The sequence below is a fragment of the Brucella sp. NBRC 12950 genome (genome assembly GCF_030268145.1).
In the GTDB taxonomy this organism is placed as follows: Bacteria; Pseudomonadota; Alphaproteobacteria; order Rhizobiales; family Rhizobiaceae; genus Brucella.
Map to the genome: position 1 here is coordinate 286,304 of NZ_BSQC01000003.1, position 57,671 is coordinate 343,974.

A 57,671-nucleotide genomic window follows, 5' to 3' on the forward strand; every position below is an offset into this window, starting at 1 on the left:
AGTAGATTGCGCCGATCTTTCTCCGAAACGTTTTGATCCTGTGAGGTGACAGCCGACATGCTTAGTTCACCCCTGCGGTGAGGATGCGGCAATCGTCATGATTCCAGCTTAGACCAACTGCTGTACCTTCGGCCGGTGGCGGGTTGCCGAGATTAGGCAGGGCAACCGAAAGCTGACCTGCTGGAGTTGTAACACCGAGCAGCCATTGCGCACCCATGAAATAGCGCGTTGAGACTTCACCTGCGATGTGGCCTTCTTCCGCTGCAACAAGCTGCACCTTTTCAGGGCGGATGAAGACAGAAAGCTCTCCGGATACCTTCTTTCCGCCTTCCTGCACTGGAGCGGGAAACCGGATAGCCGTATCGGCCAGCGAAATGACGTCGCCCTCAGCGCGCGCTTTCAGGAAGTTCGACTTGCCGACGAAATTGGAAATGAAGTGGTTATGTGGGTGCTCATAAAGCTTATAGGGCGCATCGACCTGGGTGATGATGCCCTTTTCCATGACCACAATGCGATCGCTGATCGAAAGTGCTTCTGCCTGATCATGGGTCACCATGATGGTGGTGATACCGACAGTGCGCTGGATGCGACGCAGTTCGAACTGCATTTCTTCACGCAACTGCGCATCAAGATTGGAGAGCGGCTCATCGAGCAGCAGAACCGGCGGATTGATGACCAGCGCACGCGCAATGGCCACACGCTGGCGCTGACCGCCTGACATTTCACGCGGATAACGCTCCGCCAGCGCGCTCAGGCGAACCAGTTCAAGTACGTCGCGGACACGTTTTTCCCGCTCTGCTTTTGGAACCTTGCGCATTTCAAGGCCAAAACTCACATTTTGCGCGACTGTCATATGGGGAAACAGGGCATAGCTCTGGAAAACGACACCGAGTTCTCGCTTAGCTGGGGCAAGACGGGTGATCTCGCGACCATCAAGAGTAATTGCACCCGATGATGGCGGTACCAGACCGGCAATCATCTGCAGGGTGGTGGTCTTGCCACAACCAGAAGGGCCGAGAAGCGAAATGAACTCCCCCTTATCAATCTCCAGATTGAAGTCATTCACGGCTGCAAACTTGCCGTAATAACGGGAAATATTGGAAAGGGTCAAAAAGCTCATTGGGTCTCCCTCTCGGCAAGACCTCCGCCAATCAAATGGGGGAACGGAAGCGCCGTGATGTTGTCTCACGTCGCCTGTTAAACAGGGCTGGCTGGCGGGAGCGGCCTGATCGCGCAATTTGAGCGCTGATCACACTTGGATTTTTTGAACGCATGACCGTCCGGCCACTTATGCGACCGCAGCGTTCCCCATACTTCAAGTTAAAACCGCCGATCCGCTTGCAGCATTGATTGCAATGCCTTGCCGGACCTTCCCATTGGCGACAGTTTTAGATGGCAGAAAAATTCGAACGATTACAAATTATAATTTTCATATTCGGAAGAAATTATATATTTCTTTCAAAATGCAGAATTTGGAAGCAATAATATGGATGATATATCAGAGAATATGAAATCTGGTGCCGCGCTTAACTCAAGTCTGGTCAAGGCAATTCATATTTTGAAAGGTCTCGCTGCCAGCACGGACGACGGCGTGCGGCTGATTGATCTGGCGCGCGCACTTGAGCTCAGCCAGCCATCGGCTCATCGTCTGCTCAAAACACTGATCGCAGAAAACCTTGTTGAACAGCTGCCTGACAAAAAAGCCTATCGCCTGTCGCTGGAGTTTTTTGCCATGGCCGCCCAGGCGCGCCAGCGCGATGGGATACTGAGTTTTGCTCGCCCATCACTTTTAAGGCTCTCAACCACCTTCAACGATACGGTCTTCCTTTTAGTGCGCAGCAATTTCGACGCCGTCTGCCTTGATCGTGTAGAGGGGCCATTCCCGATCCGCTCTTATACCGGCGATATCGGCGGTAAGGTTCCGCTTGGTATTGGCCAGGGAAGTCTTGCCATTCTCGCTTTTCTACCCGAAGAGGAGCGCGAGGCGATCATTCGCTTCAACATGCCACGCATTCTGGACAAAGCGACCATTGATGAGGTTGACCTTCGTATCATGATTGCCGAAGTACGCGAGACAGGCGCTTCCACCTTCAACTTTAACATGATTGACGGCATGGCGGGTCTTGGTGTGCCTATTCTCAATCGAGAGGGTGAAGCTGTGGCAGCACTGAGTATTGGTACACTTGCCTCGCGCCTCACCGAAAAACGTCAGCAAACCGTGACGGAGTTGTTACGCAAGGAAGCGGCGACCATTGCGCAAAAGCTCAATCCGTTTGACCCAACATTGCGACATCCGAACCAGGCCTTGGTGAAATAATCGGATAGTTTTGAAGCTCTCCGCGCAACAGGCTTACCTGTCCACAGCGATAGCTTAGAGCGCCTTTCGATCCGAATATTGAAGATCGACGCTCTAAGTCTATGTTTTTACTTATTTACTTCCAAAAAACTCATTCTTTTCATCTCGGTTTAGATCCAAAATTGCAGATTGACTTGCATCATGCGCCGTCGTTTGATCGGGCAAGTGTGGGGGATCTGTCGAAAGAGGCGAAAAGCCCGGAGCAGAAAATCCATCTCTTTATTGATGTAAAAATGGAGTTCTGTTGTGTTCAAGTTCACCAGACGGGGAATGTTTCATCTTGCTCTCGCTCTCGCCGGATCCACGGCGATGGGCACGATTGCCACCACAGCGGCCCAGGCGCAAGACAAGATCCTGTTGATCATAAATGGCGCGCTCGGTGATAAGTCCTTCTTCGATTCCGCGGCCAACGGAATGAAGATGATCAAGGAAAAATATGGCGATGACGTTGAAACCAAGATTCTGGAAATTGGTGACGATCCGACGAAGTGGGAACCGGTTTTCCTGGATGCATCGGAACAGGATTGGGATCTGATCATCGGCGGCACTTACCAGATGTCAGAAACCGTAGGCTCTGTCGCCCAGCAATATCCAGACAAAAAATATATCCTTTACGATGCAAGCGTTCCTTATGAAGAAGGCGGATACGACAACGTTTATTCCATTCAATATAAGCAGAACGAAGGTTCGTATCTTGGCGGCATGCTAGCAGCTTCGCTGCTCAAAGAAGGAAAGCTCGGCGACACTGGCAAGAACCTCGGTTTCCTTGGCGGCATGGACATCCCGGTGATCAACGACTTCCTCGTAGGCTATGTTGCTGGTGCACAAGCTATTGAGCCGGATACAAAAATTTCGATTTCCTACGCAGGTTCCTTCATGGATGCGGCAAAGGGCAAAGAGCTTGGTCTCGCACAGTATCGTTCGGGTGTTTCGCTCGGCTTTGTCGTAGCTTCGCAAACCGGCCTAGGTCAGCTTTCGGCGGCCAAGGAAACGGGCAAATATGTTCTGGGCGTGGATTCCGATCAGGAAGCAATCTTCAAAGACAGTGACCCAGCGATGGCCAAACAGGTCGTAAGTTCTGTCCTTAAGAATGTCGACGTCAGCCTTCTGCAATCCTATGACCGTTTCAAGGAAGGCAGTCTGCCATTTGGCAAAGCTGAAGCGCTCGGCCTGAAAGAGGGGGCTGTCGGCATCGTGCAGGATGGCAATATGGCCTCAATGGCCACACAAGAAATGAAGGATGCCATCAAGAAGGCTTCTGATGAGATTTCCGAAGGCAAGATCACGGTTCCAACGGCATTTGGCATGAGCACAGAGGATCTCAACGCGATCCGCAACAAGGTTCGTCCATAATCGTGGAAAAACAAGTCGAAAGCACAGAAGGCGACGATGCAATCGTCGCCTTTCGCGATGTGAGCAAGATCTATCCGAACGGCACTGTCGCCTTGCGCGATGTGTCGTTTTCAATCCGTACCGGTTCGATCCATGCAATTTGTGGCGAAAACGGTGCCGGCAAATCCACGCTCATGAAAATTCTGTTTGGCATCGAAAATGCCACTGCGGGCGAGATCGTGATCGACGAGGAGACGATTTCTTCCTGGTCGCCAGAAGACGCCAGCGCGAAGGGTATTGGCATGGTGCATCAGCATTTCTCGCTGGTGCCGACACTAAGCGTTACTGAAAATATCATTCTCGGTCATGAGCCTATGAAACACGGCTTTATCGATCGTGCAGCCGCCCGCAAAACCGTCGAAGAGCTGATGCGGCATTATGATTTGCATGCCGATCCCGATGCGATCACCGGCACACTCTCGGTCGCAGCGCAGCAGAAGATCGAGATCCTAAAAGCGCTCGCGCGTCGCACACGCCTTCTGATCCTCGATGAGCCCACCGCCGTTCTTTCTCCGCCCGAAATCGAGGAGCTGATGCGTCGGCTGAAGGCACTGCGCGATGAAGGCATTACCATTCTCTTTATTTCTCACAAGCTCAATGAAGTGCGCGAACTGGCAGAAAGTGTAACGGTTTTGCGCGCTGGCGCTGTTGCAGGCACTGAGAAACTTGCCGATGTTCCAGACGACGCCATCATGCAAATGGTGATGGGCCACGCGGTCGAAATTCCCCAACGCGCGCACAAGCGAAATGCGCCGCACAAAGTTCTTGAATTGACCTCGGTTACTATTGAAGCCCTCGACCCTGCTGACCGTATCCGCGATGTGAGCCTCACCATTGGGGCCGGCGAAATTGTCGGTGTTGCCGGTGTTGATGGCAGTGGCCAACGCGGGCTTGTGTCCGCCCTCTCTGGCCTCATGCGCGCAACCCACGGTGCGATTGCCCTCAATGGCGTTGATATGCTTGCAGCCGATACGGCCAGCTGGCGCAAACAAGGCCTTGCATATCTGCCTGCCGACCGTTTTTCGCAAGGTGGCGCGCCGGGTCTGTCGCTGGCTGAGAATACCATTGCCGGCACAGATGGAAGCCATGAAACAGATTTAGGACCCTTCCTGCGCTTCAACGCGATCAAAGCCCGCGTTAGCGGAATGATAAAACAATACTCGGTCCGCGCCGGGGCAATCACAGAGCGGCTCGACTCGCTTTCGGGCGGCAATGCACAAAAACTTATTGCCGCGCGCGAACTTGCGACCAATCCGAAATTTCTGATCGCCGATCAGCCGACTCGCGGCATTGACGTTTCAGCAGCAGCCTTTTTGCACCGCCGCATAGATGAAGTAGCGCAACGGGGCTGCGCCGTTCTTCTCGTAAGCGCTGATCTCGATGAACTGTTGCGGCTCAGTGATCGGATTGTCGTTTTCTTCAATGGTCGAATTGTTGCCGTTCTGACGAACGGGCCCGACATCACTCCGGCGGTTCTCGGCCCGTATATGCTTGGCACGAGGACTGTTGCGTGATGCGTAGACTTATTTCCCACCTCATCCCGTTTTTCCTGACAGTGCTTGTCATCGGTATTATCATGGCACTGCTGATTGTCCCTTTGGCCTTGATGCAGGATAATCCGTTGGGTGTGCTCAAGACCTTCTTCCTCGGCCCGTTTGGCAGCATCCGTCATATGGGCAATGTGGTGGAAGCTGCAACGCCGATCATGCTGACGGGGCTTGCCATCACAATTCTTTTCCGGTCGGGGCTGTTTAATTTAGGCGCGGAAAGCGGCTTCTACCTCGGCGGTCTCGGTGCTGTTGCGGGTGCCGTTCTGCTGCCATCACTGGGATGGTTCTCCCTGCCTGTTGCGATTTTGTGTGGGGCAGTTGCGGGCAGTTTTGCCTGTACGATACCTGCAGCTTTGCGTCTTCGTTTTGGCGCATCCGAGATGGTAACATCTCTGGTTCTAAACTACGCCTTCCTGTTTTTGGGGCTATTCGTACTCAATTATGTCATCCGCGACCCGGCCGCCGGCGGCATGATGTCGATGCGGATCCCCCCCGAAGCCAAGCTTGATCGCCTTTTGGCGGGAACGCGCCTTAACAGCGGGTCGATCATTGCCATTCTCGCCTGTATCCTGGGCGGTGTCTGGCTCTATTGGACACGTTCGGGGCTCAATATTCGGATTGCGGGTTCAAGCCCGGGATTTGCAAACCATCTCGGGCTTCCGCTCACAGGAATAATCATGCGCGCGCAGATCGTTGGTGGTCTGGTTGCAGGCATGGCAGGTGCGCTGGAGGTACTTGGTTTGCATAACCGCTTTGCATGGCTAGACTTGCCGGGCTATGGATGGACGGGTCTGGTTGTCGCCATTCTGGGCCGTGAGAATCCATTCCTGCTCATTCCGGCCGCTTTGTTCTTAGGCTTCGTTCAAGTTGGCGGCGACCTTCTCGCCCGCAACATGAATATCCCCACCGAAGTGGTGGGACTAGTGACAGCGGCAATCATGGTTGGTGCAACCGCAAGCGTAATCCACAAACATCCGACTGTGCTGCGGCTCATTCGAAACCTGCGCAATCGGGAAGGAGAACAAGCATGAGCACTGTTCTCACACAAATCTTCGATCCGGCATTTATTGCAACCATTCTGCGCGTTGCCACGCCTTTGTTGCTTGCAGCGCTCGGCGTCATGATCTCTGATCGGGCAGGTGTGTTGAATATCGGCATGGAAGGCATGATGCTGATTGCAGCATTGATCGCGGTATTGGCAAGTGCTGCAACTGGAAGTCCGGCGATTGGCTTGCTTGCAGCTCTTATAGTCGGCGCCTTTCTCGGTTGGCTCATGTCTCTGTCGGTCAACAAGCTCGGCACCGACCTCATCATGACGGGCATTGCCCTCAACATTGCAGCAGCAGCCGGTACAACGCTCGGACTCTTTCTTGCAACCGGTGACAAGGGCATGTCGGGAGCGCTTAAAAGCGGGGCGTTACCGAGCCTCAGCGTTCCCTACATTGGCAATATCCACATCCTAAGCTTTGCCGCTTTGCTCGCGGTTCCTGCCGTCAGCGTTCTGATGATGCGGACGCGTTTCGGCCTTCACGTGCGCGCAACAGGGGTTGATCCGAAGTCTGCGCGTGCGGCTGGCATTCACACCGGACGCGTTCAGATGCAGGCGCTGGTCCTTTCAGGCATCTTTGGTGGTGCGGCTGGTGCTTATCTTTCGCTCGGTTATGTCACCTGGTTTGGCCAGAACATGACCGCTGGTCGTGGCTTCATTGCCATTGCAGCCGAAGTGATGGGACAGGGAACCGCATGGGGAACCCTGGCTGCAAGTCTGGTCCTGGCCGCAGCAGAATCGCTCGCGATCACCCTGCAAAGCCTTGGACTGCCATTCGAGCTGATGCAGATGATCCCTTATCTCGTGCCCGTTGTGGTGCTGACGGTACACGCCGCAAGAAGACAGCGGCGTGCAAGACAGTTGAAGAAATCCTGAAATGCATGAAAACGAGAAAAACATGAAAGCTTGGGAGCTGACACGCGATCTTCTGCGCAACACGAAGCCTGTGGTACGCACGGCAGAAGAGCAGACATGGGATGCAAGCGCTGTCATGAAGGCGCAGGACGATCTCATGGCGATGTTCTGGAAAAGCAATGTACCGGGTTCAGCAGCACCCGAATGCCTGATGGCCGGCGCACTGCAATCACTCGAAAACAAGGGCTATAGACTGGCGCCCTATACAGAGCTTCTCAAGGATGGACTAGCAGCGCTTGAACGCTCTGATTTTGAAACGCTTTACCGCATCGATATGCGGTTGCGCATATTGATGCGGGCGGCAAAGCCCGATCCCGAGCATCCCTCGCAAAAAACCACACGCTTTGCCTCTTGGGATGCATTTGATGCGTCAGTGAACTGGCCGGACGATGTGCCTTATCCTATCCAGTCTGATGATTTTCGCGAGCGCACAGCGGGCGCTTGGATGGCGCAGCTTGTGGGAGCTGCGGCTGGCACAGCACTTGAAGGCTATACGGCCGAGAACATCATGGAGGTTTTCGGTCCGATCCGCGATTATGTGCGTGAGCCCAATACCTATAATGACGACATCACCTTTGAAATCGCCTTTCTGGAAGCCTTTGGCGACAAGGGTTTTGCTTTAACCAGCGCGGATATTGCCGAGCGCTGGACGTCGCTGATACCGCTTGGTTGGTCAGCTGAGGCAATCGCGCTTTCCAATATGCGTCGTGGTCTTACCGCACCTGAAACCGGTACGTCCGACAATCCCTTCGATGAATGGATTGGTGCCCAGATGCGCGGCACAATCTGCGGCATGGTCGTGCCGGGGCGTGCGCGTGAAGCTGCGCGTCTTGCCTTCATGGATGCGGAGATTTCGCATGCAGGAAACGGAATCCTGGGCGAAGTGTTCAATGCTGTCATGGCGGCCCGCGCCTTTGCAATCAAAGACACCCGCGAATTGCTGGTTTCAACGGCAGAGCTTTTCTCGACTGAAACGGAATATGGGGCGGTTATCGCTTTCGCCCTTGATGCTTGCCGTGCGGCTGGTCGCTGGCAGGATGCATGGGCAAAATGCGATGCGGAATATGCCGAGTATAACTGGATTCACGTCACGCCAAATGCCGCCGCGCAAGTTGTGGCACTATGGTTTGGTGAAGGCGATTTCGATCAGACGCTGGAAATCGTCTGCGGTATCGGCCACGATGTCGACTGCAATGCCGCGCAGATTCTGAGCATACTTGCCATCCAGCACGGCCCCGGCATTATCGCAGACCGTTGGTCAAAGCCGCTCCTTGCCGACGACATTGTCACCTATATGCGCCGTCCGGCGAAAATCTCGTTCGACACACTTGTCGACCAGACGGTCAACGCGGCGCGCAACGCACTTTAAAGTTTTTCACGCTTTTCCGAACGCCAAACCACTTCACAGTTTCGCTGGACAAGCTTTAACGCAGGAAACCTATCATGGTCCGTAAAATCATCATCGATACCGATCCCGGTCAGGACGATGCAGTCGCCATTCTTCTGGCGCTCGCAAGCCCTGAACTTGACATTTTAGGCATCACCGCCGTGGCTGGAAACGGCCCGCTGGCCCGCACTGAAATCAATGCACGCACCATCTGTGAAGTTGCAAAAAAGCCGGACACAAAAGTATTTGCGGGCTCTATCCGTCCATTGGTACGCCCGCTCGTGACGGCGGAAAACGTCCATGGCAAGACGGGCCTTGATGGTTATGATTTGCCACAGCCGACAATGCCGCTTCAGGCGCAACACGGCGTTGATTTCATTATCGAAACGCTGATGAACGAGGAAGCTGGCACCGTCACCCTTTGCCCGCTTGGCCCTTTGACGAACATCGCCTCCGCACTCATCCGCGAGCCGAAAATCGCTGAACGCGTCAAGGAAATCGTCTTGATGGGCGGTGGCTATTTTGAAGGCGGCAATATTACGCCGTCGGCTGAATTCAACATCTATGTCGATCCACATGCGGCCGCAGTTGTGTTTAAATCAGGCATCAAGATCACCATGATGCCGCTTGATGTCACCCACAAGGTGCTGACCACCGAGAAGCGCATTGCAGCCATTCGCGGGATCGGCACGCAGTTAGGCGAAGTAGTGGCTGCATGGCTTGAATTCTTCGAGCGTTATGATGAAGCAAAATACGGCACCGATGGCGGCCCACTGCATGACCCGAACGTCATCGCCTATCTGCTGAAGCCTGAACTTTACTCAGGCCGACATTGTAACGTGGAAATCGAAATCAATTCGGAACTGACAATCGGCGAAACAGTCGTCGACTGGTGGGAAGTAACCGATCGTCCAAAGAACGCCCTCTTCATCAAGGATGTCGATGCAGATGGTTTCTTCACGCTACTGACTGAGCGCCTCGCAACGCTCTAATTCTGACCGCACGATCTTTTCGCAAACAGTTTCACACCTTGCGAAATGTGCTCATTCATACGGACTCTATGAAAAAAGCCGCAGGATTCACGATCCTGCGGCTTTTGCAGTTTTACTGATTATTCTGCAAAAGTTGCACGACTTCCTGGGCCGTTGGCGCAGCAGATCCGGCGCCGGCGCGCGTTACAGCAATTGCACCGGAAGCCGAGGCAAAGCGCACGCAATCATGCAGCGACTGACCTTGCGAATAGGCCACGGCAAAACCACCATTGAAACTGTCACCAGCGGCAACCGTATCGACCACTTTCACCTTGAACGGCTCAAAGTGCTTGACCTCGTCAGCGGTCACAAGCAATGAACCGCGACCACCAAGCTTTACGATAACGATCTTCGGACCGCGCTCAAGAAGTTTGCGTGCAGCAGCTTCCGCCGATGCAATATCGGTTGGTTCAATACCGGTGATTTCAGCGGCTTCGGTTTCGTTTGGTGAAATGATCTCGCTCAATGAAATCAGATCGGCCATGCGGCTTGCGTCTCCCACAGGTGCAGGATCGAGCAGTACCGTGCCACCGGCAGCTTTCACAGCCTTTGCGACAGCAAGATTGGCTTCATGCGGGACTTCACGCTGCAGCAGCGTGATTTTGGCTTTCGCTATATCGGACGCATAGGCATCAATATCAGATGCCGCCCAATTCGCATTGGCACCGGCGCAAACAACAATCGTGTTCTGCCCGGCTTCTTCGACCTGAATGATCGCAATGCCGGTATCGACACCATCAATCACTTTAACACCGCCGGTGTTAAGACCAAACTGCTGCATTTCCTTGACAGCCAGTTGGCCAAAGGCATCGTTGCCGACCGCACCCACGAAACGAATATCGCCACCAAGCTTTGCCACCGCCACTGCCTGATTGGCACCTTTGCCACCAAGACCAATGCCATAGCCGGACGCATTGAGCGTCTGCCCGGGACGAGGCAGTGCTGCCATGCGGGCGCTGACATCCACGTTCACGCTGCCAAAAATGAAAATTTTCAATGGAGTTCTCCACGATTGCAATTGCCGCCGAACATAGCGTCGGTTGGGCTAAACTTCCATGCCACCGCGCACACCATACACAAATACGAAAAATCAGGCTGAAAAGCCCACCTATCAAGCTTGACCATCAATACTTTGCCCTAACATAAATAGGAACTGACAGTGATTGAAATAAATTGGGAGGTTTCGGCATGGTATCAGACAAGCTGCAGAACATGATTTCGCGTGTTCATCAGTTCCTTGAACGAGATATCAAGCCGCTGAGCGGAAAGACCCCCCCCTTTATTCTTTTCTTTTCTTTCACAGATGGGCAATCGCGCGCGCAAACACTCAGCGTCACCGCGGGAAGCTTTAAAGACTGCTGGAATGCAGGGCTCGAGAAACTTCGGCAATCCATCACCAAATCAGGAATTCAGCCCAAATGGTTGCGCGTCGATTGGGTGGAAAGCACCGAAGAAATCGAAAAATCAGAGCTCATCAAAAAACTTCAGCAGGTTAAGCGGAACTATTTCCGGTACGGCATCTCCCTTGACGCGCGGTTTCAAGCGGCTTTCCTTGAAACAGAACTCAATGGCAATGCCATGCTCTACGGTGGCCCGTCGATTGCCGCTGCGAGCCTTAACGAAGCCAACTTCAACCGCTATGCAAAACGCGCGCGTGGGTTAGAAAAAGTCTCAGTGTCTGAGGTTGAGCAGTTTCATGTTTTCTCGACACAGGCACTTTTCACCACCGACAGCGACGATGCGGTCCATTCGATCCCCGGAGCCGGTCCCAACACGGGCCGCAGAACGATCGAGATGTTGAATATCGCCGATATTGACGGGCTAATCGAGCGCGGCAGCCGTTTTCTGGAAACTCAGGTAGGCGAAGATGGACGCTTTATATATGGCTGGCATCCGTGCTTCGATAATCAGATCAAAACCTACAACACGCTCCGCCACACAAGCACGCTTTATGCGATGCTCGAAGCCTTTGAAATCACCAAAGATCAAGCGTTGAAAGATGCTATTGAGCGGGGGCTTCAACACCTCACCAGTAAGCTCATCAAGACCGTCGAACAGGAAGGCCGAGAGTTGGCTTTTCTTACCGAAGACAATGGTGAGATCAAGCTGGGTGGCAATGCCGTCTGCCTGCTGGCACTGGTCAAATATAGCGAACTGACCGGCACCGAGCGCTATCTCTCATTGCTGCAAAAACTCGCACTTGGAATTGTGTATATGCAGGATCAGGAGAGTGGCAAATTCAGCCATGTGCTCAACTATCCCTCGCTGAGCATCAAGGAGCCGTTCCGCATCATCTATTACGATGGAGAAGCAGCGTTCGGGCTGATGCGGCTATATTCATTGACCGGCGACGCCCGTTGGCTTGAGGCGGTGGAAAAGGCCTTTGACTATTTCATCGAAGCTGATCACTGGCAGGCCCACGATCATTGGCTTTCCTATGCAGTCAATGAATTGACCCGTTATCGTCCGGAACAGAAATATTACGCGTTTGGCATTCAGAACTTTGCCGATTATCTGGATTTCGTCAGCAACCGCATCACGACATTCCCCACGCTTCTCGAACTGATGATGGCCGCACAGCAGATGATCAGCCGGATCAAGGCTGATCCGGCGCTCGCACCGCTGCTGGAGAGGGTGGATCTTAAAAAGTTCTATTTTGCGTTGGAAAGGCGCGCTCATCATCTGCTCAATGGCCATTTCTGGCCGGAACTTGCGATGTTCTATGCCAATCCCGCGCGGATCAATGGCAGCTTCTTCATTCGTCACCACGCGTTTCGCGTGCGGATTGATGATGTGGAACACTATCTTTCGGGCTTTGTCGCCTATCGCAAATACCGTCTTAAACAAGGCTTAGCGGAAAGCCAGACTGCTTCCCGCGAGACAAAACTGCAGGCCGAACTCTCCTAAGGCCTATTCGCTCACACCTGGGCTGCTCGGATCTGCAAGCGGGAAGCTCTTGTCCGTCAAGCACGTCTTAAGCCAGTCATAGTCGTCGCTATCGATGACTTCACCGTCCAGTTTGAGCACTGGTTTCGAACTATAAATTGTTGGCTGGGCTTTAGGCTTCACATTCCAGCTACGCCCTTCTCCGCTCGTGCTCGGACACGTGTTGTCGTCGCCATTAAATGAGCAACTGGCGATCAGCTTTGGCTGACCGTCGACGATATCGGCAATGTAGCGTTTGAGATAACCGGTATTGGTCGCCCAATATTCCTCGACGCTGCATACGCGATTGCCATTCTGATAATGCCGCGTGGGAAAGCAATTATAGGTCTGGTCTGGCGGCAACATATCGCAGGATGTTTCATATCCCGCATAGTCACCACCGCTGAACTGCTTGAGAAAGGCCCGCTGGGTTGTGGCGACTGCAATAAGGCTTAATTTGCCCTTTTCCTGAAGCTTCGCTGTGCGTTCGGCAATCATGCTATTGGCAATCTGCTGCACGGTTATATCATCCGGCACGCTATCGGGTTCGCCAATGAGGCCATCTATCGCCCTGTCACGTGCGGCGATCCAGCGCTTCTGGCTTACCACCAGCATCGAGCGGATTTCCTCGTCGGGCGCAGTTTTGAGCGTTGCCGAATAGGTCTTGTTCAACTTGCTATCAGCATTCTGGAGCGACTTGCTCGAGCAGATCAGCTTTTCGCTTGGCGTTTGTGCCTTGCTGCAATCAATGGCCAATGCGGGTGCGGACAAAGCGCACAGCGCAGCCAATAGTGAAAGACGCAGAGCGGAGTGTTTCAAATTCATATCAAATACCCGAAATTAATGATCGACCGATTTCATATCGCAAGTGGTTTCAGCATTGGAGCACAGTCCTCTGAACCAGGCGCGTCCGGTGCGTTGATCCTTGCTGGCAAGCTCTACAAGCTCTTCGCCTGCCATACGCTTGCGCAGCACCGTGTAATCCAGCAAAATCCAATCCTCATTGCAGGCGAGGATATTGTTGATCTGGCCCATTTCGGTTAACCAGTCACTGCCAATATCAAGGAGGCGCTCACTTTGCGGATCCGGCTTTAGAAAACCTTGTCCGGATTGAACGCCAACTTTCGCTTCGTCCGATTTGATCCAGCCTTCGCCATTATAGACCGCGCGCGGGACGTAATCGTCGCTCTCTTCATTATAGGCATCGCTCGCATTGGCGATCTTCAGCCAGCCATCGCGCGCTGCAAGCACATCAAAGCCGATGCTGTAAGCATATTCGGCTTCTCCGGAACTTGAACCGGTTGGTATATGGCCCAGAAGCTTGGCATCAGCAGATGGCGCTTCGCGCACCTCTATCGAGGGCTTTTCACCATTCGTCCATGCACCAAATGCGCATGATGTGGTGCCTGCAGGAACTTGCGGCTCACTATCGGCAGCTAAGCAAGCGGGAGTTAACGTCAGAACAAGTGCAAACGTGACGATGAATGGTTTCTTCATGAGATGGCTCCCCTCAATACCGTTCAGGCCGTTCAGGAAAACGGGTCTGAATATTCGAGCACTTCCTGGCCCATCAAAACGCAATCTCCTGCGATTTTCGCATAATAAAGGCGCAGTCGATATTCTCCCTTATAGACATAGCCCAAGCCTTCGATAACATCGAATTTTCCCTTGCCGCGCAGAGCTTTGATCGTACCGCTTTTCTTGAAAGTTGGTTCATCGATTTCTGCACGATCGTCATTGTTGCTGTGCAGAAGCAGGAGCTGCTTTGCCTTTATGACCGCATCGGCAATGCACTTGTCGGCAGCTTGTGCAGGAGCGATTTGAGACAGAACTGGCAAGGAAAGAGCAAGAGCCAGAAGAAACGGACGAAAATGCATTAAAATCTTCCCTCATCATTTATTCTTCTTCGAGCAGACTGGTGATCAGCCTCACTCAATGAAGACCTTTACGCTGGCAGCGCGTCCGCCAGCATCAACAACGGTCAGTGTGGAGTAGCCGGTGCCATCCGGCAGCCATGTGGCCGTGCGGCGGCGATTGGGTTCAGAAATCGGTTTGCCGTTGGCAAGCCAGCGAAACGGTGCCCGCCCCCCCTGTAATTTCAGCACCAGTGGCGATGCATTGTCGCTGAGCGCTTTCAATTCGACATGCGCGCCATCAGGTGGAAATACGATGCGAGGTGCTGGCTCTATCGTGGCTTTGAGAACCGGCAGAGGATCGCTTGCAGACGAAAAGCGTATTTGGGTGACCGGAAGATCGGCGCGCGCCGTACGAAACGCGCCAGCGGGCGCGCGCGGTAACGGCACGGAAGCAATGCCGGAACGCACAAATGCTTCAAACAGAATGGGGGCCGCCGAAACATAACCCGCAAGGCCCGGCACCGAGCCGCCATCGGCACGCCCGACCCAGACACCCAGCACATAACGCCCGTCATAGCCGACCGACCATGCATCGCGGTAGCCATAGGACGTGCCGGTCTTGTATGCGAGACCGAGGCGTTTCGCGCCTTGCGGTGGCACGACACCGGCCAGAATATCGCCGATCTGCCATGATGCCTGCTCGCTCAGGACAGGGGCCGATGGTTGCACCGGTTCGGAGCCTTCAGTGCCGTCACGAAGGGCTGCCCCTCGCCCGCCATTGGCAAGCCCAGTATAAAGCTGCACCAGATCGCGCAGGCTGATGCCCGCGCCGCCCAGGCCGATAGCCAGCCCCGGCGCTTCACCTTTCGGCAATTGCAGATTGACTGCCGATTGACGAATGCGTGTGGTTAGTCGTGCAGGACCGACGGCATCGAGAAGGCTGATAGTCGGAACATTCAACGACATTTGCAACGCCTGACGGATGCTGACATCGCCCTGATAGCTCATATCGAAATTGCGCGGACGATAGCCGGCAAAATCCTGCGGGCGGTCCTCGATGATGGTTTCCTGTGCGATTAGCCCCTGCTCGAAGGCCAGCCCATAGATGAACGGTTTGAGTGTCGAACCTGGCGAGCGCACCGCACGGGTCATATCGATCCAGCCCTGCCGCTTGCCATCGAAATAATCAGCCGAACCAACCTCGCCTAAGATATTGCCGTTTCGGCTATCGGCCAGCACCATGGCGACCGATACTTTTGGCCCGAGTTTGCCAGCCGCTTCCCGTGCGACTGCTTCAAGTCCTGCCTGCACCGACTTTTTAAGTGTGAGGTGATGCCGGGGCTTAGTCGGTGCCTGCTTCAATGCGAGATCGGCAAAGTGGGCAGCCAATGAAGGCAAGGGATGACGATTAGCAGATATGCGTTCACGCGATGCACGCTCGGCTTCTTCGCTTGTGAAAACATCAGAGGAGACCATGCGTTTTAAAACACGATCCCGCGCCGCAACCGCGTTCTCCATCTGGCGATCCGGACGGCGGCGCTCTGGCAATTGCGGCAGAGCCACAAGCAATGCGGCTTCCGATATAGTCAGACGCAACGGCTCCTTGCCAAAATAGGCAAGTGATGCGGATCGCACGCCTTCCAGATTGCCGCCATAAGGAGCAAGTGTGAGATAACGTTCAAGAATTTCAGACTTGCTCAGCCGTCGCTCGATCTGAAGCGCGCGTGCGAGCTGCCGGAACTTTGAACCGAAACTGCGGCTTTCCCGCGGCTCGATCAACCGGGCAAGCTGCATGGACAGCGTCGAGCCACCAGATACAATGCGTCCACTGCCTGCAAGCTGGTAAGCGGCGCGCAAAAGTGCTGTAAAATCGATGCCGCCATGATCGTAAAAACGCTTGTCCTCGTAAGCGATCAGCATTTTCACGAATTTCGGATCGACATCCTCGATACGTGTATTCAGGCGCCAATAGCCGTCCGGCGTTGCATAGGCGCGCAGCAGAGCGCCGTCGCGATCCATGACTTCTGTGGAGATGGTCAACCGTTCCGGCAAAGGCGGCGGAAAAGCGCTGTCGAGCCAGTCAAGCCCGACCACGGTTCCGATAGCAGCGATTCCACAGAATGCGGCACCGCCAATGGCTATTTTCCAACGCCTTTTCATTTGTATAACCATGATCTTGGCCGAAAACCGGTTCCCATTTTTCGGGCTCATGGCTTACGGTGCTGCCACCTCCATCATGCTTGTCGCCGTGCGCGCTGCAAATTGCGGACGATACATATCTTCAACCGTTGCTGCCGGATGGGTATAAAGACCCGGCGTCACAGCTCGAACCACATAAGCAAGCGTGATCGGTTTCTTTTCGCCGGCCGAGCGGTCGAACGCGGCGACAAATCGATCATTGCGGAATTCGAGATGCGCTGCCTGTGTACTTTCCAACCACGGGAAATTGCCAAGATCGGCACTGGAAACAAGGCCCGGATTATCGATCTCAAAACCAGCTGGCAGCAGATCTGTCACAAGGAGACGCGACTGCCATTCCTGCAGATCGTCGATTTTCAGAACAACAACATAGCGCTCATTCTGATTGACCCCGGTAACATTGGCCGGTTCGCCATCAAGCGTATAATATGTCCTCTCGATATTGAAACCTTCTCCACCCGCAGGCAGTGACTGAGCGGGCGCTGCAACAGCCGTTACGACCGCATCAACTGAACCCTGACCCTTATTGGTGACGACCAGCGGCTGCGCTTCAAGGGCTGCACCATTGAGACGCTCGGAGAACGCGCCTTGATGCGCAGTTCCATTGATGTCGAGGTTGATGGCGCCATTGTCATCCTGCAAACCGCGTGCTGCAAGCAGCATCCATGCCTGATCCTGTGTGCTGAGATAACGAGCCTTTTCACGCTGGAACTCGACCAGCGTAATCAGCGACGGCAGCACTTTCGGCGCAGGCTTGGTTTCCGAAGCAAGAGCCAGCATTGCCGCACCATCACGCAGTGGCGAACCATAATCGGAGCGATTATAGTCATAGCTGGACTGGCTGGTTGCGAGCTGGAGCGACGAATTAAACACGCGTTCCGAACGCGGCTGATCACCATAAAGCGCTAATGCAGCACCGAGCTGGGCAACGGCCATCGGGCTTGCAAAGTTTTCGAGCTGGGTATCGGCAAAGTAACGCAGATCGCCAACAGAAGCCTTCTTGTTGCGTGCCAGAACATAGAGCGCATAGGCAATGTCGTTGCCGCGTTCCTTAACATCGGTGGTATAGCCGAGCGCATTCTGCAGATTGCCAAGGGCGGACAGCATAGCCTGCTGTGGCACGTCGTAGCCCTTTTCGCGGGCACGCGTGAGGAAGTCAGTCACATAGGCGTCCATCCAGAGATCACCAGACCCCGGAGACCACAGGCCGAACGAACCGCTCGAAGACTGGTTGTTTAAAACGCGGAAGATGGAATCCTGTACGCGCTTTTTAAGTTCTTCCTGGCTTTCCAGACCAGCAGCCGCTTCCGTACCTGCCGCCATTTCGCTCAGATAAAGCAGCGGCAGTGCACGGCTGGTAGTCTGCTCTGTGCAACCATAAGGATAACGGTCGAGCGCCATCAACAAAGCTGGCACATCAAATGCTGCACTGCGCGTCACACCAACACTGACAAATGCGCCATCAAGCAGGCTCTCAGACAGAAGGCCGCCGTCGACTTTCAGGCTTCCGCCATTGGCGCTAAGATTGACGACATGACGGCTCGTGACCGGCAGATCGACTGGACGCACCGGTAATGCCAAAGCCTGTTCAACATTGAGACCCGCATCGTTGGAAAGTCGGATCGTCACACCACCGGCACCCGTGGCTATAGCATTCAGCGGAACGGTGATCGACTGCCGTTTGCCACCTGTAAGAACGATGCTTTCAGGGTAAGAGCCAACCTCGACACCGAGATTATCGGTGGTCTCAAGGCTTACCCGATAAGTGCCATCCGGTGCGTCCGTATTGGCAATATCGAAGCGGATATTGGCCTGATCGCCGGGGGCCATAAAGCGTGGCAGACCAGCGGTGATGACCACAGGATCACGGATGATGACATCTGTGACCGCGTGACCAACGGCCTTCTTGGTCCATGCAACAGCCATGACACGCGCGGTGCCGTTGAACTGCGGTATGTCGAAATCGATGCTCGCTCTGCCGTCGCTATCGAGTTCAACAGGACCGGAGAACAGGGCAACCAGCTTTTCGGTGGGCGGGCTACCTTCGGCTGCCATATTGCCACCATCGCCACCCGTGCGCAGCTTGCCGGTGACACCAAGCGAGCCGTCGATCAGGCGACCATACATATCGCGCATTTCAAGACCGAGCTGACGCTGGCCGAAGAACCAGTTTTCAGGGTTCGGCGGCTGATAACGTGTCAGATTAAGAATGCCGACATCGACTGCCGCAACCATGACATAGGCCTGTTCGCCACCCGCATTCTCGACCGAAACGGGAATAGTAAGTGTGGAACGCGGCGCAATCTTTTCAGGCGGGGTGAGCTTGACTGCAAGCTGCTTGTCGGCAGGATCGACCTTCAGCCATTTAAGACCAATAGCACGCGCAGGCATGCGGCTTTCGATGGCCTCACCTGGACGGAACAGAGTTGCCGTAACATAGGCGCCTGCACCCCAATCCTCACCCACCGGAATATCGATGGTCGTGCCATCTTCCGGCACGCTTGCGGTAATTGTCTTGAGCAGCTTTTCCGCACCAATGGTGATGAGCAGCTCACCGGCAAACCGAGGGCTGACCTTCAGTTCTGCCGTGTCACCCGCCGCATAATGTTCCTTGTCGAGCGCGATTTCGAGCCCATCGGGTGTTTCGGTCGAGGTTGAGCTGACAAACCAGCCTGCATCAAATTCGTAGCTTGTGGCCGGACCCGAAGCATCGGCTGTTTCGATTTCCAGACGGTAACGACCCCAATCGACAGGCAGACTGATTTCAGCCTCGCTGTCGGTTTTCAGATCGATCTTGCCGTTGGCAATCGCCTTGGTGAACGTGACCGGTTCGTAATTCCAGCTGTTGCCACTGCGATACCACTGATAATTACGCTCGATCTTGACCAGCGACCATTGTGCGCCGTCAAGTGTCTTGCGATCACCCTTGCTGTCAGAAGCGATCAGGCTGAACTTTGCGGTACCGCCCTGCGGAACCTCATCGCCAGAGAAATCTGGGCGGATGCCTATAAGATCGGTTTCCGGCTGAACGGCAACATCGATCTTGCGCTCGACGGCACGGCCGCCGGTTTCCCGCATACGAACGGTAACAGCTGCATTCACCAGACGCGATGTTGACGGCATTTCATCGACAGCGACCGGGAAGCTTGCCTTGCCGTTCTCATCCACTTTCGACAAGTCATCAAGCGGAAGACGCGTGGCTTCACCCTGTTCTTCATCGGCAAGACCAAAATAATAGCCCTTGAAGCGCTCCCATTGACGCTTGGTTGAAAGTGTTACTTCGCCTTCAAGCGCGAGGCCAGCAGCTGGCGCACCATAGAGGAAACGTCCGTCCACAGTGATATTGGCTGTCTCTCCCACCGCGATTTCCGGCTTGTCAGACGTCAGATCGAACTCGATCCGGTCGGGCACAAAATCCTCGACCAGAAACATCTGTGTTGCGATGGCTGGTTGCTTGGGATCGGTATAGACCGAAACATTCCATGTGCCGCGCATGGCGTTGGACGGCAAAGTCAGGTCAATGGCATGACCACCGGCCAGCTTGCTGTCGGAGACGAGACGGCGATCTTCCACACCATCGGGACGCGCGAAGATAAAGGTGAGCGGCAGATCATCGATTGCGGTTGCGGTGTCGTCACGTGCAAGGGCGCCCACATGCACAACTTCGCCCGCACGATAGATACCGCGCTCCGTCCATGCATAAAGATCGAGCGCCTTCGGCACTGCACGGCCCGTCACACCACGATCGGAAAGATCGAAACCAGCGCGCGCCATGTCGAGGAACGTGAAATCATCATCATCTCCACTCGCCATCAGTACGGCTGGCACCATGCCGTCCGTGCCGCGTGTCAGTCCCGGCGTGAACGTCGCCCGTCCATCGCTGTCGGTGGTCGCTTCCCCCAGCACTTCATTGTTGCGAGCAAGAAGGGTCAGCTTCACGCCTTCAAGCGGTTCTGCACTCTCCAGCGAACGGGCAAACACATTGATCCCGTCCTGTCCGGTGTAGGTCGAAAGCCCGATGTCGGAGACCACAAACCACTGCGTTGCCTTGGTTCCATATTCATCATCGGACTTTTGGACCAATGGTTCAGCGGTCAGAACATAGACACCCGGCTTGCGTTCCGGCAGCGCTTCATCGACCGGGAAACTGGTCGTCGCTTCTTTGTTGAGCTCATTGCCTGCAACCTCGATCTCGCCTTCCCACACAGGCGCACCCATCTGATCAGAAACCGTGCTGATGTCGTAGCTGTCGAGCTGGCGCAGGAACTGGTAACCGGAGAGGAGCTGGGCCAGCGAACGGTCGCCGACGCGGTAGAGCTTGACTTTGGCGGTACTCAGGTTGACGCTGACCAGCGGAATGCCGCGACGCGCCTTGGCAGGCAGAACAAAGCTGTCGCCAGTAAAGCGTACCGATGGCGCGCGATCCTGCACATAGATCGAAAGATTGACCGGAGCTGGCAACACTTCGCCAACAGCTGATGGCAGGCCTTGACGGAACGTCACCGTATAATTACGGCCATGCTCGAGACCTTCAACGCAAATCTGGCGATCTTTGGCGTCAACGGCTTTTGGCGCGCCATTATCGAGCGTAACGAAGCTCGAATAATCGACACCGCTTTTCACCAGTTCTTCTGAGAACTGCGCGCAGATGCGCGGCGCAGCATTATCATTATCGACCGTGTTGTTGACGATGCGGAAACCTTTGCGGGCTTTCAAATCTTCATAGGTTTCTCGAACGGACGCGGAATTGACGAGATCAAGGCTCGCTTCATAAGCCTGCAAAGCCGGGCGCGATGCATCACGCTTTTCGAGTGCCTGCGCCATGACGGCAAGCGCTTGCGCGCGCTCATCCTTGGTGCGGGAAGTCTGGTAGGCAAACCACGAGGCCGAGGTCGCATCGCGCTGGAATTTGGAACGTTCCTGACCATTGGAAGGCTCGGTCGCAAGCGCTGACAGCGCATATCCTGTCCAGATCTCGCTGTCGTCCGGCGACATGCTGGCAGCCAGGCGGAACTTTTCCATGGCCGTGCGCGGATCGCCATTCATGCCAGCAGCGCCTGCTTCATTGCGAAGATCGCGCAGGCTGTCAGAGCTTTCAAGGCCGCTGATCTCACGCTTGAGACGACGGGCTTCATCAACCAGATTGGCTGCAAAGAACGAGATAGCAGGTGCAGCGCCAAGATCTTTGCCCTTGGCAGCCTTTGCTTCCGTCACAACCTTGCCGGCAATGGATCCGACAGATTCATTGAGCTTGTTGAAATCGGCTTTCAGAAAGCACCATTTGACCTTGGGATTATAAGTGAAGGCCAGACAGGAATTATCGCCCAGGCAAACGCTTTTGCATTGTTCGAGCGAGACATTCTTTTCAGTTCTCAGATCAAAGCCGAAATAATCGGCATTCTGTGTGGTCTCAATGCGCCGTGTTTCGGCGGCATTTGCCCCTGAAGATGATCCGAATGATGTCGCAAGGCAGAACGCAGTCGTAAAGGCCAGTACCAGCCGATTAAACCGATCAGACATGAGTGTCACTCTTCTGTAGTTGTCCCTCATCCCGCGCGGTTGTCGTCGACCCTCACCCGCACGCTCTTGAGATCAGAACTTACCAATTTATCCAAAACTGGATAGCTGGATTCGTATCTGAACCTCCGAATAGACTCTGATACAGGACAAACCTGATCAGACAAGGCTTCTTTTAGCTTGAGCGTAATCGGCAGGCCAGAAATTCATGCCAATTTTTAAATTTCTTAGAACGATAATCTAATTCGATCTCAACCAATGGAAATCCGTTCGTCGTAAAGAGGGTTCTACTTCCTGTAAATTCGCGCCAGCTTAATCGAAGGAAGTCCCCCATGATCCTCAGCGTCAAAAACCTCTCCAAGACTCTTATTGCGGGCTCTCTCATGGCCCTTGCCGCGTCGGGTGCGGCCCATGCAGACGCAACATTGGATCGCATTAAAGCCAAAGGCAAGCTGACCGTCGGCGTCATCCTTTCAGGTGCACCATTCGGCTATATCGACCCGAAGACGCAGGAACAGAAGGGTCTCAACATCGATATCGCTAACGAACTGGCGAAAGGCCTCGGCGTTGAGCTCGCAACACAAACCGTCACGCCGCCAAACCGCGTCCAATTCCTGCAGCAGGGCAAGGTCGACATTCTGATCGCCAATATGCAGTACACTGAAGAACGCGCCAAATCGCTTGGTTATGTGAAGACACCTTACGATCGCATGGGCGGTGCTGCCCTTGGTCGCAAAGACAGCGGCATCAAGGAATGGAAAGATCTCAAGGGCAAGATCGCCTGCGTTTCGCAAGGATCCAACTACACTCAGCCGCTGATCGAAGAATATGGCGCGAACGTAAAGGCGCTCCCAAGCCAACCGGAATCACTGCTGGCACTCAAAGGCGGCAATTGCGATGTTTCGGTTCATGTCAGCGGTACACTGGGTCTGATGCTTCAGGATCGCGCCGACGAGTGGAAGGATTACGGCATATTGATTCCAACCGACCTGATACCTTCGGATTCAGTCATCTGGTTGAAGAAGGACGAGAACGACACCGAAGCCGCTCTCGACAAGATCGTTCGCGATCTCCACGCGTCGGGCAAGATGATCGAGATCGCCAAGGCAAATCGCCTGCCAAACCTGAGCTATCTTGAAGAAGAGCATAACAAGCTCAAGTCTCAGTAATTGAAGGCTTGATAAGCCATACAATATGCAAATTACAGAGCATTTGCGGACGGCTCATCCGTCCGCAATTTCAGAGCTTAATTCGACCGGAGTGAAACGACGCTCGATAAAACTATGCTCAATATAAAGGATTTGGAGCGCTGATCTGATGCACTCAGACTGGAATCTGCTCTAACCGCAATGGATCATTTCAATGAAAGAAGCTCTGATTTCGCGCTTTATTGAACTCACCAGCGCAATCGGCCTCAACTATGAATTTCTCAATAGTGGCTATGAGCTTGATATGTGGCTCAATGGCATGGTCACCACGCTTAAGCTGGTCGCGATCACCATTCCGCTGAGCCTGTTTTTTGGCGTTTTGTTTGCTGGCGCACTGACCTCAGGAAAGCGCTGGCTAGCCATTCCTGTGCGTGGCTATGTCGAACTCACTCGCAATACGCCAACGCTGGTGCAGCTGATGTGTGGGTTTCTCGTTCTCAATATGCTGATTTCCAACGCAATCGGTGGCGCGCAGAACAATCCACTCACGCCATTCTTCTGGTTGGTCGCGATTACCGGTCTTCATATTGCAGCCCTTCACGCAGAAGCATTGCGCGGAGGCATTGAAGCTGTTCCCGGCACAACGATCGAGGCTGCGCGCGCTATCGGATTCAATTCGTTTCAGGTGCTCATTTATGTCGAGCTTCCGCTGGCAATCCGCACCGCACTCCCTGCTGTGGTCAACAATCTGGTCAATCTGGTGAAGCTTACGACCGTTGGGTCGGCCATTGCTGTTGGCGAGATTACCTATGCCTCGATTCTGATCTGGACACAGCGCGATAATGTAGTCGAGCTGATGCTGGTCATTCTTCTGTTTTTTAGCATCATCAACCTCATCGTGGCACGCGTTGGTTACTGGTTTGAGAAGCGCCTTGCAATTCCGGGATATGGCCAATGAACATCGCTGTTGAGCAAAAGCCGGGCATCTGGATGTCGCCCGCAACTCTCACATTCACGACCATCATTCTCGCCACGGCACTCTGGTTTTATCTAGATCCGTCACTTGGCCAGATTTGGCTCGAATGGCTGCCTTATCTTGGCAAGGGCTTTGCCATGAACGTGCTGATCAGCGTTTTTGCGATCACGCTGGGCACTTTTGCCGGCGTTTTGCTCGGCATCATGGAACTGGCCCCCTACAGGATAATTCGCGCACCGGCCGTAACCTACGTGCAGATTTTCCGCAATGCGCCGCATCTGGTACTGATTTTTGCTGCGACCTATATTTTCCCGTTCGAACTGGTGATATTCGGCAATTACATTGCTTTCCCCGACTGGATTAAAGCAGTGGTCGGCCTTGCGATCCCAGCAAGCGCGCATATTGCAGAAATTACTCGCGGATCCATTCAATCAATCCCGACTGCCCAATGGGAAGCAGCACAGGGCCTTGGTTTTTCACGCCTGCAATCGTTGCGCTGGATCATCCTGCCGCAATGCGTCAAACGTTCACTGCCGCCCTGGATGAACCTTTATACATCCATAACCATGGGTACGGCATTGGCATCACTTGTGGGCGTGCATGAGCTGCTGCATTCGGCGACCGATGCAAGCACCGCAGTCCAGCGCAATGACTTCACCGTCATCATCTATCTGACCGTTTTGATGGCGTTCTTTCTCTTCTGCTATCCCGTGTCGCGCTTCACACAGCGGCTCGAAAAGCGGCTTTCCTCCCGCTGACAAGGATCTGAAATTCACATGAGCGACACCACCAAAACTACACTGGTCGAACTTCAGAACGTTCATCTGTCTTTTGGACAGAACGAAGTGCTCAAGGGTATTGATCTCAAGATCAACAAGGGCGATGCAGTTTCGATCATCGGGCCATCCGGGTCAGGAAAATCAACAATCCTGCGCTGCATCAACGGTCTGTTGATCCCGCAATCGGGGAAAATCACCGTCGGTTCGACGCGCGTGGATGAGCTGAAGACCGAAGCCGAGCGAATAATGCTGCGCAAGCGCATTGGCATTGTGTTTCAGCAATTCAACCTGTTTCCGCATTTAACGGTTCTCGAAAACATCACCATTGCGCCGGTCAAAATTCTTCGCACCTCAAAAATCGAAGCGGAGCGCCATGCAAAGGTGCTTCTGGAAAAGGTTCGCCTGGGGCACAAGACAGATGCCTATCCAGGTGAACTTTCGGGTGGTCAACAGCAGCGTGTTGCAATCGCACGCGCTTTGGCAATGCGTCCAGAACTGGTTTTGTTTGATGAAGTCACATCGGCGCTCGACCCGGAAACAGTGGGTGAGGTACTGTCGGTCATTCGTGATCTCGTCAACGAAGGCATGACCAGCATTCTCGTGACCCATGAAATGCGCTTTGCCGAAGAAATCAGCGATACCATCGTCTTTACCGAAAACGGTCGCATCATCGAGCAGGGCACACCAGAACAGCTTTTCTATAAGTCCACGAACCCGCGCATCGGTGCCTTCGTCAACGGCCTAGGCGGCAATGTAAGCCGCATCAATGAAGGCGGTGAAGGGATCTGATATGACCGATCATGTGACGGAGGCCTTAAGTCGGGCCATCATTGGCTCCAGGCCATCAACTCAAGCGATCGCCATTGCCCGAACAGCAATCGTTGATTTTCTCGCCTGCGCGCTTGGCGGTGCGAGTGATCGCAGCACCCATCTCGTCAGCAAGGTTCTAAGTGTGAGCGGGAATGTGGCACTGATTGGCCAGAACGGGACCGCCGATCCTTTCACGGCAGCGCTCATCAATGCTCATGCAGCGCATGTCCTCGATTATGACGATGTGCATGGCAGCGTGCGCGGACATCCGACGATTGCCATCATCCCGGCTCTTCTGTCAGTCGCCGGGGAGGGTGAAGTCAGAGCCGATGCTCTGATTTCGGCTTATATTGTCGGACTTGAAACCATGGCGCGCCTCGGCCTTGCCATGGGTACCAAACATTATGAAAACGGCTTTCATGCAACCGCAACGCTCGGTACTCTAGGAGCTGCAGCTGCAATCGCACATCTATTGAAATTCGATGCATCAACGACTGCGATAGCGCTCGGTCTTGCCGCCACACAATCGGCCGGTCTTCGTCTGCAATTTGGCTTTGACGCCAAACCGCTTCATGCAGGGTTTGCGGCACGCGCAGGTCTTAGTGCTGCGCGCCTGGCAGAAGCTGGCTTTGTTGGCGCGCCCGATTTTATCGATAATGCAAACGGCTTTTTCAAAGCTTTTGCCTTTGGCGCAGAGGATATATCGCGCGTCACACAAGGTTGGGGTGAGCCTTGGCAGATTGTCGTGCCCGGATTGACCCTTAAAGCTTTTCCTTGTTGCACGGCCGCCCATCCTGTCGGGGTTGGTGCACTGGCACTGCGCAATGAGAAAGCCTTGCAACCCGATCAGATCGCAGCGGTTTCGATCACTTTTCCGCCTGGTGGTGATGCGGCCCTGGTGACGACCACGCCTGTGACGGGCATCGATGCGCGGTTCAGCCCCGAGTATATTTTTGCGGCCGCTTTGCGCGACGGAAAGCTAACGATTGCTCATTTTGATGAACGTCCGGTCGACGGCGATTTGGCACAACTCGCGTCCAAAGTGACGCGACACCACGATGAGAATGCCCCGCGGCTTTCACCCGATCCAAAAACCCGCTTCGTCATCATCAATGTAACGCTCACGGATGGATCCACACTCTCGCAACGCGTCGATGGTCTGCCGAGCATCAGCGACCCGACCGATAAATTCAAAGACGCAACGAAGAATGACCAGCGCTTTGCAGGCATACCCGACCTCGTGCAATCCATGACGACGGTGGACGACTTGCAGACACTGATTTCGTCGCTCAACCAATCCCCGGAGTAAAATAATGACCAAGAAACAGATGCATCTCGGCCTTTTCCTGCAAGGTGCAGGCCATCATGTTTCCGGCTGGCGGCACCCAGATGCAGAAGCGGGCAGCGAAAATTTCGACCTGCTGCGTCGCGTTGCGAAGCAGGCTGAAGATGCAAAATTCGACATGGTATTTCTCGCCGATGGACTGACCAGCGGCGTTGATGCTCATCCATCAATGGTTGCCCGGTTTGAACCGCTGACCCTGCTATCCGCACTAGCCATGGTCACAGACAAGATCGGGCTGGCTGCCACCGCTTCAACCACTTACGGCGAGCCTTATCATACAGCACGCGCGTTTGCGTCTATCGACCATCTGAGCCATGGTCGCGCCGCCTGGAACATCGTCACCACCTCTTACGCTCGCACCGCCAACAATTTCTCAAAAAGTCATCCTGAACATGACGAGCGTTATGCCGTGGCTGAAGAGTTCGTCGATGTCGTGCGCGGCCTTTGGGACAGCTGGGACGAAGATGCTTTTCCGAAAGACAAGAAAAGCGGCGTCTATGCCGATGCCAACAAAGTGCATGTGCTCAACCATGCGGGCAAATATTACTCGGTACAGGGTCCGCTCAACATTCCGCGTTCTCCGCAGGGCCATCCAGTTCTCATTCAGGCAGGCTCGTCCGGTCCGGGTCAGGATCTCGCGGCTCGTATCGCGGATATCGTGTTTACTGCACAGCAGAGCATTGCTGAGGCGCAAACTTTTTATACGAGCTTAAAGGAGCGGGTGGTCAAGGCCGGTCGGAATCCGGACAGTGTCGCAATCATGCCCGGCTTCATGCCGGTGATCGGCGACAGTTTTGAAGATGCTTCCGAAAAACTCAAGGAGCTCAACCGCTGGACGGACATCAAGAGCGCCATGCCACTTCTTGAAGAACGCATCGGCCATAGCCTTGCTGATTACGATCTCGACGGTCCGTTGCCTGATCTGCCTATTTCCGATCAGCTTCGCAGCCGCGCAGAGCTTCTGCGTGATCTGGCGCGTCGTGAGAACCTTACCATTCGTGATCTCGCGCTTCGCGTCGCAGCTGGCCGTGGCCACCATATTGTTCTTGGCACCGCCGAGCAGATTGCCAACCGGATGCAGGAATGGTTTGAGGGGCGCGCTGCGGATGGCTTCAACGTAATGCCACCTTATTTCCCTGGTGGACTTGAAGACTTCAACAGACAGGTTGTGCCTATTCTTCAGGAGCGTGGATTGTTCCGCACCGAATATACGGGCTCGACATTGCGTGAGCATCTCAATATTGCTCGGCCTGAAATAAAGCATACATAAAGACAGTAGCCGCATTGCCCTCCTCCCCCATTTACACGATGCGGCTGCTAGACCAAATTCCCCCAAACAAGAGGCCGGAAGCGCTCCCAACGTTTCCGGTTGGCATGATTGATGGCACATCCCAACAGACTGAACTCTGCAGCGCTCGATTTGATCCCCAATACGGCCACGGCGGATGAATTGAAAGCTGCGATGCGACAGCTTGCTGCCGGCATCAGCGTCCTGACCACAGGAACGGGCGACGCCAGAACTGGTGCAACCGTGACCTCTGCGACCGCTCTTTCGGTCGAACCACCGACAATAATCGTCAATATTAATCTGACTGCCTCGGTCTGGCCGACAATCAATGCCGAACGCCGCTTCTGCCTCAACATCTTATCGAGCGAGCAGCAGTCTGTGGCCGACCGTTTCGCAGGCCGCAATGGTGAGAAAGGTGCCGCGCGCTATGAGGGCGCGGAATGGTATGCGCTTGCGAGTGGCGCGTTGGCACTGAAAGGCGCACTCGCTTCCATCGATTGCGAGGTTGAAGAGATCATCGAACGTCATACCCATGCCATTATCATCGGTCGCGCGCTTAAGATTGTGAGTGGTAACGGTGAACCACTCATCTATCATCACGGACACTATCACACGCTGACACGCTAAATATTGTCAAAGCCACATCATGCGCGAAACACCTGTTGCCCAAACGACGTAAATTGCCTAGCTGTTAGACAAGTTGCATCGAAGTGGGAGAGCCCGACGCCGTGATTGACTGGCTGGCAGATTCAAGCCCGGTAAACCGGAAAAATGCTGCGGAAATCGTCTTTGAAGACATTCGCACCGCTATCGCGAATGGACGCCTGACGGTTGGAACACGTCTGCCCTCTGAAACTCAACTCGCTCAGAAATATAGTGTCAGTCGTCCCATCGTGCGCGAGGCACTACGTTCGCTGCAGACGCTTGGCCTCACCCAAACCCGCACGGGAAGCGGCACTTATGTGCTTAAAACGTCTCCGGGCCCCGAGCTGAGCTATGGTGGCTATTCGGCGCGCGATCTTATCGAGGCGCGCCCCTTCATCGAAGTGCCGGCAGCCGGATGGGCCGCAACCCGTCACACGAACGAGCAAATGACCAATCTCATTGATCTCTGCGATCGCATGGATCGGCAGACCGATCCGCACAAATGGGTACTGCTTGACACAGAATTTCACAGTATGATTGCACTGGCGTCCGGCAATGCCATGTTTGCGAAGATTGTAGCGGACGCCCGGATAGCGCTCTCACGACAGTCCGAACTCGTCAATCTGATGGCCGGTCGACGTGAAGCCTCCAACATCGAGCACCGCCAGATTGCAGAGGCAATCAGGACCGGGTCCGAAGAGCAGGCACGTCTTGCAATGCAGACCCATCTCGGACAGGTCAAACTGGCTGTCACCACCATTATGGCTGAGGAAAAAACCGCATCAGACCAGAGATAATGGAAGCGGGACAAAACGAGGCCGAGAAAGATCATACATAATTAGAAACTGCGAACGCCGCTCGGATCCAGTCCGATCGGCGTTCTTGGTTGTTCCAAGGGCAACTGAGCGATGATCAGGGTTCGACCGCTAAATTGGCAAGTTGCTCCGGTTTGAGGGCGAGCTGCAATTCACCAGGTGTCATATGCCCCTGCGCAAGCACGACTTCTGCTACCGTTTTGCCCGTTGCGAGTGCTTCCTGCGCAACTTTGGTCGCCGCATAATAGCCAATCAGCGGATTAAGCGCAGTGGCAAGACCGATGGATTCTTCCACACGACGAGCCATGATTTCGGGATTTGCGGTAATGCCGTTTACGCAGCGTTCTGCGAGAATGCGGCAGCCAGCACCCAGCTGGCTGATGCTTTCCGAAAGCGAGCGCACGATAATCGGCTCAAATGCATTGAGCTGCAGCTGGCCACTTTCCGCTGCCATTGTGATCGTAATGTCGCTGCCAATGACGGCAAAAGCAACCTGATTGACCACTTCCGGGATCACCGGATTGATCTTGCCTGGCATGATGCTGGAGCCTGCCTGAACGGCTGGCAGATTGATTTCGCCCATTCCCGCCCGCGGGCCGGAAGACAGCAGACGCAGATCGTTGCAGGTCTTTGAAAGCTTGACGGCAACACGTTTGAGGACGCCCGACAGGTGCACAAAAGCGCCCGGGTCCTGCGTCGCTTCAATCAGATCACTGGCGGTGACCAGCGGACGACCGGTAAGACGCGAAAGATGCTCACAGGCAAGCGCTGCATAACCCTTGGGTGCATTAAGACCTGTACCGATTGCCGTCGCGCCAAGATTGATTTCGTGCAGAAGCTTTGCCGATTCAAGCAATCGTAAGCGATCTTCACCAAGCATCACGGCAAAGGTTCGGAACTCCTGACCAAGTGTCATCGGCACCGCATCCTGAAGCTGCGTGCGCCCGACTTTCAGCATCTTCGCAAATTGTTGTGCTTTACGCTCAAACGATGCCTGAAGAATTTCCATTGTGTTGGCGAGTTCATCAATGGCTTCAATCAGCCCGACATTGATTGCAGTCGGGTAGGCATCGTTGGTCGACTGGCTGAGATTAACATGGTCGTTTGGATGCAGCTGCGCGTAGTCGCCCTTTTCAAAGCCCAGCAGTTCCAGCCCTCGATTTGCTATGACTTCGTTTGCATTCATGTTGGTGGATGTGCCCGCACCGCCCTGAATGACATCGACCACAAACTGATCATGCAGCGCGCCATCGCGGATTTCGCGGCAAGCACACACAATTGCATCAAGATGCTTTCGGCTAAGCAGGCCAAGCTGATGATTGGCGAGTGCTGCTGCTTCTTTGACAAACGTCAGACCGCGAACAAGATGGGGATAGCGTCCGATCGTAACCCCGGTGATCTGAAAATTTTCCACTGCCCGGGCGGTATGAATGCCCCAGTAAGCAGCTTTAGGCACCGCCTTTGTCCCGAGCAAATCATGTTCAATGCGCGTCTCGACCACTTTGTCCTCCTGAAACCGAAACGATTAAATCTGTCATGCTGTCAGACAGATTAATACCGGTACTCCTCCTCGTCATGAGCGTCAACATACTTGTGAGCTTGACTAGCCATTTCTGATATGCGTTAAGACTTGCATTAAATCTGTCATGCAGCTTTACAGAAATAGCAACGGGAACAATTGAGCGAGTGAATAGAAGCCTGCGCTAAAGGGCGTAGAGGTTTCCTTTCTCAGCAATGTTTTGATTTAAAATGGTCGATGCATTGCCGCGCCAAGCGCGAGCTCCATGTATCTCAATGATTCAAGAATGCCGTTCTTCGTTGCGGGTTCCGCGTAAAGCTATAGCCTTTATTCAAACTGAGCTCTCAGGGAGGAGCGATGACAACGGAATTTATCAAGGCCACACCGGCTGAACGCGAAGTCTTCACAGAAGAAGACCGCGGCTATCACAAAGCGCTAAAACCGCGTCAGATCCAGATGATTGCAATCGGGGGAGCAATCGGTACGGGCCTTTTCCTGGGTGCTGGTGGACGTCTTGTTCAGGCTGGGCCGTCGCTTGTATTCGTTTATGCCGTCTGTGGCTTTTTCGCATTCCTGGTGCTGCGCGCGCTCGGCGAACTGATCATGCATCGTCCGAGCTCCGGCTCCTTCGTTTCTTATGCCCGGGAATTCTACGGCGAAAAAATGGCCTTTGCAGCCGGATGGATGTACTGGCTAAACTGGGCCATGACATCGATTGCTGACGTTACAGCCGTCGCGCTCTACATGAATTTCTTCAAGCACTATGTGCCGTGGCTTGAAGGGATTGACCAATGGATGTTTGCAATGACAGCCCTCATTCTGGTGCTGTCAATGAACTTGCTATCGGTCAAGGTTTTCGGTGAATTGGAATTCTGGTTCAGCCTTGTCAAAGTGCTGTCACTGGTGATTTTCCTGGCGGTTGGCATTTATTTCGTTGTGTCCGGCACGCCGATTGATGGTCATCAGCCGGGTTTCCATCTCATTCGCGAGAGTGGAGGCCTTTTCCCCAATGGTATTCTGCCCGCACTCGTGATTATTCAAGGCGTCGTCTTCGCCTATGCCTCGATCGAGTTGATTGGCACGACCGCTGGCGAAACTGAAGACCCGCGCAAGATCATGCCAGGTGCGATCCGTACCGTCGTGTTTCGCCTGCTGGTCTTTTATGTCGGCTCCGTTTTACTGCTCACGCTACTTTTGCCGCATACGCTTTACTCGGACGGCGAAAGCCCATTCGTGACCTTTTTCAGCAAGATTGGCGTTCAGGGTGCGGATATCATCATGAACCTCGTCGTTCTGACTGCTGTGCTGTCATCGCTGAATGCCGGACTTTATTCGACCGGACGCATTCTTCACTCAATGGCTGTTTCGGGCTCTGCACCAGCAGCACTTGCCAAGATGAATAAGAGCGGGGTTCCTTATGGCGGTATAGCTGTGACTGCGGTCGTTACTGCAATCGGCGTGGGCCTCAATGCTGTGGTTCCTGCCGCAGCCTTTGAAATTGCACTCAACCTTGCATCGCTTGGCATCATCACAGCCTGGGCCGTGATTATTCTTTGCCAGCTCAAACTCTGGTACCTTTCGCGCAAGGGTGAGATCGCACGCCCTGATTTCCGGATGTTCGGTGCACCTTACACCGGTATCCTGACCTTGATCTTCCTGTTGGGTGTACTCATTCTGATGGCCGCAGATTATCCGGTCGGCTCCTATACAATTGGCTCGCTAATTATCATTGTACCCGCTCTGATTATTGGCTGGTATGGTCTGCGTGATCGAATCTATCGTCTGGCTGCTGAACGTGCAGCTGAGGCGCAAAAAAACAGCTGATTGAGGGGTAGCGTGAACAATTCGCAATTCAAACCATTGGTGGCGGTCATCGCCACCGGTGGAACTATTGCAAGCAAGCGCGGGGACGATGGCGCAAGCACACCGACGCTCAATGGCGACGATCTGCTTGCGACGCTTGGCGAGGTCGGAGCTAAGCTTCGCCCAATCGATTTGATGGCAAAGGATTCATCCAGCCTGACACTGATTGATATGCAGTCCATCTCCGAAGCCATTGAAGCCCAGATTGCAGATCCACAAATCAGCGGCGTTGTGGTGCTCCATGGCACCGATGCAATGGAAGAAACGGCGCTCCTGGTACAGCTGCAACGCAATCATTCCAAACCGGTGATCTTCACGGGTGCACAGTTCACTGCCGATCATCCCAATGCCGACGGTCCATCCAATCTTAAAACCGCCATCGATCTGGCAGCAGACCCTGCTAATGCGCAACAAGGCGTATTGATCGCCTTTGGCGGCCGGATTGTTCCGGCATGGGGCGCGTTCAAATTCAGCAGCGACCATGCAGACGCTTTCAGATCGGTCCGCGAACTCGAACGACCTGAAGCAGGCCGCTTGCCAGCATCTGTAAGCGGTACGCGGGTCGACATTGTGGCGATCCATCCTGGTTGTGACGACCTGCATCTTCAAGCGAGCATTCAAGCCGGAAGCCACGGTATTGTGCTTGCGGCTTTAGGTTCGGGCAATGCCAACGCGACAATTGTTCAAGCTGTAAAGCAATGTGCGCAAAACAATATTCCGGTGGTGGTTTCTAGCCGCGTTCCCACAGGCATGTTGGCCCCAGGCTATGGCGGCGGCGGTGGTGGACATGATCTGGTTGCAGCCGGTGCAGTGCATTCGCAAACGCTGCGACCGGGACAGGCGCGTATTCTTCTGGCAAGTCTGATTGCAAGCAAAAGCCCGAAGGCTGCAATCATCCAAGCTTTTGATGATCGCAATCCATAAATACAACAGCGCAATTTGAAAACCTAAAGCGCGTCGCGGCCTGCGGCGCGCTTTCTTTTTGTTCCCATTGATTATTTCAAATGAGGCTTGCTGCTTCAAAAGTCGCTCAGTCGCCAAGCGCCAGATCCAAAACATATATGAGTTTTTTATTTCTGAGCCCGTTTCTCTCTCTCGAAACCCTATGGGCGACGGCAGCATAATGGACTTTGTGAAGACCGGGCGCCCACGGGCAATCCGGCCAGGACATCGACCAAGGATACTCGAAATGACAATGGATATCGCCGTGCTGGGTGTCGGCATCGCATTTTTTGCAATGCTATTTGGCTATTTGCGCCTTTGCGAGAGGCTTTGAGGAAACGCGATGCTGATCGAATATATCGCAGGCGCCTTCGTAGCGGCCTTTGTCGCCGTCTACCTTCTTTACGCGCTCATTCGTCCAGAACGGTTCTGAATAAGCAATTAATTTGAGCCTGATCTGGGCTTGGGAAAAACCATGACAATCAATGGATGGATACAGATCCTCATCTTCTGCGGGATCATCATCGCGCTCGTGAAGCCGTTTGGCGGTTACATGACTCGTGTTTTCACTGGTGAGCGCACACTTTTGTCGCCCCTCCTAATGCCCATTGAACGGGGGCTTTATCGTTTGGCCGGTACGAGTGAGCGCGAGGAGCAGCACTGGACGCATTACGCCGCCGCCATGCTGCTGTTCAACCTGGCGGGCTTCCTCGCTCTTTATTTGCTGCAGCGTGCACAAGGTTTCCTGCCTTTCAATCCGATGGGCATGAGCAATGTGCCTGCCGATCTCGCCTTCAACACGGCAACAAGTTTTGTGACCAACACCAACTGGCAGAATTATGGTGGTGAAAGCACCATGTCTTATCTCACCCAGATGGCGGGACTTACGGTCCAGAATTTCGTTTCGGCAGCAACGGGGGTGGCGATTGCCATTGCACTCATCCGTGCATTCTCGCGTAAATCTATGAAGACGCTGGGGAATTTCTGGATCGATCTCACACGCTGCACGCTCTATGTCTTGCTGCCGATCTCAATCGCCATGACGCTTGTTTTCGTGGCTCTCGGTGTGCCGCAGACGTTGGGATCTTATGTCGAAGCCACCACCCTTGAAGGTGCTCGCCAGGTCATAGCAACTGGCCCTGTCGCCTCGCAGCTTGCCATCAAGATGCTTGGCACCAATGGCGGTGGCTTTTTCAACGCCAATTCAGCGCATCCGTTCGAAAATCCCGACGCCATCTCGAATATGATGCAGATGGTGGCGATCTTTGCGATCGGTGCAAGCCTTACCAATGTTTTTGGCCGCATGGTTGGCAATGAGAAGCAGGGCTGGGCAATTTTTGCTGCAATGGGCGTGCTTTTTATAGCCGGTGTAGGAATTTGCTACTGGGCAGAAGCTGCGGGCAATCCGCTGATCCATGCGCTTGGCATTGATGGCGGCAATATGGAAGGTAAGGAAACTCGCTTCGGCATCACAATGTCCGCCCTTTTTGCGGTGGTGACAACAGCCGCTTCCTGCGGTGCGGTCATCGCCATGCATGACAGCATGATGGCGCTCGGCGGCATGATCCCGATGATCAACATGATGCTGGGTGAAATCATTATTGGCGGTGTGGGCGCAGGCTTTTACGGCATCATCTTGTTTGTTGTCGTCGCAATCTTCGTTGCCGGACTGATGGTCGGGCGCACACCGGAATATCTGGGCAAAAAGATCGAGGCAAAAGAGGTAAAGATGGCCATGCTCGCCGTACTATGCCTGCCACTTTCGATCCTTGGCTTTACGGCTGTCGCCACAGTCATCCCGACGGGGTTAAGCTCAATTGCCAATCCCGGACCACATGGCTTTTCGGAAATTCTCTATGCCTATACGTCAGGTACGGCCAATAACGGTTCGGCCTTTGCCGGGCTCTCCGGCAACACGCCCTGGTATAATATAACCATCGGTCTTGCGATGCTGATGGGTCGCTTTCTGGTCATCATTCCGGCCCTAGCAATTGCAGGCTCACTGGTTGCCAAGAAGGCAACGCCCCTATCTGCTGGGACATTCCCAACCCACGGACCGCTTTTCGTCGGCCTGCTGATCGGTGTCATTCTCGTGGTCGGCGGTTTGATCTTCTTCCCTGCGCTGGCGCTCGGACCAATTGCTGAGCATCTTGCAATGATCAACGGGCAAACTTTCCAATGATCAGCCCGTCCAACCTCATTCTCCTCATCCTCGCAGCAGTGCTGATGATCGTCGCTGCTGCAGAATTTCTGGGTCCGCTTTTCTGGAGTTCCCTATGAGCAAGTCCCAAACCCCTAAAATAGTTAAAACCGGCATCATTGACGCCCGCATTCTCATTCCGGCAATTGGCGATGCCTTTCGCAAGCTCAACCCCAAAAGCCTTGCACGCAATCCCGTCATGTTCGTGGTGGCAGTGGTCTGCGTGCTTACCACTGTTCTTCTGATAAAGGATGTTGCGACCAGCGGCACCGGTATCGGCTTTTCGTTCCAGATCGTGCTGTGGCTATGGTTCACTGTGCTGTTTGCTAATTTCGCTGAAGCCGTTGCCGAAGGTCGCGGCAAGGCGCAGGCGGAATCCCTGCGCCGCACACGCACCGAAACCCAGGCTAAACTGCTGCATGATGTGGCGCGCACTGATTTCACGGTCGTGCCCGGAACAAGTCTAAAGGTTGGCGATGTAGTGATCGTCGAAGCAGGCGATATCATTCCTTCCGACGGAGAAGTCATAGAAGGGGTTGCTTCCGTCAACGAAGCAGCCATTACAGGTGAATCCGCTCCGGTCATTCGTGAATCGGGCGGCGACCGCTCAGCAGTCACAGGCGGCACGCAGGTTCTGTCGGACTGGATCAAAGTCCGCATCACGGCGGCGCAGGGCTCGACCTTCATCGACAAGATGATCAGCCTTGTCGAAGGCGCTGAACGCCAGAAGACACCGAACGAAATCGCACTCAATATTCTGCTTGCAGGCATGACGCTGATCTTCGTTTTAGCGGTCGTGACAATCCCGAGCTTTGCCTCCTATGCGGGTGGTTATGTTCCTGTCATCGTGCTGGTTGCCCTTTTCGTAACGCTGATCCCCACAACAATCGGCGCGCTTCTATCGGCAATCGGAATTGCTGGCATGGACCGTCTGGTGCGCTTCAATGTTCTTGCCATGTCCGGCCGCGCCGTCGAAGCTGCTGGAGACGTCGACACGCTGCTCCTCGACAAGACCGGCACAATTACGCTGGGCAATCGTCAGGCAACAGCATTCATGCCAGTAAGCGGCGTGAACGAGCTCGCCCTTGCCGATGCCGCACAATTGGCGTCACTTGCCGACGAAACCCCGGAAGGTCGCTCCATTGTCGTTCTCGCCAAGGAAAAATACGACATGCGTGGCCGCGACATGCAGGGCCTGAATGCGAGCTTCGTGCCTTTCACGGCGCAAAGCCGAATGAGTGGTGTCGATGTTGAAGGATCGTCAATCCGCAAGGGCGCGGTTGATGCAGTGCTCAAACATGCGACCTCGGACGAGAAGACTGTTCACGAACTCCAAGCCATTGCCGACACGATTGCCAAAGCAGGCGGTACGCCGCTCGCGGTCAGCAAGGATGGACGCCTGCTTGGAGTCATTCATCTCAAGGATATCGTCAAGGGCGGGATCCGTGAGCGTTTTACCGAATTGCGCCGCATGGGTATTCGCACGGTGATGATCACTGGCGACAATCCGATGACAGCGGCAGCGATTGCTGCAGAAGCAGGCGTCGATGATTTCCTGGCGCAAGCCACGCCTGAAAACAAGCTCGAGCTTATCAGGCAGGAACAGGCCAAGGGCAAGCTTGTGGCCATGTGCGGAGACGGCACCAATGATGCGCCTGCCTTGGCACAAGCCGATGTCGGCGTTGCGATGAATACCGGTACAGTTGCCGCACGCGAGGCCGGAAACATGGTCGATCTCGATAGTGATCCAACCAAGCTCATCGAGATTGTCGAGATCGGCAAGCAATTGCTGATGACACGCGGGGCACTTACGACGTTCTCGATTGCCAATGATATTGCCAAGTATTTTGCGATCATTCCCGCGATGTTTCTCGCCTTTTACCCTCAGCTTGGCGTGCTCAACATCATGGGTCTTGCGACCCCACAAAGCGCGATCCTCTCAGCGATCATCTTCAACGCACTCATCATTGTGGCGCTGATCCCGCTTTCGCTGAAAGGCGTTGCTTATCGGCCCGTTGGTGCAGGCGCACTGCTGTCGCGCAATCTTCTGATCTATGGCCTTGGCGGCGTCATTGTTCCGTTCATCGCCATCAAGCTCATCGATATGGCAATCGTCGCCATCGGCCTGGTTTAAGGAATAAAAAATGCTGAAACATCTGCGTCCAGCACTCGTCATGATTGTAGCTCTCACTGTGATTACAGGGCTGATCTATCCGCTTGGCATGACGGGTCTTGCACAAGCCATCTTTCCGCAACAGGCAAATGGCAGCCTCATCGAAAAAGATGGCAAAGTGATCGGGTCCGAACTGATCGGCCAGAAATTTGCAGGCGATCGCTACTTCCATGGTCGCCCTTCGGCAGCAGGAAAAGAGGGCTATGATGCTGCAAGCTCGGGTGGTTCCAACCTCGGACCAACCAACCCGGCACTGATTGCACGCATAAAAGACGACGCAGCTTCATTGCGGCAGGCTACGGCGAATCCCGAAGTGCCGATTGATCTGGTTACAACATCGGCCAGTGGGCTTGATCCCCATATCTCTCCACAAGCCGCACTTTTTCAGGTGCCTCGCGTTGCCAAAGCACGTGGGCTCGATGAAACAAGCCTTCGCGGCATTGTCGAGCAACAGATCGAGCAGCGCGAGCTTGGCTTTCTCGGCGAGCCGGTGGTCAATGTGCTCAAGCTCAACCTTGTTCTCGACAGGGCAGGCAGTAACTAGAGTAGATCGAAGCACTTTGAGCAAAAACGTGCAGCGGTTTGCGCGGGCTCATGTGCACAAACGAGACGATAGAGCGGCTCCAACAATTCTGTTAAAACCGGAACCGCTCTAACGGCGCGCTTTCCCGCCGCCTTTTAATTTCGAGGAACAACGCTTGGTATCGGATGATCTTCGCCTTAGCGATATGAGGCCTTCCCCCGATGCGCTGCTTGAACAGGCAGAACGCGAAACGCGCGGTCGTCTCAAGATATTTCTGGGAGCAGCACCCGGCGTCGGCAAAACCTATGAAATGCTAATGTCGGGGCGTGCACGAAAAGCAGACGGTATCGATGTGGTGATCGGCATTGTCGAGACCCATGGGCGACAAGAAACCGAAGCGCTTGTCGATGGGCTTGAGATCATAGACCGTAAGCCAGTGTCCTATCATGGCCACCGTCTTGAAGAGATGGACATTGATGCCATCCTCAAAAGACAGCCGCAACTGGTTCTGGTGGATGAGCTCGCCCACACCAATGCACCGGGCAGCCGTCACCCCAAGCGTTATCAGGATGTGGAGGAAATTCTGGCGCGCGGGATCGACGTCTATACCACACTTAATATCCAGCATGTCGAAAGCCTAAATGATGTGGTTGCGCAGATTACGCGCATTCGCGTGCGCGAAACCGTGCCCGACAGCATTATCGACCGGGCCGACGATGTCGAGTTGATTGATCTGACGCCAGACGATCTCATAAAGCGGCTTAATCAGGGCAAAATCTATCTGCCCAAAACCGCAAAGCGTGCAATCCGAAACTATTTCTCCCCTGGCAATCTGACGGCCTTGCGTGAGCTCGCTCTCCGCCGCACAGCCCAGCGGGTTGACGAGCAATTGCTAACCCATATGCGCGCCAATGCCATCCAGGGGCCATGGGCTGCCGGTGACAGGGTGCTCGTTGCGATCGACCAGCGCCCAAACAGTGCTTCACTGGTCCGCTATGCCCGGCGACTAGCCGACCGAATGCGCGCGCCATGGGCTGCAATTCACATCGAAACGCCGCGTTCGGCCGGGCTTTCCGATGAAGCCAAGGATCGGCTTGCGGCAACCATGCGTCTTTGCGAACAGCTCGGCGGCGAAACAATCATAATTCCCGGCCAAAGCATCGCCGAAGACCTCGTGCGTTATGCTTCAACGCATAATTTCACACATATCGTCGCCGGAAAATCGGCCAAGCCACGTTGGCGCGAGGCTATTGAGGGCTCGGTCGGCCACGCACTGATCCGCCATTCCGGTGCAATTGATGTTCATATCACCGCGGCCGCTGACCGCGACAATGCCGGTTCCGCCCGCAACATTAAAACCGTCAGCCATTCATCCGGGTATGACCTCAAGCCATATCTCGTCGCAACACTTGTCACAGCATGTGCACTTGGTGTTGGGCTTTTGCTTGATCAGTTTCTCGACGTGCGAAGCATCGCACTGGTTTTCGTTGTCGGTGTTCTCGGTGTTGCAGTCACACTTGGCCTTTGGCCTGCGCTGTTTGTCTCTGTATTGAGCGCTTTTGCCTATAACTTCTTCTTCCTCTCGCCGCTCTACACACTGTCTATCGCGGACCCCGAAAGCGTGGTGGCACTTTCGTTCTTCCTGCTTGTCAGTTTTGTCGCCAGCAATCTGGCAAGCCGCGTGCAGCGTCAGGCCGCAGCTGCAAGACAGCGCGCAAACATGACCGAGGATCTTTATCTTTTCAGCAAGAAGCTGGCGGGGACAGGTTCGCTCGACGACGTGCTCTGGGCAACCGCCTTTCAGATCGCCTCCATGCTGAAAGTACGGGTTGTCATCCTGCTGCCGGAAGGTGACAGCATTGCGGTTCGCGCAGGATACCCACCCGATGACAGTCTTGTCGATGCCGATATTGCTGCAGCCCATTGGGCGTGGGAACATGAACTGCCAGCGGGACGAGGTGCGGATACCCTTCCTGGTGCCAAGCGGCTTTATCTGCCGCTCAAGACGGCACGGACGTCTGTCGGCGTGATTGGCCTCGACAATGATCGGCAGGGGCCAATCCTGACACCCGAACAACAAAGGCTTTTTGAAGCTCTCAGCGATCAGGCGGCCATTGCCATTGAGCGTGTGCAGCTTGTTGGTGATGTCGAACGCGCCAAGCTTGCAGCAGAGGCAGACAAGCTCCGTTCCGCGCTTCTTACCTCTATATCGCACGATCTTAAAACGCCGCTTGCCGGTATCATGGGTGCTGCCACCACATTGCGCGACTATTCCGCGTCACTACCTGGAAGCGATCGCACCGAATTGCTAACGACCATTGTCGAGCAGTCCGAACGGCTCAATCGTTTTATTGCCAATCTGCTCGATATGACACGGATTGAATCAGGCGCTATGGAGCCCACTTTGTCGCTGCATTATCTTGGCGATATTGTAGGGGCAGCGTTGCATCGAGCCGTCAAAATTCTCGCGCATCACAAGGTTCAGGTAGCGGTTGCAGCCGAGCTTCCCATGCTGCGGCTTGATGCGGTCCTGTTCGAGCAGGTGCTGTTTAATCTTCTCGACAACGCCGCAAAATATGCGCCGCAGGGATCAGAGATCAGGCTTGAAGCGCATGTTGAGCGTGGATATGTGGTGCTTGAGATCAGCGATCATGGCCCGGGCATTCCCGATGTCGATCTTGAACGGGTTTTCGATACATTCTATCGCGTTCGAAAGGGTGATCATGTACAGGCAGGAACAGGTCTTGGTCTTTCCATTGCCCGTGGCTTTACTGAAGCAATGGGTGGAACCATTCGGGCCGGAAACAGGGCCGAGAGTTCCGGTGCCCGTTTCACAATAACAATACCTTTGCCAGCGAACCATGTCTCCCAGAAGTGGGAGCCGGTTTTGGAATAAAGACGTGCTTGCAAATAGACATCGGAGCGTCTTTTGTGCGTGCGCTAGGATGCAGGGGTATTGCAGAGAAATGGACCGGAACTGATGAGCGATCCAAAGCCGAAAATCCTGGTTGTCGATGATGAGCCACCCATCCGCAAATTGTTGCGGGTTGGGCTTACAACCGAAGGCTATAGCATTATAGAAGCGGCCAATGCGCGCGAAGCAGACATGCTGCTTCAAAGCGAAAATCCTGATCTCGTTCTGCTTGACCTTGGTCTGCCCGATACCGACGGCCATGAGCTGCTCCGTCTGTGGCGTGAACAGGGACTGACACTGCCAGTTCTCATTCTTTCAAGCCGAACCGATGAAGCGGGCATAGTACGAGCGCTGGAAACGGGTGCCGACGATTATGTCAGCAAGCCTTTTGGGATGAAGGAACTAGCAGCAAGAACCCGCGTGGCGTTACGCCATAAACTGCACCAGCAGGGAGAAAAGCCTGTCTTTCAGAGCGATGGATTGTCGGTCGATCTGGTCAGGCGCATTGTGAAGCTTGATGAGATGGAGATAAAGCTCTCTCCAAAGGAATATGAAATCCTGCGCCTGCTCGTGCAGCACGCAGGCAAGGTGCTGACACATCAATATATTCTAAGCCACGTCTGGGGTCCGGCGGCGGATGTGCAATATCTGCGCATCTATGTTCGTCAGCTGCGCCAGAAGATCGAGAAATCTCCCGATCAGCCGCATTATATTCTGACGGAAACAGGCGTCGGCTATCGTCTTCGCGAAGCCGACGCAATTGAACAAAGTTAGTCTGACGCTTTGGATGCCTTGGACTTCTTCAACGTCTTGCCGTGATTGGCGATCCAGTCCATAGCGGCCAGAAGCACGCCCGAAATCACGAAGACCAGATGAATGACGACCATCCACTTGATGTGATCGGCCGAATATTTGGCAACATCCATGAATACCTTAAGGAGATGGATACCGGAAATTGCAACAATCGAGGCTACGAGCTTCAACTTCAGCGCCGAGAAATCGACTTCACCCTGCCAATCAGGGCGATCCTTGTGATCGGCCAGATCCATGCGGCTGACGAAATTCTCATAGCCCGCGAAGATCACGATCATCAAAAGATTGGCAGCAAGACTAAGATCAATCAGCGCTAGCACGCCAAGAACAGCATCATTGACCGTCATTGACGGAACAATCATTGCAAAGCGCCACAGCTCAACGATGAACACCCAGACCAGAATGACCAGCGCCATTGCGAGGCCGATATACATAGGGGCCATCAGCCAGCGACTGGCGAAAAGGCTGCGTTCGATCAGTCGTTCCATGGCGTACTCCTAAAATTGGCCGGAGACGCAACTATCACGCGGATGTGACGGCAGCAAGTCGGTTAAAAAGGTAGCCGAACACACCAGCTCAGACAGAGTAGCGAGTGAAAATTCACCACTTCACATTCAAACCGATATTGCCTTCCCAGATTCGGTTGCGTTCGCCACCAAGATTGGTTGTGTAATCGGCAGTCGCATAAAGGCTGGCCTTCTCGGTGATGTCGAGGGTCAAACCGCCGCCAACTTCCAGCGAAGTGCCTTTTAGGTCGGTCACAATCGGATCGGTGGCAAAGCGCACGGTCTGATCGGAAGAAAAATTTTGCCACAGATTGGCTTTCAAATAGGGACGCAGCTTGCCGATGGATGTCTCCTCAGCACCCTGCAGACGCATTCCGATGCGTCCGGTCCAGGCATTATCTGAATCAAACGATACGGATGAGTAACGATCTGCCTGATCATCGAGCGAAAGGCTCTGCCAGATGAGCTGCGCCTGCGGTTCCAGCGTCCAGCTTTCACTCAACGCAATTGGATAGCCCCCTTCCAACGAGGCTGTGATACCATGGCCGTCGACATCGATGCCCTGCCCTTCATTGGAATTGGCATCGCCGCCATACCACGTGCCCATCAGCACGGCATCGAGATACCAACCTTGCGGGCCAATATGCGTCCAATAACCGCCAAAGCTGGTGCCAGTCATTTCCAGATCGCCGACCGCCAAATCATTCCAGCCCAGCGCCTGCCCTGTAATATCTCCTGTCACACGGGCATAGCCGAAGAACAAGCCGAAACGGTCGAAATGGCCACTGTCTGTCTCATGACCCCAAAGGTCCTGACCGGCCTGAATGCCGAAAAGCTTGCCATCAAGCCCTGGCGCAACAGTGCCCTTCCACTTCGTATCGATACTCTGCCCGAACAAACGCGCCCAGGTAGATGGCAGATAACCGCCGCTTTTAAGAAGATCCTGTTCGCCACGGCGCTCATGAAAGGTTCCGAGAGACGTGAGTGCCAGATGATGCGCAACAGGTGGCAAAGCTGAATAGGCCGGTACCTCGACACGATAAAGCGTGACGACATCTCCTTGCACACGCGTGGCACCCGGCGATGGTGACACCGCCCCTTCAAAGCCTATTTGCGGGATTGACGATTGTCCGCTGGAACCAGCGGGCGGATTGGCCGCTTCTGCTGCTGGGGGTGCAGGTGGCGCTTCAGGCTCAGGCGAACTTTCCGTGACAGGCGCAGATGTATCTTCGGGGTCTGGATCGTTCGGATCGACCGGCAGGGTCGCCGGTGGTTGCTCAAGAGTTGGCGGTGGAGCAGAATTTTCGGGCGCTTGCGGTGACAAATCCTCCTCAGGAACCACAGGCGCAGGCTGAGTGCCGCTGACAAGCGTAGAACGGAGATACCAGTTTTCGTTCGTACTGGCAGACACGCCACCTTTGAAGAGGAAATACTCGTAAGCACCAGCTGCGACACGACCATTGAGCGAGAATGCGCTGCTTGCTGTGGTCGCGCCGTTAAGCGCCTGCACAACCATTATGCCATCGGAAATGGTCGAAGCGCCCGCCCCACCCACATTGTTGACGACGATACCGGTGGAGCCGGAGGCGTTCCCTGTATCAATGACAAGCTTGTCCGATGGCGACCCATCCGCGCCAAGCACAGTATCAACGAAGAGAAGACCGTTCTGGCCAGTATAGTTACCCTTGATTGTAAATGTGTCAGTAGTGCTTGAGCCACCATTGGTCAGATCGATACGGCCGGCATTGAAGACGGACGCGAACTGGTTTGCAGAAAAAGAATTGATGCCACTTTGTGCCGAACCGCCATAGATCGTGCTGGCAGCATCGACATTGAGCGTTCCAGTGCCTGTGCCTGCGTCGCCAAGGGTGAGGATCGTGTCAAATGTCAAGCGCGTATCATTGGTGAGGTTGATCGTCTCCCAACTGTCAAAGCGGGCAACCTTACCGGTTTTGACATTGTTGAAAGTCAGTGCATCAACACCCTCGCCGCCTGTCAGGCGTTTGGTCGCGCCGATATTTGCCTCTGTCAGATTGGTAAGCACCGCCGTATCGCTGTCACCGCCCATATCGATATTGCCGTAGACAATTCCGCCGCCATTCCAGCTAAATTGGTCATTGCCGAAGCTCAATAGAATGTCGCCTGCAACCGTACCGCCGGTAATCGTCACACTATCTGTGCCGCCGCTGACGCTGATGTTGCCACCGATCATGCCATTGGAAATGATAATCGTATCATCTCCAAAACCCGCAACCAGATTGCGATCAATAGTGCCGCCGGACATATTGAAGTAATTGTTATCGAGCTTCAGGTTGACGCGACCGATCCGGCCACCGGTCATGACGGCATAATCGCCATCGTCGAATGCATCAACAATCCGGCCTCCAGACATGAAGAACGTATCGAGCGCATCACCCTGATTAAGAGAGCCGACCTCGCCGCCCGTCATGCGAAAATCATCAATGCCACTACCCTGTTGAATATTGCCCGTGACAGCGCCGCCAGAAATCACGAATGCATCCGTGCCATCCCCCTGAACGACATTGCCCGCAATCGTGCCGGAATGAACTTCGATCCGGTCTGTGCCTGCGCCGAAGGACACATTGCCGTTAATTGTACCCGTGCCGCCTGGTGGCAACAGCAAAGTGTTATTACCATTTAGATCAGTCAGCCCGGCCAAAGAGGTGCCGCTGTCGCAAATATAAGTGTCGTCACCAAGTGTGGGAGAAAATGAACAGGCCGCGAAAGCCGGATCTGCTTTCAGTATAAAACTACTGATCGTAATAATGGCTGTGCTTGAAAGAAACGTTACAAAGGCAGGTGCAATTACGCGATGTCTCATTATCCCTCTCCATTTTGCAGCCAGCTGCGGCAAAATAATAATGAGGAATTTTTTATATTAGGCAAGGCTGCTATTTGAACATAATTAAGGAATTATTCTTTCCATAATTTGAAGATATTTCAGTATTTTAAAAGAAAATGAGGCGCTTGGTTCTGCAAAATCGTACATATATTTTAGTATATAGGGCAGTACAATTAAGGGATAATATTAATCTATTCCGATGTCACGAAACTTGCATAACCATCTCCAAGTGTCTTGCTGATAAAGCGTGAATATTGGTCGTAGGCCTGATCTGCAGATGTTACACGGCCAAACACTGGCGTTTCAAAAACCTTCATCGGAATAAGTGCCAGAGGCACCGAAACAGGTGTGAGTTGCGCACCCTGGCCTGCCCGCAATGTCGTGAGGATGCCGTGCATTTCACCGGCGATACTTGGCCGTGAGAGAACCGCCATGCGGTACTGACCAGAGGTATTGGTCACTAGATAAACATGGCCTGAGAGATGAGGGACAGAAACACGTCCCTGCTGCGAAAAAGACGTATCGGTACGCTCGCGCTCTTCAAATTTGAGATGCGTATTCTCGGAATCCCAGCTGATATCGGTACAATAGGCGAAAATATCGGATCTATTGCCAAAGGAAGGGCGCAGGGTAAGGAAGGTTCCTTCTAGCCAGGATACAGCAGGGCGCGAGTAAGCACCCAATTCTTCTGGAGCGTGTCCGTGCGGCACCACGGGCTTGGGCTTTTCCATTTCCGACTGCTCACGCAAGTCAAATCCCATGGCCTGCTCAAGCCTGATGATGGTGGACAGCGTGAAGGGCCTATGCCCGGACAGTGCCTTTTCAAGCGTGGAGAGGCTGATGCGCGCCTCATCAGCCAGATGCTGTCGCGAGATTCTGCGCCGCGCGATTTCCTCGCGCACCCGTTCAGCAACGCGGAGATTCAATTGATCGGACAAAACCGCTTCTTGCTGAGACATGAGAATTTCCTGAATCCGTACTTTCCTTCACAATTCCACACATAAGCGGAACCGGCAAGGTGGCTTGCGGCAAACTATGGACAAAACTTGGCAAAGCTTACGCTGGCAAGGAAACAGCACTCCGGCGCAAATTGTGTCCAGTTATCCGATAGATACAGGAGCGCACAATGTCGCCTGCAAGCAGACACTCTCATCGCCCTCATCCCCAAGCGCATGCAGTTCGCCTATCGCAGTTCTGCAAGTTCATCTGGTTAGTGAACATGACGATATTGCCAATCCTGGCCGTTATTGTCTCACTTCTCAACGTAGTATCCGCGCGTGCGGAAAAGCCCGACTATGTAACGCCGAACGCCATGCAAAGCGGCAGCCTTCTGCTTGCGAGCAGTCAAGCCGGCCAGTATGTCGAAGCGCCCCGGCTCGCAACAGATTTCAACATCGATGTGAGCGGTCCCACTGCCCGCGCCCGTCTCAGTCAGGTTTTTGAAAACCCGACTGACGGCTGGGTCGAGGGGCTTTATGTCTTTCCACTGCCCGAAGATAGTGCGGTTTATTCCTTGAAGATGATTGTCGGCGATAAAGTCATCGTGGCCGATATCAAGGAAAAGCAGGCAGCACGTGAAATCTATGAGAAGGCAAAAAGTGAAGGCAAGAAGGCAGCTCTGATCGAACAGCAGCGCCCAAACATCTTCACCAATGCAGTTGCAAATCTTGGTCCCCGCGAAAAAGTGGTTATTCAGATCGAATACCAGCAGGCGGTCCGCTTGAGCGACAATCGCTTTTCGCTTCGCGTGCCGCTCGTTGTGGCGCCCCGCTATAATCCCGAAAACACTGACCCGATCATTGAAACCGCGGATATTCAGAGTGGTTGGGGAAGACAGAAAACGGAACCATCCCATGGGCCGGACAATGCCGCGATTGAAACGCCGCTTGCTGCGCCGGGCGACGATCGCACCAATCCCGTGACGATCGCAGTCACCCTCAAACCCGGTTTCCCAGCCACTGATATCAAGAGCCTTTATCACGCCATCAAAATCGACCAGCAGAACGAGCAGACATCCCTGATCGTTCTGGATGGGAAGGTCACAGCAGATCGCGATTTCGTTCTCGAATGGCAAGCTGCTGACAGCGAAATGCCCAATGTCGGCCTCTTTCGGGAACGTGTTGGAAATGACGATTATGTGCTGGCCTACGTCACGCCACCGGTCGTTAAAAATTCTGAAAATCAGTCGCGAGAAATCGTGTTTGTGCTCGACAATTCAGGTTCGATGGGCGGAACCTCGATCAAGCAGGCCAAAGCCAGTCTTGACTACGCCCTCTCCCGCTTAAAACCCACAGATCATTTCAACGTCATTCGTTTCGATGACACTCTGACCAAGGTATTCGATGACTCCGTCCCTGCTACGCCGCTCAATATTACCGATGCCCGCGAATATGTCGCCACGCTTGACGCTGTCGGGGGAACAGAAATGCTGCCCGCATTGCACGCGGCTCTTGATGACAGCCATCAAAAAGCCGGTTTGCGTCAGATTGTGTTTCTAACGGATGGCGAGATCAGCAACGAACAGCAAATGCTTGATGTCATCGCATCGCGCCGCGATCGCTCCCGTCTCTTCATGGTCGGTATCGGTTCAGCACCCAACACCTATCTAATGAGCAAGGCATCGGAAATCGGACGTGGCACCTTTACGCATATCGGATCGGTTGAGGAAGTCGACCAGCGGATGCGTGAATTGTTTGCTAAGCTCGAAAACCCGGTGATAACCGATGTTCGAGCTTCCTTCTCACAAGAGGGTGTAAATCTGACGCCAGGCCTTCTTCCCGACCTTTACCAGGGTGAACCGTTGGTGATTGCGGCACGGACAAAACACGCAACTGGTACCATTACAGTTGAGGGTACAATTGGCAGAAAGCCCTGGACAGTCAGCCTCAGGCTCGATGCGGCAAGCCCGGCAGAAGGCATTTCCAAAATCTGGGCTCGTCGCAAGATTGATGATGCTGAAGTGGACATGAAGCTCGGCAAGATTACAGGATTGGCGGCCGATACGCGTATCCTAAGCCTTGCACTGGAGCATCATCTGGTAACACGCCTCACAAGTCTCGTTGCCGTTGATCAGACACCAGCACGGCCAGCCAATACCCCCCTCACCCGCGCCGACATCCCTTTGGAGCTTCCCGCCGGATGGGATTTTGATGCTCTGTTTGGTATCCGTGCAGACCGCAATGTACTTGAACATGCAGAGGCCGGACAGAACCAGATTAAGGTTCGCGCTCAGGAACGAGCCAGGATGCCAAGCATTCCGGCGCCAGCCACACCTCTTCCGCAAACAGCAACGCCAGCAACTTTAAACATGCTGCAGGGTTCGGGCGTTCTTTTCATCGGTTTCTTGATCTTCTGGTTTTCGCGCCGCAGGGGGAATGCATGATGAGTATCGTTATCGCTCAGAATACAAAGACAAAGGAGCGCGCTTTGTTGCGCTCCCCCCTCACCCTTCTGTCTATCGCCTTGATGGTCTGTGGTCTTGTTCTGTTTAGTCAGGGTCTATGGATTCACGCAAAAGCCTATGCAGCACAAATCCTTCTGGAACGGGCTTTCACACAAAGCATAGCCTCAGGTGAAAAAGTCAAACCATGGAGCTGGGCCGATACCTGGCCGGTAGCCCGTATCGAAGCGCCTCGTCTGGCTGCATCTGCAATTGCTCTGAATGGGGCAAGCGGACAGGCTCTCGCTTTTGGTCCCGGTCATTTACAAAACACACCAAATGCAGGCGATAACGGTACAGCGGTTTACGCAGCGCATCGCGATACCCATTTTGCTTTTCTTAAAGATCTTGAGAAAGGCGATCTCATTCGCATCACCCGCGATGACGGCAAGATTTTCACTTATCGCGCGACGCATATGACGGTTACACGTTGGGACGAAGCTCAGATCGATATCCATGCTCCAGGCGTTCAACTGGTTCTTGCGACCTGCTATCCGTTTGATGCGGTTAACCAAGGTCCTCTTCGTTATCTCGTCCACGCCGAGCTGGTGAAATAGCCCTGAGAAAATCGATCAGGCCCTATACGCCAGAGCGGAAAGCGCCTGATCGCTGCGCTCCTTGCCCGGCGACGGATTAAGAGCGGTTGCTCACGCCCAGCATCTACAACCTTCTCATCATGCTGCGGTGAATGTAGCTAGGTTCCCCCTTTATCGTTTTCGAAGAACTGGCTGTGGCACATTGCTTCTTTTGCATTCTATCAAACTTCAATCAGGATAGTTGTCGTTCTCTTTGCTGAATATGCAGTGCACTCACCATAAGAGCTTTGACAGAAAACGCGTCTTCAGCGGCCTTTTCCGTAAGAATGCGAAGGTAACCACTCACAGAGCGAATATCGTTATAACGCTGAAGCAGATAGGCAATTGTGATAGCCGTATTCTGTCTTCCAAGCATTTTCAGAGCCATTTGATAGAGTTTGGTATCGATACCGATGAAACCTCTTACTTTCTCCGCTGTTGCGATCAAATGTTCCCAATGGCTGATAGGAATTGATGCATATGCACCAATCTCTGGGCACGCTCTGAGAACGAGATCGAGAGAAATATTTGTTTCATGTGTTTCGTGAGCGCTGTTGTTCAAATTTGCAATGTCGTTATCAAAATGGGAATCTGGTTTTGATTCATTAAGCTGCCGCTCATTTTGGGATTCATTGTCGCTCAAATTTTGAACTTTTTGATTATTATTCAAAGCCTTATCAACAGAAGCATGAATATCCTGAAGTTTTGCGACCAATGTAGCCAGTTCCTGCATTTCTGCGCGACGTGGAATGCTGTCGACAACCGCACGGAACTCGACTTTCAGTTCATCCCAAGCGCCTGGAAGCGATGCTTCGATTGCAAATTCGAGCAGTTTTGAAATATCGCGGCGCAGCAAAGTTAGCTGTTCACGAATGTCACGCAGAGCAGCCTTTTCAGCTTTGACGTGTTCAGCCGCAGCTTCAAACTCGGACGCACGGATAAGAAGCGGCGCAAGTGAGAAACCAAATGCAATCTTTAACTCGCCAGATTTGCTGCGGCGGGCATAACGTTTGCCGTTCGGACTGTCCTGACGGGTAATGATACCAGCTTCGACCAGCGCTGCGAGATGACGACGCAATGTTGCATCAGCCATTCCATGGGCGCGCAGAGCCAATTGCTTGTTGGATGGAAACACCACCAGAGCACCGGATTCGACCAGCGTATTTTCGGGATAAAATGATAACAAGGCAGACAGTACAGCTAAAGAACGATCACTGATACCAATGATATTCTTGCCTTCACATAGCCAACGATGAAGCTGCCACTTATCTGCAGCTGCTCCCTGAGGGATTTCTCTAGCTTTTTGATGCACTGCCAACAAGGCATGCGTCATCCGCTGACTGCCAAACGGCGTCAGGCCAAATTGAGACTCCATTTTCTTTCACCTTCCACAAGGCAAAAGAAATCCACCCGCCGAAATGACGCTAAATACACTTGACAGTGATTCGTGAATTTGCGATTCTCTAGCTGCTAAACCAATGAGAAGGGCTTCCACGCGGCGACGTTTGGGGGCCTTTTTCTTTTGCTGCTTTTTCCTTTTCGTCAAATTATGCAGATGACCACCACCTGCACTCTTTTCACTTTATTCGTTACGCAGGACAGGCGAGGATAAGTTTCCTCACCTAATACGCTTACTCACTTCTCATCGGCACTGAATGATGCATAAAGTTCATCCAGATTGCGCGAAATCCAATCGGCAAAGCGAGGACCATTGGCGGCGCTAAGCGCCAGTGTCGCTGTCTTGCCGTTTTGTTTGATCGTTGCACTCACGCTTTTGTCAGCCGCACTCCAGGTCGAACCAGTCCGCGACGCGGCCTTCGTAACCGGCTTCTTTTGATTTGCCCCTTTGAGGTAACCATAAAGCTGTTCAAAACGCGTACTCGACGATGCTTCCTTGAAGGCATCGGTTTGCATTAGTTCACGTGCAGCTTCTGGCTTTCCCGGCATTTCAATGAGTTTGCGCAATTCGAGCCAGCGGTCACGCCCGATGCCTTTTGCCGGTCCAATCGCCACCAGCATGTCTTCCGATATCGCACGTGGAATGGTCAGCATCTTCGACAATGTCTGGTAGTCGATAGAAAGAGCAGCCTGGATGGCTTCACGGCTGTACTGCAGTTCCTCGAGCCGAGCGGCAAAGAGAACGCGCTCTATGAAACTGAGATTGGCACGCGCGGAGTTTTCCTGGCCCTGGCTTATAACATGCTCAAGATCGGCTAACGGCTTGATAACAGCCTTCACCTTGATGCCGAGCTCACCAGCAACTTTAGCGCGGCGATGACCGAAAACGATCATATAGCGACCGCTGGTCTGAGGGTGTGGGCGCACCAGAATAGGGCTATCCTGCCCGCGTTCGCGAACCGCTTCCAAAAGCTCCGCATATTCCTGATCATCGGCTTCAGGCAGGCGATCAGCTATGAAAGATCCATCAAGATCGGAAGGATCGAGCTCGACAATTGCTTCCCCATCGAGCTTTTGAGAGGCCTGCTTTGCGAGTTCATCGATAGACGCAGAGAGGGACTTTGCAGCACCAAAGCGGCGCGAAACATTTTCGACTGGAGACGCGGAGTTTTCTTCCGTTTCTTCGGTCTGCATAACGCTCTGAAAAATGTTCTTCCGTGCCATTCTTTTACCCTCAAATCAGCCACAAGCCTGATTTTATTCCATATTTTGCGATTTAGACTGCCGTCTAACGACCCCATGCCTCGTGAATAAGTCCACGAATTTCTGAGTTAACCCCCTCTAATGCTTCCATAGCGCGATCATAAGTTCCGCGGTTCATTGAAGAGCGCTCAACCTCATAGAGCGTCTGTTTGGTAAGACCTGCATCTGATATAGCTGTTGACTTCAACATCTGATGCTTAAGCATATGAGATGCCAACATGCTTTGCATGAAGCCAACCATTTGGGCCTGAGGAACATCTGTCGGCTCATAGCGCGTGATCAGATAGCGGAACCAATCGAGCTGCACAGCACCACCAGCCTGACGAACTGTCTTGAGGATGTCGCCCAGCATAAGCAGGAACTGCGACATCGACATAAGATCAAGCATCTGCGGGTGAACCGTGATGAGAACTGATGTAGCGGCCGAAAGGGCGGTCAGCGTCAGATAGCCAAGCTGCGGCGGGCAATCGATGACGACAACATCATAATCGGCATCCACCTCGGCAAGCGCTACAGCAATACGGTTCCAGAAGGTTTTGCCTTCGCCGCCGTTCTGCATGGCAAGCGGTGTGTCGTATTCATATTCCTGCAGCTCCAGCATTGCAGGGATGATGTCGAGACCAGGGAAATTGGTCTTGCGAATGATTTCTCGGATCGATTTGCGCTGCTCATCATAGCGAACAGCTTCGTAGAGCGACGGAAACTCATCGAGCTCTGGCTGAATACCATGCAAGGCGGACAGCGAAGCCTGCGGGTCGAGATCGATTGCAAGGACGCGATGGCCGGTGAGGGCGAGATGCTGCGCCAGATGCGCAGCTGTCGTCGTCTTGCCTGAACCACCTTTAAAGTTCACAACGCCGATGACCTGCAGTTTGTCGTTGCCGCGGCGATGCGGAACATAACGCTTTACCTCGGCGCGGCCATTCTGATCGAGCCACTGACGCAGTTCCTGCAGCTGTTCAATCGTATATGCGCGACGTCCACCCGAAAGGATAATCGGCTCAACACCTTTTCCTTCCAGATGCAACTTTTTCAGATTGCTCGGAGACACACCAAGGAAATAGGCAGCTTCCGCCATAGAGAATTGACGCAAATTCTTGCGCGCATCCGGCGGGAAGTTTTCATGACGCAGCAGATTGAGCTTGCGCGAGATCTCTCGACCTTGCGTCAATATCATGTCGTCAAACGACACTTGCTCTGCTTTACTTGCGATATTCATAGACTTGGGATCCCTAGTGACGGCACTGGAACTAATACCGTCTAAATACCGTCATTATGTCCGATTCTTATTTTGCTGCAAGGGGCGCGTGTTAACAAATGGTTAGCATCCCTGGCGGCGGCGTTTTGAATCATCATCCAGCACGGTGAGAAATTTCCTATCTACCTGAATATAAAGAGAATTAAGGATAATAGACGGCAGTCTATTCGGGTTCGTGACTTGAAATTATGGGATTCTTTCGCGCATTCAAGAGGGATTGCAGAGCAGGGCAACAATACTTGTGGGAGAATCGGTCTTCTGTTCCCGTAAAAAATCCAAGTCTATGATGTCTTTGGCGATGCGCTGGTCGAGGGTGGGGTTGCTCGGTGTGTGAGCGCTAGGTCAACAGGAGAGTAAGAACTGCGAATTCTATGATTATGCAACGCCAATTTCTCCGAAGGCGGTTGAGGCGAAGTCCCGTAGTGAACAAAGCTGCAATATTCTAAGAAATCTACATCTGTCGCGTGTTCGCACGACCAGTCCTGACGGCTTGCGGTCGGGCAGGATGGGCAAAAAGTTCGAACGGATGGAGAGCCGAGCCAAAACCGGCAATGTCGTGAGCAGCTTATAGGTGCACCTGAATTTCGCTCTGGCGATTAGAATATTGGGTTGCAAGTAAGCGCGGATGGTCTTTGAGGCAGCATTTGTATGGCTTGATTTTCCATTGATGCTCGTGGCTGCATCAAACCGTCGACCAATATTCGAGAGGTTGCTATCTCAGATGAATACTTCACGCGCCTAGCGCAGGATCGACATTGTCGGTAGAGAAAATGCAAACCCGGGTCAGCTTTGCAAACCTTTTGGGTTTTGTGTGAAACTACGTCTTAGTGGGATGACACTCGGGAGCCCGTTTGCAGTTCAACCAAGCCCAGTGACATTCATCACCGCTATCGGAAAACGTTCTTGTTAAGCGTGATGACGGCGCCGCGGTCAAGAAACGAGAAATGCGTGCGTTATTGCGTTTGCAGTTATTGGCACCATCGTGATTGAGGGTGCATCATCGATTTGGCGTAGACATTCGTCTCAAAATCAACCTATACTACTTTCAGAAGAGTAAGTCGCAACAACGACTCGAATGCGCTCATTTAGGAAGATATGGCGTCTTCCAGGCATCGTCAATGTAGCGAAACAATAAGCCTACTTAGATTTCCTAGCTAAAAATTGCCCGTTCTTTTTCAAAGAGTTAGGGCGGTGGTTCGGCATGTCCATTTCGGTTCATTTCGTTAGATTCTTAAGAAATTTCAGTCAAAGCCAAAGTGGCGGCTCTACCGAACCAGGAATGTGCTGGCAATGTCCAGTCAGTCCGATTCTCGCTCCACGGCGCCATATTGGCCTTAAATCGAATAACCCGATGCGTGTCGGGCGAAATGCCGGCGTCAGTCAACGTACACACCACCGCATCGCCAAGCCGGAACCGCGTGAATATCAAAGAAGCTCGATGCGCTGCGGCTTAGTGATCGAGCCCGAATGGTGTTTTGCTAGAGCAGTTAAGCCTTTGGGTAATTGTTGACGCGTCGCTTTATCAAGCAAGAACGATGCAACGTCCCGCGGTACAGCATTGCTTTGCAAGGACCGCCAGGTGTTACTTCCCCTAAAGCAAAGCTAAACTGAGGGCATTTCACGCTTTAGGAGGAAAGCTGTTGCCCCGATTTCTCGCAGTCTATACGATCAAATCTGCAGATATCGCTTCCTTTCGGGGTTTGCCATAGCGAAGCCGGAGCCCGAAGTACTTTGTGACCGCGACTGCGTGCGGTCTTCTCAACTGCCTGCATTAGGCATTGTCCAATGCCTTTTCCTTGCGCGGATGGTAATACGAATACCATTCTGACCGTATTGCCATCAAGACTGGCGGTACCTGATAAAGTGCCGCCACGGACGGCTACCCATACAGTTCGGCTGTTGATGAGTTGGCAAACATTCTGTATCGAAGAATTATCGATGACGCGGTCAATGACCCTTTTCGGATAGTCTTGACCATTCGAAATTCGGATAGTCTGCTGCACAAGTGAACTGAGTTCAGGAGCATCATTGAGGATAGCATATCTTACGTCGGTCATTGTGCACATGAACAAAGTCTCTTGATTTTTGGCAGCTGCAATGAGGAATGCAGGCGGGCATAAAGTCGTTCTGTGTGGCTTGCCTTTAGCTTATCTTACAGCGCGTGGATGCTGCATTTTTCTGTCCTGTGGACGATGGATATAATAAAATCAAAAGCTCGTCGTCTGGTTTAGTGGCATAAGGCTTATAGGAAACGCGAACGGTACTCGGTCGGCGTCAGGCCCGTCGCTTTTCGGAACTGCTGGCGGAGAGCATGACCAGACCCGAAGCCTACGGCATGAGAGATAACTTCGATACTGTTCTCTTGTGTCGTCAGGAGGGATTTGGCTGCTTCAATACGCTCGGTGATTAACCAGGAACCGGGACTACTCCCCACAGCCTCCTCGAAACGACGCAGGAATGTACGCAGACTCATCCCACATTCCGCAGCCATCGCGGAGGTAGTCCAAGATCTTGAAAGTGCGTTGCGAATTCTATCGAGAAGAGGGGCTATCTCTCCGGTTGTCTTTTGGGGAACGGGACGTTCAAGGAACTGCGACTGTCCGCCGTTTCTATGTGCAGGCACGACCAACCGTCGCGCAACCGAATTTGCTGCATCTGACCCAAAGTCGTCACGCACCGTGGCAATCAGCAGATCGATTCCGGCCGCACTTCCTGCGGAAGTGAATATTTGTCCCTCAGCCCGATATAGAGCGGCCGCATCCACGGTTAGTTCCGGATGACGCTGTTGCAATGTCACCGCATGACGCCAATGCGTCGTAATAGTACGACCTGCAAGGAGGCCGGTGGCAGCTAGTACAAAAGCACCAGAGCATATGGAGAGCAGCCGCGCACCTCGAGCGTGAGCAGCACGGAGCTTTTCACAGAGCTCCTCGGGCACCGGTATATCGGCACCTTTCCAACCTGGCACAACGATAATATCGGCTTCCTCCAACACAGCGCCATTTTGATCCGGAACGATCGTCAGACCGCCATGCGCACGCACAGGCCCTGGTTCGATGGCACAGCTTACGAAGCGATACCATCCGGACCCCATTTCGGGTCGGTAGAGACCGAAGACTTCGGCGACAATACCGAACTCGAAGGTACAAAGCCCATCGTAGAGGAGGGCAGCAACCAATGGACCCGTGGTAGTTTCAGGCGTTTGTGGAGTAGTTGGCATGATAGTTACGTATATTGTCATTCATGCCATCTGGCAAGCTATGCTGCGGCATGTCAGATCTGAGTGCGATAGAAGGAGAACATGATGACATCCGCAGTTACCCGTATTCCGGCTGCTCCCAGCGACATTGCACGTGAGCATTTTGCGTCCGAGTTCACTTTTGAAACCGATTGCTGGGACATTCACGATGCTCTGTCGACAGGTGCGGACTTTGTTCTGC

44 protein-coding genes (2 of these 44 running past the window's edge) are annotated in these 57,671 nt (G+C 53.6%); 27 read left to right on the forward strand and 17 right to left on the reverse strand.

Going from position 1 to position 57,671, the window contains the following annotated elements; translation table 11 throughout:
• A protein-coding gene (locus QSJ70_RS06750) for an ABC transporter permease (protein WP_215777935.1) crosses the window boundary here: on the reverse strand, window positions 1-59 show its 5' end (the start). The gene continues 832 nt to the left of window position 1, outside the view; the window shows 59 of its 891 coding nt (coding positions 1-59); its start codon is at window positions 57-59; its stop codon lies beyond the left edge, outside the window.
• A 2-nt stretch (window positions 60-61) separates the two neighbouring features.
• Window positions 62-1,120, reverse strand: coding sequence for an ABC transporter ATP-binding protein (locus QSJ70_RS06755; RefSeq protein ID WP_215777933.1), 1,059 nt, complete (start codon window positions 1,118-1,120; stop codon window positions 62-64).
• A 366-nt stretch (window positions 1,121-1,486) separates the two neighbouring features.
• Between QSJ70_RS06755 and QSJ70_RS06760 the strand changes: the two genes are divergently transcribed.
• From QSJ70_RS06760 to QSJ70_RS06790, 7 genes are all read left to right on the forward strand, one after another.
• A complete protein-coding gene (locus QSJ70_RS06760) occupies window positions 1,487-2,317 on the forward strand; it encodes an IclR family transcriptional regulator (RefSeq protein ID WP_215777932.1) in 831 nt (276 codons plus the stop codon).
• A 285-nt stretch (window positions 2,318-2,602) separates the two neighbouring features.
• Complete coding sequence (locus QSJ70_RS06765) at window positions 2,603-3,709, forward strand: BMP family ABC transporter substrate-binding protein (protein WP_215777930.1); 1,107 nt, start codon at window positions 2,603-2,605, stop codon at window positions 3,707-3,709.
• A 2-nt stretch (window positions 3,710-3,711) separates the two neighbouring features.
• Window positions 3,712-5,262, forward strand: coding sequence for an ABC transporter ATP-binding protein (locus tag QSJ70_RS06770; RefSeq protein ID WP_285535258.1), 1,551 nt, complete (start codon window positions 3,712-3,714; stop codon window positions 5,260-5,262).
• Window positions 5,262-6,329, forward strand: a complete 1,068-nt coding sequence (locus QSJ70_RS06775; RefSeq protein ID WP_285535261.1) for an ABC transporter permease — start codon at window positions 5,262-5,264, stop codon at window positions 6,327-6,329. The genes QSJ70_RS06770 and QSJ70_RS06775 overlap by 1 nt, the downstream gene beginning before the upstream one ends.
• Window positions 6,326-7,222: an ABC transporter permease gene (locus QSJ70_RS06780; RefSeq protein WP_215777925.1), complete on the forward strand. Its 897-nt coding sequence runs from the start codon at window positions 6,326-6,328 to the stop codon at window positions 7,220-7,222. Before QSJ70_RS06775 ends, QSJ70_RS06780 begins: the two co-directional genes overlap by 4 nt.
• A 22-nt stretch (window positions 7,223-7,244) precedes the next feature.
• Window positions 7,245-8,630 (forward strand): ADP-ribosylglycohydrolase family protein, encoded by a 1,386-nt coding sequence (locus tag QSJ70_RS06785; protein WP_285535264.1) that lies wholly within the window; start codon window positions 7,245-7,247, stop codon window positions 8,628-8,630.
• Window positions 8,631-8,704: 74 nt separating this feature from the next.
• Complete coding sequence (locus tag QSJ70_RS06790) at window positions 8,705-9,640, forward strand: nucleoside hydrolase (protein WP_285535266.1); 936 nt, start codon at window positions 8,705-8,707, stop codon at window positions 9,638-9,640.
• A gap of 112 nt (window positions 9,641-9,752) precedes the next feature.
• On the opposite strand, the gene rbsK is transcribed toward QSJ70_RS06790, so the two are convergent.
• A complete protein-coding gene (gene rbsK, locus QSJ70_RS06795) occupies window positions 9,753-10,628 on the reverse strand; it encodes a ribokinase (RefSeq protein ID WP_285535465.1) in 876 nt (291 codons plus the stop codon).
• Between the two features lie 239 nt (window positions 10,629-10,867).
• Here rbsK and QSJ70_RS06800 point away from each other — a divergent pair, with 239 nt between their 5' ends.
• Window positions 10,868-12,586 (forward strand): glycoside hydrolase family protein, encoded by a 1,719-nt coding sequence (locus QSJ70_RS06800; RefSeq protein WP_285535267.1) that lies wholly within the window; start codon window positions 10,868-10,870, stop codon window positions 12,584-12,586.
• Window positions 12,587-12,589: 3 nt separating this feature from the next.
• On the opposite strand, the gene QSJ70_RS06805 is transcribed toward QSJ70_RS06800, so the two are convergent.
• From QSJ70_RS06805 to QSJ70_RS06825, 5 genes are read right to left on the reverse strand one after another with little or no spacing between them, the layout of a single operon-like run.
• Entirely contained in the window at window positions 12,590-13,429 is an 840-nt protein-coding gene (locus tag QSJ70_RS06805) for a lysozyme inhibitor LprI family protein (RefSeq protein ID WP_215777918.1), read from the reverse strand.
• A gap of 15 nt (window positions 13,430-13,444) precedes the next feature.
• Entirely contained in the window at window positions 13,445-14,101 is a 657-nt protein-coding gene (locus tag QSJ70_RS06810; RefSeq protein WP_285535269.1) for a hypothetical protein, read from the reverse strand.
• 32 nt (window positions 14,102-14,133) lie between these two features.
• Window positions 14,134-14,481 carry a hypothetical protein gene (locus QSJ70_RS06815; protein WP_285535270.1) on the reverse strand — a complete coding sequence of 116 codons (348 nt, stop codon included), beginning with the start codon at window positions 14,479-14,481 and terminating at the stop codon, window positions 14,134-14,136.
• Between the two features lie 51 nt (window positions 14,482-14,532).
• The gene (pbpC, locus tag QSJ70_RS06820) at window positions 14,533-16,620 is read right to left on the reverse strand and encodes a penicillin-binding protein 1C (RefSeq protein ID WP_285535272.1); all 2,088 of its coding nucleotides are present in this window, start codon (window positions 16,618-16,620) and stop codon (window positions 14,533-14,535) included.
• Window positions 16,621-16,674: 54 nt separating this feature from the next.
• Window positions 16,675-22,179 (reverse strand): alpha-2-macroglobulin family protein, encoded by a 5,505-nt coding sequence (locus QSJ70_RS06825; protein ID WP_285535274.1) that lies wholly within the window; start codon window positions 22,177-22,179, stop codon window positions 16,675-16,677.
• A gap of 329 nt (window positions 22,180-22,508) precedes the next feature.
• On the opposite strand from QSJ70_RS06825, the gene QSJ70_RS06830 reads away from it, so the two are divergent.
• The 8 genes from QSJ70_RS06830 to QSJ70_RS06865 all read left to right on the forward strand — a co-directional run bounded on the left by QSJ70_RS06830 (window position 22,509) and on the right by QSJ70_RS06865 (window position 29,964).
• Complete coding sequence (locus QSJ70_RS06830; protein WP_215777909.1) at window positions 22,509-23,345, forward strand: transporter substrate-binding domain-containing protein; 837 nt, start codon at window positions 22,509-22,511, stop codon at window positions 23,343-23,345.
• Window positions 23,346-23,538: 193 nt separating this feature from the next.
• Entirely contained in the window at window positions 23,539-24,282 is a 744-nt protein-coding gene (locus QSJ70_RS06835; protein WP_215777907.1) for an amino acid ABC transporter permease, read from the forward strand.
• A gap of 32 nt (window positions 24,283-24,314) precedes the next feature.
• Window positions 24,315-25,058: an amino acid ABC transporter permease gene (locus QSJ70_RS06840; protein WP_039860335.1), complete on the forward strand. Its 744-nt coding sequence runs from the start codon at window positions 24,315-24,317 to the stop codon at window positions 25,056-25,058.
• Between the two features lie 18 nt (window positions 25,059-25,076).
• A complete protein-coding gene (locus QSJ70_RS06845) occupies window positions 25,077-25,868 on the forward strand; it encodes an amino acid ABC transporter ATP-binding protein (RefSeq protein WP_215777904.1) in 792 nt (263 codons plus the stop codon).
• 1 nt (window position 25,869) lies between these two features.
• Window positions 25,870-27,198 carry an MmgE/PrpD family protein gene (locus QSJ70_RS06850; protein ID WP_285535277.1) on the forward strand — a complete coding sequence of 443 codons (1,329 nt, stop codon included), beginning with the start codon at window positions 25,870-25,872 and terminating at the stop codon, window positions 27,196-27,198.
• A gap of 4 nt (window positions 27,199-27,202) precedes the next feature.
• A complete protein-coding gene (locus QSJ70_RS06855; RefSeq protein ID WP_215777900.1) occupies window positions 27,203-28,504 on the forward strand; it encodes an LLM class flavin-dependent oxidoreductase in 1,302 nt (433 codons plus the stop codon).
• Between the two features lie 111 nt (window positions 28,505-28,615).
• A complete protein-coding gene (locus QSJ70_RS06860) occupies window positions 28,616-29,149 on the forward strand; it encodes a flavin reductase family protein (RefSeq protein ID WP_215777898.1) in 534 nt (177 codons plus the stop codon).
• 101 nt (window positions 29,150-29,250) lie between these two features.
• Window positions 29,251-29,964 carry a FadR/GntR family transcriptional regulator gene (locus QSJ70_RS06865; protein ID WP_285535280.1) on the forward strand — a complete coding sequence of 238 codons (714 nt, stop codon included), beginning with the start codon at window positions 29,251-29,253 and terminating at the stop codon, window positions 29,962-29,964.
• A 115-nt stretch (window positions 29,965-30,079) separates the two neighbouring features.
• Here QSJ70_RS06865 and QSJ70_RS06870 read toward each other — a convergent pair whose 3' ends face one another.
• On the reverse strand, window positions 30,080-31,483 hold the full coding sequence (locus tag QSJ70_RS06870) for an aspartate ammonia-lyase (protein WP_285535282.1): 1,404 nt from the start codon (window positions 31,481-31,483) through the stop codon (window positions 30,080-30,082).
• 375 nt (window positions 31,484-31,858) lie between these two features.
• Between QSJ70_RS06870 and QSJ70_RS06875 the strand changes: the two genes are divergently transcribed.
• From QSJ70_RS06875 to QSJ70_RS06910, 8 genes are all read left to right on the forward strand, one after another.
• Window positions 31,859-33,325, forward strand: coding sequence for an amino acid permease (locus tag QSJ70_RS06875; RefSeq protein ID WP_215777893.1), 1,467 nt, complete (start codon window positions 31,859-31,861; stop codon window positions 33,323-33,325).
• A 12-nt stretch (window positions 33,326-33,337) separates the two neighbouring features.
• Window positions 33,338-34,288 (forward strand): asparaginase, encoded by a 951-nt coding sequence (locus QSJ70_RS06880; RefSeq protein WP_215777891.1) that lies wholly within the window; start codon window positions 33,338-33,340, stop codon window positions 34,286-34,288.
• A 361-nt stretch (window positions 34,289-34,649) separates the two neighbouring features.
• Window positions 34,650-34,739, forward strand: a complete 90-nt coding sequence (gene kdpF / locus QSJ70_RS06885; RefSeq protein WP_215777889.1) for a K(+)-transporting ATPase subunit F — start codon at window positions 34,650-34,652, stop codon at window positions 34,737-34,739.
• A 42-nt stretch (window positions 34,740-34,781) separates the two neighbouring features.
• Window positions 34,782-36,488 carry a potassium-transporting ATPase subunit KdpA gene (kdpA, locus tag QSJ70_RS06890; RefSeq protein WP_285535287.1) on the forward strand — a complete coding sequence of 569 codons (1,707 nt, stop codon included), beginning with the start codon at window positions 34,782-34,784 and terminating at the stop codon, window positions 36,486-36,488.
• Window positions 36,489-36,582: 94 nt separating this feature from the next.
• Window positions 36,583-38,640: a potassium-transporting ATPase subunit KdpB gene (gene kdpB, locus QSJ70_RS06895; protein ID WP_285535289.1), complete on the forward strand. Its 2,058-nt coding sequence runs from the start codon at window positions 36,583-36,585 to the stop codon at window positions 38,638-38,640.
• Window positions 38,641-38,650: 10 nt separating this feature from the next.
• On the forward strand, window positions 38,651-39,223 hold the full coding sequence (kdpC, locus tag QSJ70_RS06900) for a potassium-transporting ATPase subunit KdpC (RefSeq protein WP_285535291.1): 573 nt from the start codon (window positions 38,651-38,653) through the stop codon (window positions 39,221-39,223).
• A gap of 184 nt (window positions 39,224-39,407) precedes the next feature.
• Window positions 39,408-42,098, forward strand: a complete 2,691-nt coding sequence (locus tag QSJ70_RS06905; RefSeq protein WP_252349128.1) for a DUF4118 domain-containing protein — start codon at window positions 39,408-39,410, stop codon at window positions 42,096-42,098.
• Window positions 42,099-42,182: 84 nt separating this feature from the next.
• Entirely contained in the window at window positions 42,183-42,890 is a 708-nt protein-coding gene (locus QSJ70_RS06910; RefSeq protein ID WP_285535293.1) for a response regulator transcription factor, read from the forward strand.
• On the opposite strand, the gene QSJ70_RS06915 is transcribed toward QSJ70_RS06910, so the two are convergent.
• The 3 genes from QSJ70_RS06915 to QSJ70_RS06925 form a co-directional block, all read right to left on the reverse strand.
• On the reverse strand, window positions 42,887-43,417 hold the full coding sequence (locus QSJ70_RS06915) for a TIGR00645 family protein (protein WP_215777878.1): 531 nt from the start codon (window positions 43,415-43,417) through the stop codon (window positions 42,887-42,889). The two genes, QSJ70_RS06910 and QSJ70_RS06915, sit on opposite strands and share 4 nt — an antisense overlap.
• A 112-nt stretch (window positions 43,418-43,529) precedes the next feature.
• Window positions 43,530-46,277 (reverse strand): autotransporter family protein, encoded by a 2,748-nt coding sequence (locus QSJ70_RS06920; protein ID WP_285535294.1) that lies wholly within the window; start codon window positions 46,275-46,277, stop codon window positions 43,530-43,532.
• A 212-nt stretch (window positions 46,278-46,489) separates the two neighbouring features.
• Window positions 46,490-47,257 carry a helix-turn-helix domain-containing protein gene (locus QSJ70_RS06925; RefSeq protein ID WP_285535295.1) on the reverse strand — a complete coding sequence of 256 codons (768 nt, stop codon included), beginning with the start codon at window positions 47,255-47,257 and terminating at the stop codon, window positions 46,490-46,492.
• 260 nt (window positions 47,258-47,517) lie between these two features.
• Here QSJ70_RS06925 and QSJ70_RS06930 point away from each other — a divergent pair, with 260 nt between their 5' ends.
• Window positions 47,518-49,680 carry a marine proteobacterial sortase target protein gene (locus QSJ70_RS06930; protein ID WP_285535297.1) on the forward strand — a complete coding sequence of 721 codons (2,163 nt, stop codon included), beginning with the start codon at window positions 47,518-47,520 and terminating at the stop codon, window positions 49,678-49,680.
• Window positions 49,680-50,294: a class GN sortase gene (locus QSJ70_RS06935; RefSeq protein WP_215779133.1), complete on the forward strand. Its 615-nt coding sequence runs from the start codon at window positions 49,680-49,682 to the stop codon at window positions 50,292-50,294. Before QSJ70_RS06930 ends, QSJ70_RS06935 begins: the two co-directional genes overlap by 1 nt.
• Before the next feature lie 211 nt (window positions 50,295-50,505).
• Here QSJ70_RS06935 and repC read toward each other — a convergent pair whose 3' ends face one another.
• The 5 genes from repC to ftrA form a co-directional block, all read right to left on the reverse strand.
• A complete protein-coding gene (gene repC, locus QSJ70_RS06940) occupies window positions 50,506-51,687 on the reverse strand; it encodes a plasmid replication protein RepC (protein ID WP_285535299.1) in 1,182 nt (393 codons plus the stop codon).
• Between the two features lie 260 nt (window positions 51,688-51,947).
• Window positions 51,948-52,934 carry a plasmid partitioning protein RepB gene (repB, locus tag QSJ70_RS06945; protein WP_285535301.1) on the reverse strand — a complete coding sequence of 329 codons (987 nt, stop codon included), beginning with the start codon at window positions 52,932-52,934 and terminating at the stop codon, window positions 51,948-51,950.
• 64 nt (window positions 52,935-52,998) lie between these two features.
• Window positions 52,999-54,192, reverse strand: a complete 1,194-nt coding sequence (gene repA / locus QSJ70_RS06950) for a plasmid partitioning protein RepA (RefSeq protein WP_187547699.1) — start codon at window positions 54,190-54,192, stop codon at window positions 52,999-53,001.
• A 1,664-nt stretch (window positions 54,193-55,856) separates the two neighbouring features.
• Complete coding sequence (locus QSJ70_RS27675; protein ID WP_352230996.1) at window positions 55,857-56,297, reverse strand: GNAT family N-acetyltransferase; 441 nt, start codon at window positions 56,295-56,297, stop codon at window positions 55,857-55,859.
• Window positions 56,298-56,473: 176 nt separating this feature from the next.
• On the reverse strand, window positions 56,474-57,472 hold the full coding sequence (gene ftrA, locus QSJ70_RS06955) for a transcriptional regulator FtrA (RefSeq protein WP_285535304.1): 999 nt from the start codon (window positions 57,470-57,472) through the stop codon (window positions 56,474-56,476).
• 63 nt (window positions 57,473-57,535) lie between these two features.
• Between ftrA and QSJ70_RS06960 the strand changes: the two genes are divergently transcribed.
• Window positions 57,536-57,671, forward strand: partial view of a rhodanese-like domain-containing protein gene (locus QSJ70_RS06960; protein ID WP_285535306.1) — the start only. The gene runs 263 nt beyond the window's last position; the window shows 136 of its 399 coding nt (coding positions 1-136); its start codon is at window positions 57,536-57,538; its stop codon lies off the right edge, out of view.

Excerpts from the sequence above, each read along its gene's own strand:
- QSJ70_RS06755 (WP_215777933.1), bottom strand. The coding sequence starts at position 1,120 with ATGAGCTTTTTGACCCTTTCCAATATTTCCCGTTATTACGGCAAGTTT.
- QSJ70_RS06760 (WP_215777932.1), top strand. The coding sequence starts at position 1,487 with ATGGATGATATATCAGAGAATATGAAATCTGGTGCCGCGCTTAACTCA.
- QSJ70_RS06775 (WP_285535261.1), top strand. The coding sequence starts at position 5,262 with ATGCGTAGACTTATTTCCCACCTCATCCCGTTTTTCCTGACAGTGCTT.
- QSJ70_RS06780 (WP_215777925.1), top strand. The coding sequence starts at position 6,326 with ATGAGCACTGTTCTCACACAAATCTTCGATCCGGCATTTATTGCAACC.
- QSJ70_RS06785 (WP_285535264.1), top strand. The coding sequence starts at position 7,245 with ATGAAAGCTTGGGAGCTGACACGCGATCTTCTGCGCAACACGAAGCCT.
- QSJ70_RS06790 (WP_285535266.1), top strand. The coding sequence starts at position 8,705 with ATGGTCCGTAAAATCATCATCGATACCGATCCCGGTCAGGACGATGCA.
- rbsK (WP_285535465.1), bottom strand. The coding sequence starts at position 10,628 with ATGGCAGCACTGCCTCGTCCCGGGCAGACGCTCAATGCGTCCGGCTAT.
- QSJ70_RS06800 (WP_285535267.1), top strand. The coding sequence starts at position 10,868 with ATGGTATCAGACAAGCTGCAGAACATGATTTCGCGTGTTCATCAGTTC.
- QSJ70_RS06805 (WP_215777918.1), bottom strand. The coding sequence starts at position 13,429 with ATGAATTTGAAACACTCCGCTCTGCGTCTTTCACTATTGGCTGCGCTG.
- QSJ70_RS06810 (WP_285535269.1), bottom strand. The coding sequence starts at position 14,101 with ATGAAGAAACCATTCATCGTCACGTTTGCACTTGTTCTGACGTTAACT.
- QSJ70_RS06815 (WP_285535270.1), bottom strand. The coding sequence starts at position 14,481 with ATGCATTTTCGTCCGTTTCTTCTGGCTCTTGCTCTTTCCTTGCCAGTT.
- pbpC (WP_285535272.1), bottom strand. The coding sequence starts at position 16,620 with ATGAAAAGGCGTTGGAAAATAGCCATTGGCGGTGCCGCATTCTGTGGA.
- QSJ70_RS06825 (WP_285535274.1), bottom strand. The coding sequence starts at position 22,179 with ATGTCTGATCGGTTTAATCGGCTGGTACTGGCCTTTACGACTGCGTTC.
- QSJ70_RS06830 (WP_215777909.1), top strand. The coding sequence starts at position 22,509 with ATGATCCTCAGCGTCAAAAACCTCTCCAAGACTCTTATTGCGGGCTCT.
- QSJ70_RS06835 (WP_215777907.1), top strand. The coding sequence starts at position 23,539 with ATGAAAGAAGCTCTGATTTCGCGCTTTATTGAACTCACCAGCGCAATC.
- QSJ70_RS06840 (WP_039860335.1), top strand. The coding sequence starts at position 24,315 with ATGTCGCCCGCAACTCTCACATTCACGACCATCATTCTCGCCACGGCA.
- QSJ70_RS06845 (WP_215777904.1), top strand. The coding sequence starts at position 25,077 with ATGAGCGACACCACCAAAACTACACTGGTCGAACTTCAGAACGTTCAT.
- QSJ70_RS06850 (WP_285535277.1), top strand. The coding sequence starts at position 25,870 with ATGACCGATCATGTGACGGAGGCCTTAAGTCGGGCCATCATTGGCTCC.
- QSJ70_RS06855 (WP_215777900.1), top strand. The coding sequence starts at position 27,203 with ATGACCAAGAAACAGATGCATCTCGGCCTTTTCCTGCAAGGTGCAGGC.
- QSJ70_RS06860 (WP_215777898.1), top strand. The coding sequence starts at position 28,616 with ATGGCACATCCCAACAGACTGAACTCTGCAGCGCTCGATTTGATCCCC.
- QSJ70_RS06875 (WP_215777893.1), top strand. The coding sequence starts at position 31,859 with ATGACAACGGAATTTATCAAGGCCACACCGGCTGAACGCGAAGTCTTC.
- kdpF (WP_215777889.1), top strand. The coding sequence starts at position 34,650 with ATGCTGATCGAATATATCGCAGGCGCCTTCGTAGCGGCCTTTGTCGCC.
- kdpA (WP_285535287.1), top strand. The coding sequence starts at position 34,782 with ATGACAATCAATGGATGGATACAGATCCTCATCTTCTGCGGGATCATC.
- kdpB (WP_285535289.1), top strand. The coding sequence starts at position 36,583 with ATGAGCAAGTCCCAAACCCCTAAAATAGTTAAAACCGGCATCATTGAC.
- kdpC (WP_285535291.1), top strand. The coding sequence starts at position 38,651 with ATGCTGAAACATCTGCGTCCAGCACTCGTCATGATTGTAGCTCTCACT.
- QSJ70_RS06905 (WP_252349128.1), top strand. The coding sequence starts at position 39,408 with ATGAGGCCTTCCCCCGATGCGCTGCTTGAACAGGCAGAACGCGAAACG.
- QSJ70_RS06910 (WP_285535293.1), top strand. The coding sequence starts at position 42,183 with ATGAGCGATCCAAAGCCGAAAATCCTGGTTGTCGATGATGAGCCACCC.
- QSJ70_RS06915 (WP_215777878.1), bottom strand. The coding sequence starts at position 43,417 with ATGGAACGACTGATCGAACGCAGCCTTTTCGCCAGTCGCTGGCTGATG.
- QSJ70_RS06920 (WP_285535294.1), bottom strand. The coding sequence starts at position 46,277 with ATGAGACATCGCGTAATTGCACCTGCCTTTGTAACGTTTCTTTCAAGC.
- QSJ70_RS06925 (WP_285535295.1), bottom strand. The coding sequence starts at position 47,257 with ATGTCTCAGCAAGAAGCGGTTTTGTCCGATCAATTGAATCTCCGCGTT.
- QSJ70_RS06930 (WP_285535297.1), top strand. The coding sequence starts at position 47,518 with ATGACGATATTGCCAATCCTGGCCGTTATTGTCTCACTTCTCAACGTA.
- QSJ70_RS06935 (WP_215779133.1), top strand. The coding sequence starts at position 49,680 with ATGAGTATCGTTATCGCTCAGAATACAAAGACAAAGGAGCGCGCTTTG.
- repC (WP_285535299.1), bottom strand. The coding sequence starts at position 51,687 with ATGGAGTCTCAATTTGGCCTGACGCCGTTTGGCAGTCAGCGGATGACG.
- repB (WP_285535301.1), bottom strand. The coding sequence starts at position 52,934 with ATGGCACGGAAGAACATTTTTCAGAGCGTTATGCAGACCGAAGAAACG.
- repA (WP_187547699.1), bottom strand. The coding sequence starts at position 54,192 with ATGAATATCGCAAGTAAAGCAGAGCAAGTGTCGTTTGACGACATGATA.
- QSJ70_RS27675 (WP_352230996.1), bottom strand. The coding sequence starts at position 56,297 with ATGTGCACAATGACCGACGTAAGATATGCTATCCTCAATGATGCTCCT.
- ftrA (WP_285535304.1), bottom strand. The coding sequence starts at position 57,472 with ATGACAATATACGTAACTATCATGCCAACTACTCCACAAACGCCTGAA.